Below are 42,875 nucleotides of genomic sequence, written 5' to 3'. Positions count from 1 at the left end.
GTGCCGCGCGGCCGCTCCCGCCCTGGGCGCACCAAGCCACGCCGCTCGCGGGCAGCGAACTGTTCTACGCGCCCGCGAGCGGCATTCTGGTGCATCGTGCCGCAATGGGCGACCTGATCAGCGTCGGCGATCCGCTGTTCGACATTGTCGATCCCCTGACCGACAAGACGATCACCGTGCACAGCAATACCGAAGGCATTTTCTACATGCGACGGTCGATCCGCTTCGTCACGACGGGCGAGTCGCTGGGGCAGGTGACCGGCACGCGCCCGATCCGGACCGGGGTGCTGCTCGACGCCTGAGGGTTCGAAAAAATGGATTCGTGCCGCGTGAAAAGCCAAGACTCAGAGGTTGAACACACGTTTAACCACCGTCGATTAAGTATGTCCAGGATGCGAATGACATCGTTTTTGTAAAAAACAAACGAGGTAATTCATGCCGCCATTACCCTATTTAAGAGTACCCGTTACCTATATTTGAGCCGCCAACACCTATCATTAAAAATCGATCGGATTGCTTGGCCGTAGCAATCAGAAGAAGGGGAGGCATAGCAGCCTCCCCTTAACTTCAAAGACCTGCTCAGTCCGTCGAGCGACACCAAACGTCCCTGAGGTTGCAAAGGACCGTCAAACGTTGAACAAGAAGTTCATCACATCCCCATCCTGCACCACATATTCCTTGCCTTCGGCCCGCATCTTGCCCGCTTCCTTCGCACCCGCCTCGCCCTTGTAAGCAATGAAGTCTTCGTACGAAATCGTCTGGGCGCGGATGAAGCCGCGTTCGAAATCGGTGTGGATGACACCGGCGGCCTGCGGCGCGGTGGCGCCGACCTTGACCGTCCAGGCGCGCACTTCCTTCACGCCGGCGGTGAAATACGTCTGCAGGCCCAGCAGGCCGTAGCCCGCGCGGATCAGGCGGTCCAGGCCGGGCTCCTTCATGCCCATGTCGGCCAGGAAGGCGGCCTTGTCGGCGTCGTCCAGCTCAGCGATCTCGGCCTCGATGGCCGCGCAGATCGCCACCACGGGCGCGTTCTGCTTGGTGGCGTAGTCGGTCAGGCGGTCTAGCAGCGGGTTGTTCTCGAAGCCATGGTCGCTGACGTTGGCCACGAACATCGCCGGCTTGGCCGTGATGAAGCCGAAGGACTTGAGCGAGAACAGCTCGTCGGCATCCAGGCCCAGCGAGCGGATGGGCTGGCCGGCGTCCAGGTGCTTCTGGCAGCGTTCGAGCAGCGCCACCAGCTTGGCCGCTTCCTTGTCGCCGGAGCGCGCCGTCTTGTTGTTGCGGTGAATGGCCTTCTCGATGGTCTGCAGGTCGGCCAGCGCCAGTTCGGTGGAGATCACCTCGATGTCGGCGATGGGGTCCACCTTGCCGGCCACGTGGATCACGTTGGTGTCTTCGAAGCAGCGCACCACGTTGACGATGGCGTCGGTCTCGCGGATGTGCGAGAGGAACTGGTTGCCCAGGCCCTCGCCCTGGCTGGCGCCGGCCACCAGGCCGGCGATGTCCACGAACTCGACCACCGCGGGCACGATGCGCTCGGGCGAGACGATCTCGGCCAGCTTGGCCAGGCGCGGGTCGGGCACCTCGACCACGCCGACATTGGGCTCGATCGTGCAGAAGGGATAGTTCTCGGCCGCGATGCCCGCCTTGGTCAGGGCGTTGAAAAGGGTCGATTTGCCGACGTTGGGCAGGCCGACGATGCCGCATTGCAGAGCCATGGAAATCCTATATTTATCAATACACTATCGAGTCCGACGCGGACGTGGCCGAGCGCTTGTCCCGCAAGGAGGGAGGCTCGGACGGGCGTCGCCTGGACGCGCGTGGGAAAATGGCGGTATCGGGCAAAGCTGCAGGACGCCGCCCGCCGGTTACCCACGAAGGGCATGATTTTAACCGAGTGACCATGCCGCTGGAAAAGCGAGGCCGGGCAAGACCGCTGCCCGCCTCCCAGGCCCGGCCGCCCGGCTTGCCCGCAACTTCACTGGAGATCTCATGCGCTACAACCTACTCGGCCAGACTGGGCTCTATGTTTCGGAACTGTGCTTCGGCACGATGACCTTCGGCGGCCAAGGCCACTGGGCCAATATGGGCCGCCTGCAGCTCGATGACGTCTCGGCGCAGCTCAAGACGGCCGTTGACGCCGGCATCAACTTCATCGACACGGCCAACGTCTATTCGTTCGGCGAGTCCGAGACGCTCACCGGGCAGGCCATCAAGAAACTGGGCCTGCCGCGCGATGAGTTCGTCATCGCCACCAAGGCCACCGGCCCGATGCGGCAAGATGTTCCCAACGCGGTCGGCCAGTCGCGCTACCACCTGATGAACCAGGTCGACGCGAGCCTGAAGCGGTTGCAGCTCGATCACATCGACCTGTACCAGCTGCATGGCTTCGATCCGCTGACCCCGCTGGACGACGTGCTCTCCACCCTGAACGACCTGGTGCGCAGCGGCAAGGTGCGCTATGTCGGCCTGTGCAATATGGCGGCGTGGCAGATCATGAAAGGGCTGGCCATCTCCGACAGGCGCGGCTGGGCGCGCTTCGAAAGTGTGCAGGCGTACTACACCCTCGCCGGCCGCGACCTGGAGCGCGAGGTGCTGCCGCTGGCGCGCGACCAGAAGCTGGGCGTGATGGTGTGGAGCCCGCTGGCGGGCGGCCTGCTCAGCGGCAAGTACAGCGAGGACGGCAAGGCGCCGGAGGGCGCGCGCCGCGCCAATTTCGACTTTCCCATCGTCGACAAGCCGCGCGCGTTCCGCTGCATCGAGGCCATGCGTCCGATCGCGCAAAAGCACGGCGTGTCGGTGGCGCAGATCGCGCTGGCGTGGCTGCTGCATCAAGATGCCGTGAGCACGGTGATCATCGGCGCCAAGACGCAGGCGCAGCTCGAAGACAATATCGCCTCGACGAAGGTGCGCCTCGATGCCGACGACCTTGCCGCGCTGGATGAAGCAAGCAAATTACCGCCGGAGTATCCCGGCTGGATGATCGGGTTCCAGGGCCAATATCGCGCCAAGGCGCCGGTAAAGGAGTAAGCGCTCGCGACCCCATCGGGCTCGCGCGATCCGCGCCGGCGGCATCACCGCCGGTCGATCGGCAGCCGCCGCAGCATCTGGACTTTCGTCGCGTCCAGCGCGAGGCCGAAGCCCAGGCTGGCGGCAAACAGCCCAAGAACCACCCGGCCTGGCAGCGCGGGCATGAGCCAGCCCGACCAGGCGAACGCGGTGGCGACGGCTGCCGATGCCATAGACGCCATCCAATACAGTTTGGACGGGCGGGAATGCCAGACATGGTTCCGTTCGCGCAACACCAGACCCGTCAGCTGGCCCGCCAGCACCAGGGTCAGAAAGGTGAGGCTGCGCATCCTCCCGGTATCCAACCCCAGCCCGAACCAGCCTAGCGCCAGCACCGACATCACGTAAACAAGCTTCACGCCTCCCAGGGGTATCGCAGCCAGGGTCAGCTCGCGGATGCGCCAGGCATTGGGGTAAGGCGTGGGATCGGCGCGGTCACCGGCGCGCGCCATCATCGCGATGTCGCTGGTCAGCATCCACAGCACCTGGAGCATGGGCGTCATTACCGCGTGACCAGTCATGACGAGGCCGCCCCCCATGACGATCAGCGTCACCGACTTGTTCACCAGCATGCTCAGCGTGAACGTCAGCACGCGCCAGAATGCGGCGCGGCCCTCTTCGATACACGCCACGATGCCGCGCAAACCGGGTTCGGTCAGCACCAGCCCGGAGGCAGACTTCGCCACATCGGTCGCGCTGGCCACCGCGATACCCATCTGAGCCTGGCGCAGGGCCGGCGCGTCGTTGGCGCCGTCGCCGCACATGCCCACCGCGTGACCCTGGCGCTGGAAGGCGCGCACCAGCTTGAACTTGTCTTCCGGAAAGACGCCTGCATACACGGCATAGTCTTTAGGAGCCGCCTGCTCCGGAATCGCGCCCGACGGACAGACCTGTCCGTCCAGGCCGATGCTGCGAGCGACGGTGCCGGCGGTCAGCGCCGTGTCGCCGGTGACCATCACGGGCACGATACCCAAATCTTTGAGCTGCCCAAGCAAGGGCGCCGAATCGGTTCGGGGCGGGTCGCTGAGCCCGACGAGGCCAATCACCGCCATGCTCCCCGGAGAGCCGGCCGCCACGGCCAACACGCGGTAGCCTTCGCGGCTCAGGTCGGATAGGGCGACCTGGGCCTGCGAACCGAGCGGCGCCAAGGCGGAAACGGCAATGGGCGACCCTTTGACGATGCGGATGTCCGCGCCGTCCGGGCCCGCGATGAGCGCTTCCGACATCTTGGCTGCGGGATCGAATGGCGTAAAACGGCGCACCGCCGGCAGCGCTGCGTCATGCCGGGCCGCCGCCGCGCGTATCGCCGCATCCACGGGATCCTGGCCGTCGGTAGAGCTCGCAGCCGCGGCGCGGACAAGCAGCGCGGACTCGCTCATTCCCGCTTCCAGCGGCACCACGCGGCCGACGCCCAGGCTGTTCTCCGTCAGCGTTCCGGTCTTGTCGACGCACAGCACATCGATCATGGCCGCTTCCTGCAAGGCTGGCAGGCGGGCCAGCAGGACGCCCTGCTGCGCCAGCCGCCGCGCCCCGAGCGTCGCCGCCAGCGTGAAGACGGCAGGCATCGCGACGGGCACCGCCGAGAGCAGCGCCGCCAGCACCAACGGCACGATTTGCGCCACCGTCATCCCGATGCCTTGCGCATAGGCGACCATGCCGACCACGATGGCCATATTGACCGCGGTCAACGCCTTGACTACGCCAAGCACGGCCTTCTGCTCGCTGCTCTGGACATCGGCGGCCTGCACCAGCTCGGCTGTGCGGCCGAAGTACGTGCGGGCGCCCGTCGCCGTGACCTCGGCCACCGCTTCGCCCCGCCGGACCAGCGCGCCCGCGTAGGCGATGGCGCCGGCAGACTGATCCACCGCAACAGACTCGCCGGTCAGCATCGACTGGTCCAACAGTACCGAGCCGGACACGATACGCACGTCCGCCGGCACGATCGCGCCCAACGAGATCTGCACGACATCGCCCGGCACCAGTGCCGCGGCGGGAATATCGACCCATTGCCCGTCGCGCCGCGCCCGCGCCCGCGGCGCCAGCCGCTGGCGCAGCAAAGCGAGCGTCGCGTTCGCGCGCCCTTCCTGGACAATGCCCAGGACGACGTTGACCAGCAGAAGCGCCACGACCATGGCCGCCTCCACCCATTCGCCCGCCACCATCTGCAGGACGACGGTGGCTTCCAGCATGCAGGGCACCGGCGACCAGAAATGGCGCAGAACGCGGCGTACAGGCTGCGCCTCTTGCTCAGCGACTTCGTTCGGGCCGACCTGACCCAGCCGGCGCGCCGCCTCCTCGCTGGATAAACCGCCGATGTCACATTGCGAAGCCATGAGCGTCCTTGATTTATTTATGCCTCACCAGGCGCCGCCCGGTCATGGCTGCACTGCAGGCCCGAGCCGAGCATCGAAAGCCTTGGGCGCGCCGCAACACAGCCGGTTTCGCGCAGACAGGCCTCTACGGATGCGCCGCGGCGGCAACCTCGGCCATCCATCGGGCTATTTCTTCGGCCGACGCGTTGGGCGCCTGCGTATGGCTGCTCGCAGGCTCATAGAATTCGGTGTGCGAATTGCGGGGCAGCAGCGAAAAGATCTGGGGATTGCCTCGCTTCAGGCCCGGCATGTCTCCCGTCGGCGCGATGAACAGCACGGGGGTCGCCGGGTTCATCTTCTTTGCAGCCCCGTATTCGTTCATGGCGCCGTCGGGGCTGAACCAGCTCAGGTAGATGGCCGGCGTCGTCACGATGCCGTAACCTCGCCCCGCGCCAGGGTCGACGTCGTAAAAGCGGGTCTTTTCATCGCCCTTGCCCTCGGCGATCAACTTGCGCGCCTCATCGACATACTCGCTCAGCTTGTCCCTGAACGCCGCGTTGCCGACGTTGCCGCCGGGTGCGATGGCAACGATACCCGTCACGGTGTGCCTGACGCCGTAGCGCAGGGCAAAAACGCCGCCCTGACTATGCCCGGCGACGAACACCTGCGCGGCGCCTCGGCTGCGCAGTTCGTGGAGCGCTGCGTCGACGGTATGCATCGCGCCCAGGACATCGGTCTCGTAAGTGCCCGACCAGGGCATGGTCAGATTGGCAACGAGATAGCCCTTTTGTGTGAGCGCGCCGGCCAGCCCCTCCATGGAGGTGGAGGTAGCGCCCTTGCCGTGCAGGAGGACGATGCCGATGCGCGGTTCAGACCGGGCGGCGGCCGGCGCAAGCACGACCAGGCAAAGCAGAAGAGCACGCAGGGCGCTCGGGATGCGGCGCGATAAGGACATGATGATTCACCTCGGGTGACAGCATGATGCGCTAGGCGGGACATGCTCGGCGGCGCGATGTTGCGCGCCCTGCCTGCCCAATGCCGAAATCTTAACCGCGGCGCCGCCCCGGCAGGTGCCGCCTTGGCTCTTGTTGCATGACGGCGCCGTACGCCGTCGGCTTGGCCGATAGATACCGGAAAAGGCGATTGCCCTCAATGACGATGCCGATGATGAATATCCGGAAAATGCGGATGGCTGTGGGTGATGGGTTCGTGGCGATGTGCATGGCTGTGCGGCTCGCTGCCGTCCCAATCCGCATCGTGCTCGTGCTGATGATGCGCGTCGTGCATGTGCCGATGCGCATGCTCCAGCGCGTCGTGCGCATGCGTGTGCGCATGCCGTTCGGTCAGGTGCAGCCACACGCCCAAGGCCATCAACGCTGCGGCCAGCCAGAATTGCCAGGTGGTTTGATCTCCCAGAAACACGAGCGCGATGACCGCGCCGACGAAAGGCGCAGTAGAGAAATACGCGCCCGTGCGCGACGAGCCCAGGCCGCGCAACGCCAGCACGAACATCACCAGGCTGATGCCGTAGCCGAACAGGCCCAGGGTCATGGCGGACGCGACCGCCTGCGCCGACGGCCATGCCGCGCCCAGGAACAAGGCCAGCGCGACGTTCACCGACCCGGCTGCCAGCCCCTTGCTGCCGGCGATGAAAAGCGCGTCCGAGGCCGATACATTGCGCGTCAGATTATTGTCGATGGCCCAGCACAGGCAGGCGGCGGCAATGGCCGCCGGGCCCTGCCAGCTCGACTGCCCGATCCGGCCCTGCGGCCACGACAGCAGCACGCCGCCGGCGACGATGACCGCCATGCCGAGCACGATGCGGCCGTCGGTGTTTTCTTTGAAGGCGATCCAGGCCAGCAGGGCCGTCAGCACGGCTTCGAGATTGAGCAGCAATGACGCCGCCGCCCCCGTCGTGCTGGTCAGGCCGACCATCAAAGCAACGGGGCCGAGCACGCCGCCGAAGCCGATGGCGCCCAGCAGCCAGGGCCATTGCGCCGGCTTCAGGCCGGACGCCTGCCAGCCGCGGTCGCGCGCGAGACGGATCATCGTCAGCCCCAGGCCGCTGCCCAGATACAGCAGGCCGGCCAACAGAATGGGCGGCATGTCGCCGGTCAGCACCTTGGCCAGCGGCGTGCTGGCGCCGAACAGCATCGCGGCCGATAGAGCGTAGAAGATGGATCGGTTCATGAGATGCACCTACGCTTTCAAACCCACGGCAGACAACAACCCTTTGATCAACGCCGGCTTTCGAGCGCCATGCGCACGGCCAGGCCGGCAAGCACCGTACCCATCAGCCAGCGCTGCGCGGTCTGCCAGGAGGGCCGCTTGGCCAGAAACACCGCAATGGACCCGGCCATCATGGCGATCACGGCATTGACGCTCAAGCTGATGAAAATCTGCGTCGAACCCAGCACCAGGGATTGCATGAGCACGCTGCCGTGGCCGGCAGGGCTGATGAACTGCGGCAGCAGCGACAGATACATGACTGCGATCTTGGGATTGAGCAGGTTCGTAACGAAACCCATGGTGAACAGTTTGCGCGTACTGTCCTGCGGCAGATCCCGCACATGGAACGGCGAACGCCCGCCGGGCTTGACCGCCTGCCAGGCGAGATAGAGCAGGTAGAGTCCGCCGCCGATCCGCAGCATATCGTAGGCATACGGAATGGCCAGGACCAATGCCGTGATGCCGAACGCGGCGCACAGCATGTAGAAAACGAAACCCAGCGCCACGCCGCCCAGCGAGATCAGTCCCGCGACCCGGCCCTGGCAGATGGAGCGGGAAACGAGATAGATCATGTTCGGCCCGGGCGTCAGCACCATGCCGAGGGAAATGAGGGCGAAGGCGATCAGGTTCGGCAGGGCAGGCATGGCGGCTCCAATGGACTGGAAACCAGATTATCTCAGCGCCTGCGCCATCGCCATGACAATCGCATCCCAACGCCCCGGCTCAGTTTGCCGGAACAGGCGCATGGTGCCCGGGTACCAGGGGCTGTCCTCGCGCTCGCGCAGCCAGCGCCAGTCGACGTTCAGCGCGGGCAGCATCACCCAGCACGGCTTGCCCATCGAGCCGGCCAGGTGAGCGACCGCCGTGTCCACGCTGATAACCAGATCGAGCTGATCGATGATGGCCGCGGTGTCGGCGAAATCGGCGATCTCCGACCCCAGATGCAGCAAAGGCTGCCCGGCCGGCGGATTGCGGGCCTGGTCCTCGCCCGGACCTTTTTGCAGACTGACGAAGCTCAGGCCGGGCACGCGCCACAACGGTTCCAGCACGGCCAGCGAGGACAGCGAACGGCCGCTGTCGTTCAGGTTGGTGACGCTGCCGCGCCAGGCCAGACCTATTTTCCTGCCGGGCAGCCCGGCCAGCCGCTCACGCCAGACCTGGACGCGCTGTGCATCGGCCTGCAGATAGACGGCGGGCGGAATCGTCTGAAGCGACGTGCTCAGCCAGCGCGGTATGGCCATGACGAAGGTCTGATAGTCATGCGTGGGCATGAGCGCCACGGCATCGTCGACGTCGACCGCCTCGATGCCGGAAATGCCGGCGCACAAGGCCCGCAGCTCGGGAAAGCATGCCAGGGTAATGCGCGCGGCGCCCATGGCCTTGAGCACCGACAGATAGCGTCCGAACTGGATCACGTCGCCGAAGCCCTGCTCATGCCAGACCAGCACCGACTTGCCCGCCAGCGGCTCGCCTTGCCATGGCGGGCACCCCGGCCCCAGGCCGGGATGCAGGGCATGCTGCAGGCGCTTCTTGGTGCGATGACGGAACTCGTAGAACGGCCAGCCTTCGGCCAGACGGCCCGCGCCCAGCAGGATCATGCCCAGGCCGAACTGGGTCTCGGCATAGTCGGGACGCAAGGCCAGGGAACGGCGCAGCGCGGCTTCGGCCTCGGGCAGCCGGCCCAGTTGGCCCAGGGCCGTGCCCAGATTGTGCAGCACGTCGGCCATGTCGGGCTGCAAGGCCAGCGCTTGCCGATACGCCTGGACGGCCTCCTGCAGCCGCTGCTGCGCGTGCAGCACGGCCCCCAGACGCTTGAGGCTTTCTGCGTCGTCCGGTTGCAGCGCCAAGGCTTGCCGATAGGCAATCTCGGCCTGCTGCGTCAGGTTGCGCCGGGCCAGCACCGATGCCAATTGCCGATGCGCCTCGGCCATGCGGGGCTGCAGGACGATCACCAGCTGGAAGGCCGTCTCGGCTTCTGCGAGCCGGTTCATGGCGACGAGCGTCATGCCCAGGCCGTAATGCGCCTCGACGTACAGCGGCCGCAGGGCAATGGCCTGGCGCAGCGCCGCCTCGGCCTGCGCGTGCTGATCCAGGCAGTTGAACAGAGAGCCCAGATTGTTGTGCAGTTCGGGCATGTCGGGCCGCAGCGACAAGGCGCCCTGGCATGCCCGGATCGCTTCGGGAAGCCGGCCCAGCGTCGTCAGCATCAAGCCCAGGCCCATATAGGCTTCGACCAGCGCGGGGTCCTGCACCAGCGCCTGCTCGTAAGCCGCGACAGCCTGCTCGAATTGGCCCTGCGCGCCCAGGCGCATGGCGTGTTCGAGCGTGTCTTGCGCCTGGGCGCCGGAGAATGTGGGCATGGATGGAACGCTCTGTCTGGGTTTGACCGGACAAGAACGTTCCCATATTGCGCGCCCCGCCTTTATGATGAAAAGCAGTCATCCGCCGCGTTTATTCCCCATTGAAAAGGAATCCGTCATGTCCCTGAACGTCGCCGTCATCGTCGGCAGTCTGCGCAAAGGCTCCTTCAATCGCTCCGTCGCCCTGGCGGTCAAAGATCTGGCCGCACCGCGCATGAACCTGAACCTCGTCGAAATCGGCGATCTGCCGCTCTACAACCCGGATCTGGACGAAAGCGCCCCGGCCCCCTGGGCGCGTTTTCGCGGCGAGGTCGCCGCGGCCGACGCCGTGCTGTTCGTCACCCCCGAATACAACCGCTCGATCCCGGGCGCCCTCAAGAACGCGATCGACGTGGGCTCGCGCCCCTACGGCAAGAGCGTGTGGCAGGGCAAGCCGGCCGCGATCATCAGCGTGTCGCCGGGCCTTCTGGGCGCTTTCGGCGCCAACCATCACCTGCGCCAGCCGCTGGTGTTTCTGGATATGCCCATTCTGCAGCAGCCCGAGATGTATCTGTCCAAGGCGGGCGATTTCATCGGCGAGGACGGCGAGGTGAACAACGAGGCCACCCGCGACTTTCTCAAGACCTTCGCCGGCAAGTTCGCCGACTGGATCGAGAAGAACCGCGCCGGCCGTTGATGCCAAGCCGGCAATAAGCTCGGGCGGCGTCGCAATGGCTCTACACTGCGGCGCATGACGCATTCTTCTTCTCGCATCGCCATCATCGGCGGCGGTCCGGCGGGGCTGGCCGCCGCCGAAGTGCTTGCCGCCGCCGGCGCGGGCGTCGACCTGTTCGACGCCATGCCATCTCTGGGACGCAAATTTCTCATGGCGGGCCGCGGCGGGCTCAATCTGACGCACAGCGAACCGCTCGACCGCTTTCTGGCCCGCTACGGCGAGCGCCAGGCCGAGCTTGAGCCGCTGGTGCGCGACCACCCCCCGCAAGCCTTGTGCGACTGGGCGCAAGGCCTGGGCGTCGAGACGTTCGTCGGCACTTCGGGACGCGTCTTCCCGCGCGAGATGAAGGCCGCGCCGCTGCTGCGCGCCTGGGTGCATCGCCTGCGCGCAAGCGGCGTCGCGACGCATGCCCGCCATCGCTGGACAGGCTGGGACGAGGCCGGACGGCTGCGTTTCGCCACGCCCGGCGGCGAGACGACATGCGAAACGCGCGCGGTCATCCTCGCTCTGGGCGGCGGCAGCTGGGCCAGGCTGGGTTCGGACGGCGCGTGGTTTTCTCTGCTGGCCGAACGCGGCGTCGCGCTCGCGCCGCTCAAACCCGCCAACTGCGGGTTCGACATCGCGTGGTCCGATTTCTTTCGCGCCAAGTTCGCAGGCTCGCCCGTCAAGAACGTTCAGGCCGGCTGCCTGGCGCCCGGCGGCGGCACGCTGCAGCGACGCGGCGAATTCGTCGCCAGCGAGCACGGCGTGGAAGGCGGCCTGATCTATACGCTGTCGGCGGCGCTGCGCGACCAGATCGAACGCGATGGCCAGGCCACGCTGACACTGGACCTGCTGCCGGACCGCTCCGCCGAACGCGTGCTGGCCGACGTGGCGCATCCGCGCGGCGCGCGCTCCTTGTCTTCGCATCTGCAGAGCCGCGTGGGCATCGCCGGGGTCAAGGCTGCGCTGCTGCGCGAAGTGTTGAGCAAGGACGTCATGCAGGACGTTCACGAGCTGGCCCGTGCCATCAAGGCGCTGCCGCTCGTGCTGGGAGGCACGCGGCCGATCGACGAGGCCATCAGCACCGCCGGCGGCGTGCGCTTCGAAGCCCTCGACGGCAATTACATGCTGGCGCAATTGCCGGGCACCTTCTGCGCCGGCGAGATGCTGGATTGGGAAGCGCCCACCGGAGGCTATCTGCTGACCGGCTGCATCGCCAGCGGACGGGCCGCGGCGCAGGGCGTGCTGCGTTGGCTGGCAAGCTGAACGATAATCGGACGATGCGCGAATGTCGCCGCGATTGACCGTACCGCACACTTCTTCGGCATGACCTTTCCCTCCCACATCGATCTGCGCGAACAGGCGGACCAGCTGGTCCTCAGCGGCGCGCGCCTCATCGCGCAAGACCACGCGCAAGAGGCCATTTTGATTCTGCGCCAGGCGCTGGCGCTGCAGCCTTGTCTGGCCGAAGCGCACTACCAGCTTGGCCATGCTCTGCAGCAAAGCGACCAGCCGCAGCAGGCCCAGCAGGCCTACCGGCAGGCCCTGAGCTGCAATGAGGCTCATGTTCCGACCTGGCTCAGACTGGCCGAGCTATATCGGGAAGAGGGCCGGCTGAACGACGCGGCGGCCGCCTACCGGCGCGCGCTTGCGCTGCGGCCCGATCTGGCCGAAATACACCACGACCTGGGCATGCTGCTGGACGACATGGGCCATCACGTCGAAGCGGAATCGGCCTATCGGCAGGCGATTCGGCATCGGCCCGGGTTTGCGCAAGCGCATCAGAACCTGGGCACGTTGATGGTCGCGGTGGGCCGCCTGTCGGACGCCGAGCAAAGCTGCCGTCATGCGCTGGCGCTGCAGCCCGAATCGGCCCTGGCCCATGCATGCCTCGCGTCCGTGCTGATCTTGCAGAACAAATTGCCGCAAGGCGAATCGCACTACCGCAAAGCCGTCGCGCTCGACCCGCACAACGCGCGTTTACAGGAACAACTGGGCGCCGTCCTGCATCGCCAGAACAAGTTCGCCCAGGCCGAATCCGTCTATCGCCGCGTGCTGGACCTGAACCCGGGAGACTGGGACACCTGGAGCAATCTGGGCGTCGTGCTGGACAGCCTCAATCGCCTGAGCGAATCCGAGGCTGCCCTGCGCCGCGCCTTCGCGCTGCGCCCGCAATCTCCCGATATCCGTTTCGGTCTGGCCTTTACGCTGCTGCGGCAAGGCAGACTGGCCGAGGCCTGGCCGCTGTACGAATCGCGCTACGATCCGGACCGGCAGACTCTCACCCGCTGGCCCATGCCCACGACGCTCAATTACCCCCAGTGGCAGGGCGAATCGCTGCAAGGCAAATCGCTGGTGATCTGGCAGGAGCAGGGTTTCGGCGACATGATCCAGTTCGCGCGGTATCTGCCGCGCCTGAAAGCCTTGGGCGCGAGCCGCATCATTCTGGTGTGCCAACACCCGCTCAAACCCTTGTTCGAAGGCCTGCCGCATGTCGATGCGGTAGTCGGCACGGGCAAGACCGCCACGATGCAAGACGCGCAGGCGCTGATCGGCTACGACTACTGGACGCTGATCATGAGCTTGCCGCATCTTCTGAACACGGCAACGTTCGACGACATTCCTCCCGCGGTGTATGTGCAAGCCGCGCCCGCGCGCCTGGCGAAATGGCGCCGGCAGCTCGATAGCCTGCCCGGCATCAAGGTCGGCCTGACCTGGAAAGGCAATGCCCAGCACTTGAACGACGGCAACCGTTCTCTATCCAGCCTGCACACCTTGGCGCCGCTATGGCAGGTGCCCGGCGTCAGCTTCGTCAGCGTGCAAAAGGGTCAGGGCGAAGACGAGGCGCGCCGGCTTGCGGACGATCAGCCGCTCCTGCATCTGGGTTCGGACATCGCCGATTTCGCCGACAGCGCTGCAATCATCGCGCAGCTGGACCTGCTGATCAGCGTGGACACGGCCGCGGTACACCTTGCCGGCGCGCTCGGCGTGCCGTGCTGGACGCTGATCCCTGTCGAGGGCACGGACTGGCGCTGGGTGCTCGACGGCGAGACGACGCCCTGGTATCCGGGCACGATGCGGCTCTTTCGCCAGACGACGGCAGGCGACTGGGACGGCCCGGTGGAGCAGCTATGCCAAGCCCTGTTTACGCACTGCCTGGAAAGAAATGCAGCGTCATCACGATGACCAGCACCGGCCCCGCATTGAACAGCGCGTGCAGGGCCATCGAAGCGCCGATGCCGCGGCGCGTGCGCATCCAACCGAGCACCAGGCCGGTGACCCATTGCGGCAGCACCAGAAACGGCAGAAGCCACAAGGTGGTCTTGTCGAAGAAAAAATTGTGCAGGTGCACGGCCGCAAACACGAGCGCCACCCCGTGAAAGACCGCGCCGTAGACGCGCGCGTATTCGCGCCGCCAGGCGCGGGCCCAATGGCCGCGTGAAATGCGGCCGCGGCGCAAGGGCCGGCAGGCCAGCAGCAACGCGACGGCCAGAATGACCCAACTCAGGAAGCTGAGCGGGTGCGATACCAGCACGACGGCCAGCGGCACCAGCCACCACGCCTGCGCAGGCCTGCGCATGCCGTAGCGAAACAGCAGCTCTTCGACCATCGGCGCCCAGAGCACGGCGATCAGCACCGGCACGTGCTCTGCGTCGAGCCTGTGCTCGGCGCCCAGCTTCTGCGCCACCATCAGGGACAAGGGACCGAACAGTACCGCATTGACGAACCACAGCACCGCGGCCCAGGCCAGCAGGCGGCCGAAGGATATGCCTGGCCACCAGTCGCTCATGAGGCTGCTCCCGGCTCGGCGGCCCGGCGCGCGGCGCAGGTCGGGATGCCGGAGAAAGCGCCAGAAATCGGCCAGATCCTGTCGGAAGGAAAGCGGTGCGGACGCGGTTCGGATCATGGCGCTCGATGCCGGTTCAGGCGGCGTTGCCGCCATGCAGTTGGCGGGTGGCCTGGGTCAGCTCGCCGTCGAGCAGGGCGGGCAGCACGGCGCGGCAGCGGTCGATCACGCTCTCGATGCCGCTCAGTTCTTCGCGGCGCGGCGGGTGCAGCACGAAGTCCGCCACGGGCTGCGCCAGACCCAGCGTGCGCGGATGACCGATGCCGATGCGAATACGCCAGAAGTCCGGGCTGCCCAGCGCGGACTGGATATCGCGCAAGCCATTGTGACCGGCGTGCCCGCCGCCCTGCTTCATCTTTACCTGGCCCGGCAGCAGGTCCAGCTCGTCGTGCAGCACGAGCACCTGCGCAGGTTCGAGCTTATAGAAGCGCGCCATCGCCCCCACCGCCTGTCCCGAGCGGTTCATATACGTGGCCGGCTTGAGCAGCAGCACGTTCTCCGCGCCCCGCCTGGCCTTGGCCACCATACCGAAGAAAGCCTTCTCGAAATTGAACGAAGCCCGCAGATCGTCGGCGTAATGATCGGCCAGCCAGAATCCGGCATTGTGCCGCGTGGTCTCGTATTCGGGCCCCGGGTTGCCCAGGCCCACGATCAAACGGATGGGATCACTCATGGATACGGCTTATAAAAGTGCCCCCACGCTGCGCCTTCGGCTTGCTGCCCCCTCAAGGGGCCGGTTTGCCTGGAGAGCGGCCTGGCGGAAAAAAACCCCGCGAATGCAGTACGCACGCGCGGGGTTCGTTGCGAAGGGCGATGCCCTGTTCGGCTTAGGCTGCGGGCTGTTCGCCGGCAGCAGTCTCTTCGGCAGCGGCGCCGCCCTTGACCATGGCGGTGGCCACGACGGGGTTGTTGCCGTGCAGGTTCAGCGTCACGCCGATCGGCAGCTTGAGATCGGAGGCATGCACCGAACTGCCCACCAGCATGTTGCCCAGGTTCACTTCGATGAACTGGGGCAGGTTGGAGGGCAGGCAGACGATGTCGACTTCGTTCATGACGTGCGAGATCATGGCGCCGGACAGCTTGACCGCGGGCGAGGTGTCGCCGTTGACGAAGTGCAGGGGCACCTTGGTGTGCAGCGCCTGATTGGCATCGACGCGCTGGAAGTCCACGTGCAGCACCTGCTGCTTGTACGGGTGCCATTGAACCGAGCGCAGCAGCACCTGCTCGCTCTGGCTGCCGGCCACTTCCATCGTCAGGATCGACGCGTGGAAGGATTCTTTGCGCAGGGCATGATAGATCTCGTTGTGATCGAGTTCGATGTTCAGCGGGGCAGCCGTACCGCCATACACAATGGCAGGAACGCGACCCGCGCGGCGCAGGCGGCGGCTCGCACTCGAACCCTGGACGCTACGCGCAGTGGCAGAAAATTTCATGAAAAACTCCAAACTAGCAAATAAGACAGCGCGGTACCGCTTGCACTGCCGGGATTGTCCGGGCGCGACATGCGCCCGGCTTCATCGCTCCCCGCCGCGACCAGCGGGGAACAGATTCTTCAATACTTTCAGTCGGCGAACAGCGAGCTGACCGACTCCGCGTTGGAAATGCGCAGAATCGTCTCGCCGAGCAGCGATGCGCACGACAGCTGGCGGATCTTGCCGCAGGCGGCGGCCGTTTCCGACAGCGGAATGGTGTCGGTCACCACCAGTTCGTCCAGATCGGAAGCCTCGAGGCGCTCGATGGCCGGGCCGGACAGCACCGGGTGCGTACAGTACGCATACACCGCGCCGGCGCCGCGCTCCTTGAGCGCCTGGGCCGCCTTGACCAGCGTGCCGGCGGTGTCGACCATATCGTCCATGATCAGGCAGGTGCGGCCGTCGACTTCGCCGATGATGTTCATGACCTCGGACACATTGGCGCGCGGGCGGCGCTTGTCGATGATGGCCAGGTCGGCTTCAAGCTGCTTGGCCAGCGCGCGGGCGCGCACCACGCCGCCGATGTCGGGCGAGACCACCACCAGATTCGAGAAGTTCCGGCGCCAGATGTCGCCCAGCAGAATGGGAGCGGCATAGATGTTGTCGACCGGAATGTCGAAAAAGCCCTGGATCTGGTCGGCGTGCAGGTCCATGGTAAGGACGCGGTCGACGCCGGCGACCTGCAGCATATTGGCCACGACCTTGGCCGAAATGGCCACGCGGGCCGAACGCGGACGGCGGTCCTGGCGGGCGTAGCCGAAATACGGGATCGCAGCCGTGATGCGGCCGGCCGAGGCGCGGCGCAAGGCGTCGACCATCACCATGATTTCCATCAGGTTGTCGTTGGTGGGCGCGCAGGTGGGCTGCAACACGAAAACATCGCGACCGCGGACGTTCTCGTTGATCTCGGCCATGACTTCGCCATCCGAGAACCGGCCCACGGTCATCTTGCCCAGGGACATATCCAGATGGTTGACCACGTCGACGGCCAAACGCGTGTTGGCCGTGCCGGTAAAGATCATGAAGCTATCGTTTGCCATGGTGCTGTGCCACGTATGTGCTGACGGCTTTTGCCCGACCGATCGGAAGGACGCAAAAAAGAAAAAACTTCACGCCGTGTTTTCGGCCTGAAGATAGAAAAAGCCCCCTCGCTACGCCTTCGGCTTGCCGCCCCCAAGGGGAGCGCGTCGTTGCCTTGGGGCGGCCCGGCGACAAAAAAAGCTGCTGAACCATGTCTCGTGTTCAACAGCTTCTTTTTAATTCTGGTGGGCTGGGGAGGAAGGATTCGAACCTTCGCATGCCGGAATCAAAATCCGGTGCCTTAACCAGCTTGGCGACTCCCCAACTAACTTGCAATCCAGTGCCACAACGGATGTTCAGCCAAGCCGGCGCAAGCCTGGATCAACCGAAATTCCGGCGCTGCGCTGCGGGTCGTGCCGGTTGCACTATTCACAGCGACGCGCATTGTAGCGGTTATTTCTTGCTGAGCCAAAAGCGCTCGGGCCTGCGTGGCAAATTCGACAAAGAGACAGGCGCCGGAGCCGGACATGCGCACTGGCGTCTGAAGTCGGGCTTTCAGCCACTCGCTGCACCTGAAAATCTCAGGGTAGCGGGCAAAGGCCACAGGCTCCAGGTCATTTTTGCCAAACCCGGCATTTGGGTAAGCAAGAAAGTCCGCTATTTTGACGGGTTTGGTATCACGTGTCAAATCAGGGGCGCCGAAAATCTCGGCAGTGGGCACGCTGACGTCGGGTTGCGCCACCAGATAAGCGGCCTCGGGCAAGGCCACCGCAGCCAGCTCCTCGCCTACGCCTTGGGCAAACGCGGACTGGCCGAATACGAACACGGGCACATCGGCGCCCAGCGGCAAGGCCAGCGCCATCAACTCGCGCCGCGACAGGCCGGTGTTCCAGAGACGATTGAGTGCGATCAGCGTGGTGGCGGCGTCGCTGGACCCGCCGCCCAGGCCGCCGCCCGGGGGGATGCGCTTGACCAGTCCGATGCGCGCGCCGTAGCTCGTGCCGGTAGCCTGCTGCAGGGTGCGCGCCGCGCGCACGACCAGATCGTCCTGCGACGCCACGCCAGGCAGGTCGTAGGCGCGCTCGATCACGCCGTCGGCGCGACGCTCAAAGCTCAGGGTATCGGCCAGGTCGACGAAGCGGAACGCCGTTTGCAGCAAGTGGTAGCCGTCGGCGCGGCGGCCCACCACGTGCAGAAAAAGGTTGAGCTTGGCCGGCGCGGGAACGTCGTAAAGCGCGGCGGGAGTCATGGGGCCAGGCTAAGAGGGATCGGGCGAGTCCACCACCAGGCGCACCGAGATGGCGCGCCGCGCTTCCTCGCGCCTGAGCACCAGCAAACGCGGCCCCTGCGCGTCGTAGCGCGACAGACGGGCCTGCCAGCCGCTTTGGCCGAACGACTCGGGCCGCCCCTGGCTGTCGCGCTTGAGGTCCTGGGCCTGGTTGGCCATCAGGCGACCGCGCAGCCAGTCGCGCAGGCCGCCGACCGGAACGGGGCTGCCCAGGGCGTCTTCCACGAGGCTGTCGGGATCTTGCGCCCGCAGCTGGCTGCCGTCGGCGCGCAAGAGCAGCGCCGAGCCGGGCCGGCCCTCTACGCGCGCCTCGGTCGAACCGAGCGGATTGGTGAGATCGAGCTGATAATGCCTGCCGTCGTCGCGCCAGGCAAAGCCGCCCTGCACGGCTTCGGTCTTGCCGCCGTCATGCGTTACGGTGATGGCAAAGCGTCCGACCCGCGAGAACGCATCGGGCGACATGTCGGGGGCGATCGCAGGCCGGGGCGGCGTAGCGCAAGCGGCCAACGCGGCAACGGAGGCCGCCGCCGCGACACGAGCCAGCCTGCGTGCGATCGCGCGGATCGCGCCGGCGCCGCCCTGCTTCAAGGCTTCACCCCCAGCCGCTTGAGCGTGCCGACCACCGTGGGGTTCTTGGGATCTTTCTTGTAGCCCTCGCGCAGCAACGCCGCGGCGCGCTCGTGGTCGCCCTTTTTCCAGAGCACCTCGGCATAGTGCGCGCAGATGTCGGCTTCGGGGCGCTGCACATAGGCGCGGCGCAGGTACTCGGCCGCGCGGTCGAGCTGACCCATGCGATAGCGCACCCAGCCCATGCTGTCGAGGATGAAGGGATCGTTGGGCGCAATGTTCAGCGCCTGGGTGATGAGGTCCAGCGCCTCGGGCAGGCGCTTGTTGTGGTCGGCCAGCGTATAGCCCAGCGCGTTATAGGCCTGCGCGTTGTCCGGATTGAGCGCAATGACCTGCCGCAGCAGACGCTCGACCTCGTTGATGCGGCCCAGACGCTCGTTGAGCATGGCCAGCTCGTACTTGATCTCGGGCGTCTCGGGAAAGGCGCGATCGGCCGTCTTCAGCGTGGCGACGGCCGCGTCCATGCGATTGGCATCGCGCTGGATCTGGCTGCGGGTCAGGTAGCCCTGGACGCGTTCGTCGTCGTCTTGCGGCGCGGTGTTGTCCAGCAAGGCCAAGGCCTTGTCGGTATGGCCTTGGCGCGCGATCAGCACCGCCTGGCGCAGCTGCGCGTTGTAGCGCATGGCCGGATCCTGGATGCGGCCCAATTCCGTGATGGCGTCGTCGATAAGGCCCTGGTCTTCGTCGATGCGGGCCAGCAGCACGTGGGCATCGGATGCCGAGGCGGAGGCCATGGTGGCGCCCGGCGCCGTGCTGCGCTGGCGCTGCTCCTGCACGTCGAGGTATTGGCCGAGCAGCGTGCGCGCCTGATCGAGGCGGTTGGCGCGGTAAGCCACCTGCGCCTGCATGAAGAGCAGATCGAAATCTTCGGGTGTGCGCCGCGACATGGCGTCGAGCTCGGCCAGCGCGTCGTCGTATTTGCCGTCCTTGACCATCTGCCCCACCAGCACCAGGTGCAGGCGTCGCGCATTGGGGTTGCGCGCGAGGAAGTCTCGCGCCTGCTGCTGCGCCGCGGCGGGATCGACGGCGATGCCGTATTGCAGTGCGCGCAGCGCGGCCGGTTCGGACTTGGGATCGACCGCCAACGCGGCGCGGGCCTCGCTGACGGCACGGGTGTCGTTGCCCGCCGCATACGCAGCGTCGGACAGGGCCAGCAAAGCGGCCGGCAGTTTGCGCACGGCCGGATCGCTCAAGGCTTCATCCATGATGCGCAGGGCCAGGCGGCGATCGTTTAGCCGGCTGACCACGCCCATGGCCTGAGTGATGGCTGCGGCCTTGTCCGTCGCAACCTCGATGCGCTTGCGCAGGGCTGCGGCCATGCCGCGGGTTTGGCCGTTGGCGGCCGACAGCGCCAGTTCTGCCGCGCTGGCGTTGCTGTCGTAAGGAGCCAGCTGAGCCCACAGGTGCGCGGCGTCGAGCGCGCCAGCCAGATTGCCGCCGGCCAGTTGGAATTCGAGCGCACGATGCGCCAGGCGCGGATCGCCGGTTTCGCGAGCCAGCGGAATCAGCGTATTGGCCGCCGGGCCGTACATGCCGCGTTGCGCTGCGATCTCGGAGGCCACCACGCGATAGAAGATGTCGCCCGTCAGCGGCACCAGCGGCAGCTTGCCTTCGCGCAGCTGAATGCTGCGTCCGGCGATGGGAGGATTGACGGGGGCGGAGGACTTGGCCGGGCTCGGCACAGGTTGCGCTTGGGCCGACAAGGGCTGCATGCCAACCAGAAGGAGCGCCAACGCGGCAGTTCCGACTTTGAAAAAAGAGTACGACAACGTAGCAGCCTATCGGGGTTTGAACGGCAATGGCACAATCGCCAGGTTAGCAACGAATCATCTTACACTGGCTCATGCCGGAATTGCCCGAAGTCGAAACCACACGTCGCGGAATCGATGCCGTCATTACCGGCAAGCCGCTGCGCCGCCTGCTGGTGCACGAATCGCGCATGCGCTGGCCGATTCCGGCCGAAATGCCCTCGCTTCTGGCGGGCCGCACCGTAATCGAATGCAACCGCCGCGGCAAGTACCTATTGTTGCGTTTCGAACACGGGGTGCAGATCGTCCATCTGGGCATGTCGGGTTCTTTGCGCGCAGTCCCCCCAAAAGCGTTTCTGCGCAAGCATGACCATGTCGAATGGATATTCGATCACGCCATCCTGCGCCTGCACGATCCGCGCCGCTTCGGCGCTGTGCTCTGGCACCCCGATGAAGACGGCCCGATCGAGAACCATCCCCTTCTGGCCAAGCTGGGCATCGAGCCCTTCGATCCGCGCTTCGACGGCCGCTGGCTGCGCCGGCAGTTCGAGAACCGCGGCATGGCCGTCAAGCAGGCGCTGCTGGCCGGATCGGCGGTCGTAGGCGTGGGCAACATCTATTGTTCGGAAAGCCTCTTTCGCGCGGGCATCGACCCGCGCACGCCGGCCGGCAAGATATCGCTGCCCCGCTGCGAACGCCTGGCCGAGGCCATCCGCGCCACGCTCTCCGACGCCCTGGAATCGGGCGGCAGCACGCTGCGGGACTATGTGGGCGCCAGCGGCGAGCCCGGGGCCTACTTCGCGATTCATGCCGCCGTGTACGAAAGGGCCGGTCAACCGTGCAAAGTGTGCGGCACGCCCATACGTCGACTGGTGCAGGGGCAGCGCGCCACCTACTTCTGCCCCCGCTGCCAAAAGCGCTGAACGGGGCCGGCAGCATCAGCCCTGCGCGAACAGCTCCGCGATCAACCCGCGCAGCCACTGATTTCCCGCATCCCGATGAAAGCGCCGCTGCCAATACAGATTGGTCTGCAGCGACGGGGCGCGCAGGGGCGGAACCATCGTCTGCAAACCGAAGCGGGACGCCGTCTGGGCAGCCAGCCTGGCCGGCACGGTGGCCAGAAGATCGGTGACGCTCAAGACATGAGGCACCGCCGTGAAGTGCGGCACGCTGTGATGCGCCCGCAGGAGCACGCCGGCCGCCTCGAGCGCCTGGTTGATCTGCCCGTAAGGCGCGGCGCGCGACACGATCAGATGCTGCTGGGCTCTAAAAGCCTTGATTCCCATGTTTTCGTGCGCCTGCGGGTGCCCTTTGCGAAACAGCGTCATATAGCCTTGCCGGAACAGCATGCGGTGCAGGATGTCGCCATCGAGATCATCGAATGCGCCCACGGCGAGGTCGACGCGGCCGGCCTCCATATCGCGCCGCAGCTCCGCCCCGCCGCGCACCGAGTCGATACGCACGCCCGGAGCGCGCCGAGCGCAGGCTTCCATCAGCGCCGGCATGAAATGAATCTCTCCCACGTCGCTCATGGCGATGCAGAAGCGCCGCGCGCTGCACGCCGGGTCGAACGGCTCGTCGGCCTCGAGCAGGCGATCGAGCAGGCCGAGCGCCTCGGCGACCGGACCGGCCAGGCGCTCGGCCTGCGGCGTGGGCAGCATGCCTTGCCCGGTGCGCACGAACAGATCGTCGCCGAACGTGGCGCGCAGCCGGCGCAGCGCGTTGCTCACCGCGGGCTGGCTCAGATCGAGCCGGCGCGCTACGGCCGAGATATTGCGCAATTCGAGCAGGTGCTGAAAGACCACCAGCAGGTTCAGGTCCAGGCGGCGCAAGTCGGGCATGCTGGGGTTTTCCGTTAACGGCGGATCGGTGCCGGATCGCACCATTATTCATGAAATTTATATCCTGTATTTTCTCATTCCCATAGCAGCAGAACGGGCGATTACCGAAAATAAGCGGCGAAAACCTATTTTTCACGCGCCGACGCGGCTCGCGCCGCGCGCCGGAGGACACATCATGGACACCCTGCAATACCAATCGGGCTTCGGCAACGACTGTGCCAGCGAGGCCCTGCCCGGCGCACTGCCTGTCGGCCAGAACTCGCCCCAGATCTGCCCTTACGGCCTGTACGCCGAGCAGATCTCGGGCACGGCCTTCACCGCGCCGCGCGCCGAAAACCGCCGCTCGTGGACCTACCGCATTCGTCCGGGCGCCAAGCATCTGCCTTTTCAGGCCAGCGACTTCGCCCCGGGCTGGCTGAGCGACTTCGGCCGCGCGCCGGTCACGCCCAACCAGATGCGCTGGAATCCGTTGCCTGCGCCCACCCGGCCTACCGATTTCATCGAAGGCATGCAGACCTGGGGCGGCAACGGCGGTCCCGACGAACAGAACGGCGTGGGCATTCATCTGTACGCAGCCAACCGTTCGATGCAGGGCCGCTTTTTCTACGACGCCGACGGCGAGCTGCTCATCGTTCCCCAGCAGGGCCGGCTGCGCCTGGCCACCGAGTTGGGCCGCATCGACATCGAGCCTTGTGAAATCGCCGTGATTCCGCGCGGCATCCGCTTTCGCGTCGAGCTGCTCGACGGCGAAGCACGCGGCTATGCGCTGGAAAATTTCGGCGCGCCGCTGCGTCTGCCGGAACTGGGGCCCATCGGTTCGAACTGCCTGGCCAACGCGCGCGACTTTCTCACGCCGCAGGCCTGGTACGAAGATGTCGAAGGCGACTTCGAGCTGATCGGCAAATTCACCGGCGGATTCTGGCGCGCCGGCATCGGGCATTCGCCGCTGGACGTGGTGGCCTGGCACGGTACCCACGCGCCCTATAAATACGATCTGCGCCGCTTCAATGCGATCGGCTCGATCAGCTACGACCATCCCGATCCTTCGATCTTCACGGTGCTGACCTCGCCTTCGGATACGCACGGCACGGCCAACATGGACTTCGCCATCTTCCCGCCGCGCATCCTGGCCATGGAGCACACCTTCCGCCCGCCCTGGTTCCATCGCAATGTGGCCAGCGAATTCATGGGGCTGATCCAGGGCGTGTACGACGCCAAGGCCGAAGGCTTCCTGCCCGGCGGCGCCAGCCTGCACAACTGCATGAGCGGCCATGGCCCCGATGCCGATACGTTCGAAAAGGCCTCCGGCGCCGACACGGGCAAGGCACATTACATCCGCGACACCATGGCCTTCATGTTCGAGACGCGCCGTGTGATCCGGCCCACCGAGCAAGCCTTGAATTCACCGCTGCAGCAGCCCGATTACTATGAATGCTGGCAAGGGCTGGCCAAGCATTTCGACGCATCCAAAGCATGAATGCCACCACGACAAGAGACACCTCCATGACCCTGATCAACGAAACCCACGACCCCGCGCTGCGAAGCTGGGTCGCCAGCGCCAACCAGGCAGGCACAGACTTTCCCATCCAGAACCTGCCCTACTGCGTGTTTCGCCGCGCGGGTTCGAGCGAAGCCTTTCGCCCCGGCGTAGCCATCGGCGACCGCATCGTCGACCTGGCCGCGCTGGCGGCCATCGGGCCTTTCGACGACAAGGCCGCTCAGGCGCTGGCCGCCTGCACGGGCGAAGCGCTCAACCCCCTGATGGCCCTGGGCGAGGAGCATTGGAGCGCGCTGCGCCTGGCGCTGTCGCGGGCCCTGCGCGCCGGCTCGCCGCTGCAAGGCCGGATCGAGCCGCTGCTGGTGGCGCAGGCCGACGCGCAGTACACCATGCCGGCACGCGTGGGCGATTACACCGACTTCTACATCTCGGTGCATCACGCCACCACCGTGGGCAAGCAGTTCCGTCCGGACAATCCGCTGCTGCCCAATTACAAGTGGGTGCCCATCGGCTATCACGGCCGCGCATCCAGCCTGGGCGTGAACCAGACCTTCCCGCGCCCCGTCGGCCAGCAGCGTCCCTCTGAAGAGGGCGGCACGCCCGAGTTCGGCCCATGCAAGCGCCTGGACTACGAACTCGAGCTGGGCGTCTACGTGGGCACCGGCAACGCGCAGGGCGATCGCATCGCCATCGATCAGGCCGAGCAGCATGTGTTCGGCCTGAGCCTTTTCAACGACTGGTCGGCGCGCGACATACAGGCCTGGGAGTATCAGCCGTTGGGCCCCTTCCTCTCCAAGAGCTTCGCCTCCACGCTCTCGCCATGGATCGTCACCCTCGAAGCGCTGGCGCCATTTCGCGAGAAATTCGCACACCCGGCAGCCGACCCGCAGCCCCTGCCCTACCTGACCTCGGTCGCCAACAGCGCGCAGGGCGCCTTCAACGTGCAGATGGAAGTTCTGCTCACCACCGCGCAATCGCGCGCGGGAAATGCCGCGCCGGCCAAGTTGTCGTCGAGCAACTTCCGCGACGCATTCTGGACGGTGGCGCAGATGGTCACGCACCACACGGTCAACGGCTGCAATCTGCAACCCGGCGACCTGCTGGGCACGGGCACGCTGTCGGGCCCGACGCCCACGGAGGCGGCTTCGTTGCTGGAGCTCACCGAAGGCGGCAAGAAGCCGCTGGATTTGCCCTGGGGCGAAAAGCGCACTTTCCTGCAGGACGGCGACCAGGTCATATTCCGCGCCGAGTGCGTCAAACCCGGCTATCCGCGCATCGGTTTCGGCGAATGTGCAGGCATGGTGACCGCTGCACGCTGATCCTTGCGCCGCATTGCGTACAATCCGCACCCTGCCGCGCGCAGGGTGTTTTTTTGCCCTAGGCCGGGAAAGCGGCATTCGATCTGCCCGGGCCCGCATTAGGCAACGAGTCAGCTTGCGCCGCCGAGGCGCGTTTCCCTGTGCTGCCCATGGGAAAACGCGGATTGCCCGCCCTGTATAGGCAGGTTGAAATGACGCCCACAGCGATGCCTGCTGCCCCTGCGCAGACGGCAACGCCTTGTCGAAACGTATTGGTATTGCAAATTAATAATCGGGAACATCATGAAGAAAATCGCACTCGGCATCATGCTTGCCCTGGCCGCCGCCGGCGCCCATGCTAAAGACTGGAAGACGATCCGCTTCGGCGTCGACGCGAGCTATCCCCCGTTTGAATCGAAAGACACCAGCGGCAAGCTGGTCGGCTTCGACATCGATCTGGGCAATGAAATCTGCCACCGCCTGCACGCCAAGTGCGTATGGATCGAGAACGACTTCGACGGCATGATCCCCGCGCTGAAGGCGCGCAAGTTCGACGGCGTGCTGTCGTCGATGTCGATGACGCCCAAGCGCGAAGAGCAGATCGCATTCTCGTCCAAGCTGTTCAACACGCCGACGCGCCTGGTCGACAAGAAGGGCGCGAACCTGCAGCCGACCGCCGAATCGCTCAAGGGCAAGACCGTGGGCGTCGAGCAGGGCACCATCCAGGAAACCTACGCGAAGACCTACTGGGCGCCCAAGGGTGTGAACGTCGTGCCCTACCAGAACCAGGATCTGGTCTACACGGATTTGATCTCCGGTCGCCTGGACGCGTCGCTGCAAGACGCGGTTGAGGCCGACATCGGCTTTCTGAAGACCCCGCGCGGCAAGGGCTTCGAGTTCGCCGGCCCGGCCATCGAGGATCCCAAGACGCTGGGCAACGGCGCCGGCATCGGCCTGCGCAAGGAAGACACCGACCTGAAGGCCAAGCTCGACGGCGCGATCGAATCGATGATCAAGGACGGCACGTACAAGAAGATCGAGAAGAAGTACTTCACCTTCGACGTCTACGGCGGTTAAGCGCCGCACGAGGCGCCGCCGGCAACGCGCGGCGCCTCGCGTCCCTCCAGGAATACCCCGCATGTTCTTTCAAGGCTTCGGCCCGCTCCTTTGGGCAGGCACGTTGATGACGGCCAAGCTCGCCGTCCTGTCGCTCGCCGCGGCGGTCACGCTCGGCCTGGCCGGCGCTGCCGCCAAGCTGTCGAGCAACCGGCTGGTGGCCATGGTCGGCACTTTTTACACGACGCTCATCCGCGCGGTCCCCGATCTCGTCCTGATGCTGCTGCTGTTCTACGGCATACAGATTCTGCTCAACGACGTGACCGACCTGCTTAACTGGGATCAGATCGACATCGATCCGTTCTGGGCCGGCGTCATCACGCTCGGTTTCATCTACGGCGCGTACTTCGCCGAGACCTTTCGCGGCGCATTCCTCGCCGTGCCGCGCGGCCAGCTCGAGGCGGGCTTCGCGTTCGGCATGAGCCGCTCCCGCGTGTTCCGCCGAATCCTGTTTCCGCAGATGATGCGCTTCGCGCTGCCCGGCATCGGCAACAACTGGCAGGTGCTCGTGAAGGCGACGGCGCTCGTGTCCATCGTCGGCTTGTCCGATCTGGTGAAAGCCGCTCAGGACGCCGGCAAGAGCACGCTCAATTTCTTTTTCTTCATGCTCGTCGCGGGCGCGATTTATCTCGCGATCACGACCATCTCGAACCTCGTGCTTATCTATCTTGAAAAGCGCTATTCGGTAGGCGTCAGGCTCGCATTGTGATTCAGTTGATCGGCCAGTACTGGCAAAGTTACCTATACAGCGACGGATACCGGCTTAGCGGCCTTGTCATCACGCTGTGGCTCCTCGTCGTGTCGGTCGGACTCGGCTTTGTTCTCGCGGTGCCGCTCGCGGTCGCGCGCGCCTCGAGAAACCGCTACATATCCGGTCCGGTGTGGCTTTACACCTATATATTCCGCGGTACGCCGCTTTACGTGCAGCTGCTGCTCTGCTACACGGGCCTCTATTCGCTGCACTACGTGCACGACCATGCCTGGCTCAACACGTTCTTTCGCAACGCGATGAACTGCACGCTGCTCGCGTTCACGCTCAACGAGTGCGCGTACGCGACCGAGATCTTCGCCGGTGCGATCAAGACCATGTCCGCGGGCGAAGTCGAGGCGGGGCTCGCCTACGGGATGTCGCGCTTCACGCTCTACCGGCGCGTGATATTGCCGTCGGCGCTTCGTCGGGCGCTGCCGTCCTACAGCAACGAAGTGATTCTGATGCTGCACGCGACCACGCTCGCGTTCACCGCCACCGTGCCCGACATTCTGAAGGTCACGCGCGACGTGAACTCCGCGACCTATATGTCGTTCCAGGCATACGGGATTGCGGCAATTCTCTACGCGGCGATCGTGTTCGTGCTGATCTGGATGTTCAGACGGCTGGAAGCGCGCTGGCTTGCCTTCCTGAAACCGCAGGGCCATTGATTCATCGGCATTAACTGACGACGGCCCACAAGGCCGTCGAAGAACGAAAAGACCTATGTACAAGCTCATTGTTGACGACCTGCACAAAAAATACGGCGAGAACGAGGTGCTCAAGGGCGTCTCGCTCCATGCGAAGGCGGGCGACGTCATCAGCATCATCGGCTCGAGCGGCTCGGGAAAGAGCACCTTCCTGCGCTGTATCAATTTTCTCGAGCAGCCCTCCTCGGGCACCATCACGCTCGGCGGAGAGTCGATCCGTGTCGAGCTCGACCGGCGCGGCACGCCGCGCGTCTGCGATCTGAAGCAGCTGCAGCGCCTGCGCGTCAAGCTCGCGATGGTGTTCCAGCATTTCAATCTGTGGGCCCACATGACGGCGCTCGAGAACGTGATCGAGGCGCCGATGGCCGTGCTCGGCATCGGCAAAGACGAGGCGATCGCGCGGGCGCGAAAATATCTGGAGAAAGTCGGGCTGTCCTCCCGCGTCGAGGGGATGTATCCCGCACACCTCTCCGGCGGACAGCAGCAACGCGTCGCGATCGCGCGCGCGCTGGCCATGGAACCCGAAGTGATGCTGTTCGACGAACCCACGTCGGCGCTCGATCCGGAACTCGTCGGCGAAGTGCTCAAGGTGATGCAGGCGCTGGCCGACGAAGGACGCACGATGATCGTCGTCACCCACGAGATGGGCTTCGCGCGCAACGTCTCCAGCCACGTGATATTCCTGCACCAGGGCCGTATCGAAGAGGAAGGTCCGCCCGATCAGGTGCTCGTCAATCCCAAAAGCGAACGGCTCGGGCAGTTTCTATCGGGACGCCTGAAGTGACGCGATGATTGCGGGCGCTCGCGGCCGCAATCCGAGCTTTGCGACAGATCGGCACCCTGCTCCAGGCAGGGTGTTTTTTTATCCGCGGTCGCGTTGTCTAATGGAAATCGCAACAGGCATCGGGGACACCCCGCGAACCGGATCGAATCCACGGAGACAAGCATGAGCGCAGGCAAGCCGAAAGTCGGCATGATAGGCGTGGGCCTGATGGGCCACGGCATCGCATTGAACGTCGTCACTCGGGGCGGCTATCCACTGGTACTGCTGGACCACCCCGGCAACCAGCCGGTGGAAGACCTGCTGGCTGCCGGCGCCACGACCTCGGCCAGCGCCGCAGACCTCGCCCGTCAGGCCGACATCGTCATTCTCTGCGTGACCGGCACCCCACAGGTCGAAGACGTGCTCTTCAAGTCCGACGGCGTGCTGGCGGGCATGCGGCCCGGAACGATCATCATCGATTGCTCGACCGCCATCCCCTCCTCCACCATCAAGGTGGCCGAGGCGGTGCAGAAGGCCGGCGGCCTGTTCATCGATGCCCCCATGACGCGCACCCCCAAAGAAGCCGCCGAAGGCAGGCTCAATCTCATCGTGGGCGGCGACAAGGCCCTGTTCGAGCGCTGCCTGCCGCTGCTCAAGAGCTATGCGGAGAACGTGGTGCACGCCGGCCCCGTCGGCGCGGGCCACCGCATGAAACTGCTGCACAACTATGTGTCGCTGGGTTTCTCCGCGGTGCTGGCCGAAGCGGCAGCCTGCGCCGAACGCGCCGGCGTCGAACCCGAGGTCTTCACCGACATCCTCGCCACGGGCGGCGGCGGCGGCGTGGTGCTGGGGCGGCTGCGCCCCTACATCGAATCGCGCGACACCTCCAGCTTCAAGTTTTCCATCGCCAACGCCAACAAAGACATGGGCTACTACGCCGCCATGGCGGAGGAAGCGGGTGCCGCGCGCGAGACGGCGCTGGGCGTTCTGCACACTTACCAGCAGGCGTGCGCGGCCGGCATGGAGCAGGCCGCCGTGCCGGAGATCATCGACCTCATGGTCAAGCAATCCTGAGGTAAACCGTCCCTGTCCGCTGCGTCGACCGCCTGCAAGCGGCGGGCCGCGACCGACGGCAGGCCGAAACCGCGCGCAGCCGAGCGATAATCCCGTGCCATGAACCGCACGATCTACGCCGGCCTCGTCAACGCCATCGCTCCGCTGCTCGCCCTGCGCGTGCGCCTGCGCGCCCGTAGCGACGCCTTCTACGGCGCCCATATGGGCGAGCGTTTCGGCCGCTACGATCCCAACCCGCTGGCCGCGCGGCGGCCCGTCTGGGTGCACGCGGTAAGCCTGGGCGAGACTCGCGCCGCGCAACCGCTCATCAAGGCGCTGCTGGATCGCGGCCTGCCCGTTCTGCTTACCCACATGACGGCCACCGGCCGCCGCGAGGGCGCCCGGCTCTTCGCTCAGGCGATAGAACAAGGCCAGCTGCGGCAATGCTGGCTGCCCTACGACCTGCCCGCTGCATGCCGCCGCTTCTACGCCGCCATGCAGCCGCGCTGCGGCATTCTCATCGAGCGCGAGGTCTGGCCCAATCTGATTCACATCGCCAACCAGATCGGTCTGCCCGTCGCCCTGGTCAGCGCGCGCCTGTCGGACCGATCGGCACGAGCCGGCCAGCGCTACGGCGGCAGCGCTTTGCGTCAGGCCTATGCCGGCCTGGACCGCGTGCTGGCGCAGACCGAAGACGACGCCCGGCGCCTGCGCGAATCCGGCGCACGAGCGGTCGCAGTGACGGGCAATATCAAATTCGACGCGGCCGTCTCGCCCGCGCAGGTCGAGCGCGGCCACGACTGGAGGCGGGCCTGGCAGCGCAAGGTCATCGCCATCGCCAGTACGCAGGACGGCGAGGAGGCCGCCTTCATCGCAGCCCTGGCCGCGCGCGCGCGCGCGCCCGACGCGCTGGTCGTGCTGATTCCGCGCCACCCCGAGCGCTTCGATGGCGTGCACGAACTGCTGCGGGCGACCGGCCTGCAAACCGCCCGTCGCAGCCGCATCGATCCGGCGCAGACCTTGCCCGCGGGCACGCAGGTGCTGCTGGGCGACAGCATGGGCGAAATGGCCTCGTACTACGCAGCCAGCGACGTCGCCATCGTCGCGGGCAGCTTCATCGCCCACGGCGGACAAAATCTGATCGAGGCCTGCGCCACCGGCACACCGGTGATCGTCGGCCCGCATACGCAAAATTTCGAGCAGGCCACGATCGAAGGCATTGCCGCGGGCGCCGCACTGCGCCTGCCCGACGCGGCCGGCGCGCTGTCCGCCGCATTCGACCTGCTGCGCGACGATGCCCGGCGCGGCGCCATGAGCCAGGCCGGCCTGCGCTACGTGGCCCGCCATGCCGGCGCCGTGCAACGCGTGCTCGACGCCGTAGCGCCCATGCTCGAGCCCCCCGTCGGCGCAGACTGATTCATCTCCCTGAGCCGACCTGTCGTCGGCGACCGGCTCCGTCCCTCTGCGTCCGCATCGGACATCTGCCGGGAAACATTATTCGGGTTTTCACCTAAATACAGGTAAAAAGTCCGAATTCATACTATTGGAACCGGTTTCATCGGCTTGTTTCATTGAATCTTCCCCCATGACTTACCGCTTCCAGTTCGATCAGGTCTTCGCCGCCTGGCCGCATTTGCTGCACGGCACGTGGATCACCATCCAGCTCTCGCTGACGGCCACCGGGCTGGGATTGCTGGTGGCCATCCTCTGCGCCTGGGGCAAGACCTCGGGCCCCGGCTGGCTGCGTTACGTGATCAACGCCTATATCGAACTGATCCGGAACACGCCGTTTCTGGTGCAGCTGTTTTTCTTCTTCTTCGCGCTGCCGGCAGTCGGCCTGCGCTGGACGCCCCACACCGCCGCGCTGGTGTCCATGGTGGTGAACCTGGGCGCCTATGCCACCGAAATCATCCGCGCCGGCATCGAAGCCATCCCCAAGGGCCAGATCGAAGCCGGGCTGGCGCTGAACCTCAAACACTGGGAAATCTTCCGCTTCGTCATTCTCAAGCCCGCGCTCAAGACCATCTACCCGGCGCTGACCAGCCAGTTCATTCTGCTGATGCTCAGTTCGTCCGTGGTCTCGGTCATCTCGGCCGACGACCTCACCTCGGTGGCCGCCAACATCCAGTCGGAGACCTTCCGCAGCTTCGAGGTCTACATCGTGGTGACCGTGATCTATCTGGCGCTGTCTCTGGCCTTCAATGCCCTGTTCAAGCTGGTCTACCAGACCTACCTGAACTACCCCGACCGCCGCTGACCCGCCTTTCAGGAACAAGACATGCGTACTTTCGGCTGGCCCGAACTGTGGTTCATCGTGGCGGCGGCAAAATGGACGATCGCGCTGTCGGCCATCGCCTTCGCCGGCGGCACGGTCGTGGGCCTTGCGGTGGCGCTGGCGCGCACCGGCGGCATCGCGCTGCTCGCCCGCATCGCCACGGTGTTCACGCAAGTATTCCAGGGCACGCCGCTGCTGCTGCAGCTGTTCCTGGTGTTCTTCGGCGCGCCCATACTGGGCTTCGAGATCAACCCATGGTTCGCCGCCGCCGCCGCGCTCACGCTCAACAGCGGCGCATTTCTCGGCGAGATCTGGCGCGGATGCATTCAGGCCGTACCGCGCGGCCAATGGGAAGCCGCCGAGGCGCTATCCCTGTCGTATCGCTGGCGCATGCGCACGGTCATCCTGCCGCAGGCCTTCAAGATCGCCGTGCCGCCCACCGTGGGCTACCTGGTGCAGATCATCAAGGGCACGTCGCTGGCCGCCATCATCGGCTTCACGGAAATCACGCGCGCCGGCCAGATCATCGACAACGCTACGTTCCAGCCGCTGATCGTGTTCGGCGTGGTCGGCGCCCTGTATTTCATTCTTTGCTGGCCGCTGTCGCTGTGGGCATGGCGCCTTGAAAAACGCCACGCCCGGGCGCTGACCCGCTGAGGCCCCCGTTCTTTCCCCCCACTACTACAAACGCAGGAGACACACATGATGAATATCGATCGCCGCAGCTTCACCCTCGGCATGGCCGCCCTGGCCGCGAGCAGCATGCTGCCCGGCTTCGCATCGGCCCTGACGCTGGCCGACCTGAAGAAAAAGGGCAAGGTCACCATCGGCATGCTGGTGGACTTTCCCCCCTACGGCATCTTGAACAGCAGCAACCAGCCCGACGGCTACGACGCCGACGTGGCCAAGCTGTTGGCCAAAGATCTGGGACTGAAAGCCGACATCATGGCCGTGACCGGCCCGAACCGCATTCCCTATCTGCTGACGGGCAAGGTCGACATGCTGGTCGCCTCGCTGGCCATCACGCCCGAGCGCGCCAAACAGGTGCTGTTCTCCAAGCCCTACTCGGCCGCTTCCATCGTGCTGTACGGCCTGACCAAGACGAACATGAAGACGCCGGCCGACCTCAAGGGTCTGCGCATCGGCGTGGCGCGCGCCTCCACGCAGGACGTGGCCGTGACCAAGATCGCGCCCGAAGGCACCCAGATCCGCCGCTTCGACGACGACGCGTCTGCCATGCAGGCGCTGCTGTCGGGCCAGGTCGACGCAATCGGCTGCTCGGTGACGGTGGCTGCGCAGATCGCCAAGCGCGCGCCGGCCGGCCAGTTCGAGACCAAGTTCCCGCTGCTGCAGCAGAACATGGCGGTGGCGCTGCGTCCCGGCGACGAGGCGCTGGCCAAGACCATCAACGAGGTCATCGCCAAGAACATCGCCAACGGCGAGCTGGACAAGCTCTATCAGAAGTGGCTGGGCGCCTCTCTGCCCAAGCTCGACTGATCGCTGTCCGCCACTGCTGGAGCCCGCATGATCACCAATGCTCAGGAACCCATCATCCGCCTGCAAGGCGTCGAGAAATGGTTCGACAAATTCCAGGTGCTGACCGACATCAATCTGGAGGTGCGCGCCGGCGAGCGCATTGTGATCTGCGGGCCTTCGGGCTCGGGCAAGTCCACGATGATCCGCTGCATCAACCGGCTCGAGACCGTACAGAAAGGCAAGATCTTCGTCGACGGCATCGATCTGACGGCCGGCGGCCACAACGTGGACAGCGTGCGCCAGGAAGTGGGCATGGTGTTCCAGCAGTTCAATCTGTTTCCGCACCTGACCATTCTGCAGAACTGCACGCTGGCGCCGATGCGGTCGCGCGGCCTGTCCAAGGCCGAGGCCGAAGAGCGCGCCATGAAGTATCTGACCCGCGTGCGCATTCCCGACCAGGCGCACAAGTATCCGAGCCAGCTCTCGGGCGGCCAGCAGCAGCGCGTGGCCATCGCGCGGGCGCTGTGCATGTCGCCCAAGATCATGCTGTTCGACGAACCCACCTCGGCGCTCGATCCGGAAATGGTCAAGGAGGTGCTCGACACCATGATCGGCCTGGCCGAGGACGGCATGACCATGCTGTGCGTGACCCACGAAATGGGCTTTGCCCGCAGCGTGGCCGACCGGGTGATCTTCATGGCCGACGGCAGGATCCTCGAGCAGGGGCCGCCGGACAGCTTCTTCGGCAACCCGCAACACCCCAAAACCCAGACCTTCCTGGGCCAGATTCTCAGCAACCACCACGCCTGAACGCCGCGCCGGGCGCGCATTACTCACCGCTTGATGGCCGGCGGCGCCCGCCCGGCGGGCATCCAAGGCCGATTCGATATGCACATGGCTTCGTCCGCCTCCCAAACCCTGATCTCGCTGACCTCTTTCGGCGCCGCCGAGGTGCTGCGCCACGGCCAGCTCTGGTTTGCCCGGCTGTCGCAGGCGGCCGGCGCCGACGGCGTGGAGGTGCGCGAGGAATTGCTGCGCGACGCGGCGCGCGAGCTGCCCGAACTGGCGGCCTGGGCGCGCGAGGCGTCGCATGACGGCGCCATGGCCGTGGTCTATTCCTGCCCGCAGCCGCTGTACGATGCAGACGGCGCGCGGGCCTTGCCCACCCTGCAGCATGCCATCGCCACCAGCCAACGCCTCGGCGCCGGGCGGCTCAAGATGTCCATCGGCGGCTTTTCGGCGCGATCCGGAGGTTTCGATGCCATCGGCCATGCCCTGAAAGACGCCGGCATCGCGCTGCTGATCGAAAACGACCAGACCGCGAGCGCCGGAACCGTGCTGGCGCTGGAATGCTTTTTCGCCGCAGCCGACGCCGCCGGGCTGCGGTTGCCCATGACTTTCGACATCGGCAACTGGGCTTATCAAGGCGAATGCGCGCTGCAGGCCGCGCAGCGTTTGCGCGGGCGCGTCGGCTATGTGCACGCCAAGGGCGTGCAGCGCCTGCCCGCCAAATGGGTGGCCGTGCCGCTGACCGAATCCGCGCTACCCTGGCGCGCCACGCTGTGCGCGCTGCCGGACGGCGCGCCGCGCGCAATCGAATATCCGCTCGTGGGCGACGACCTCGAGGCCGTTACACGCCGCGAGCTGCAAACGCTGCGCGCCGTTCACGCGCAGTCGGCGTGACACTCTTTTTTTTGCCATCCCATGATCCCTGCCGCCAAAACCTACGATATCGCCGTCTTCGGCGAAGCCATGCTGCTCCTGATCGCCGACCGCCCCGGCCCGCTGGAGCTGGCCGAAGCCTTTACCAAGCGCATTGCCGGCGCCGAGATCAACGTCGCCACCGGCCTGTCGCGCCTGGGCTTCGACGTGCACTGGGCCAGCCGCCTGGGCGCCGACTCCATGGGCCGCTATCTCGTCAACCAGATGCGCGGCGAAGGCGTGAACTGCGAGCATGTGGCAATGGACGCCGCGCAGCGCACGGGCTTCCAGTTCAAGGGCCGCGTCGCCGAGGGCAGCGACCCCGCCGTCGAATACCACCGCAAGGGTTCGGCCGCGAGCCTGATGACGCCGGACGACATCGACGAGTCCTGGCTCGCCGGCGCGCGCCACCTGCATGCCACCGGCGTGTTCCCCGCGATTTCCGCGACGGCGCTGGCCACCGCCAAGCGCACGCTGCAGATCGCCCGCGAGAGCGGCAGCACCATCTCGTTCGATCCCAATCTGCGCCCCACGCTGTGGCCGGACGAAGCCACCATGCGCCGCGAAATCAATGCGCTGGCCGCGGGCGCCGATTGGGTATTTCCCGGCCTGGCCGAAGGCGAACTGCTGACCGGCCACAAGACGCCCGAGGCCATCGCGCGCTTCTACCGCGACCAGGGCGCCAACCTGGTCGTCGTCAAACTCGGCGCCGACGGCGCCTACTACGATCACGCCACGCTGGGCTGCGGCCGCGTGCCGGGCTGCCCCGTCGACAAGGTGGTGGACACCGTGGGTGCGGGCGACGCCTTCGCCGTCGGCGTGATCAGCGGCCTGCTCGACGGGCTCTCGGTGCCCGACGCCGTCAGGCGCGCCTGCTGGATCGGCGCGCGCCAGGTACAGGTGCTGGGCGACTCCGAAGGCCTGCCCACGCGCGCCGAGCTGCAGGCCGCGGGCTATTGATTCGAGAGGTCCCATGTCCCGCGTCCTGGTATTTCGCGAACTGCCCGACGACCTGCTGGCGCGCCTGGCGGCCGCACACGACGTGACCGCGGCCAACCCGCGCAAACCCGAGCAGCGAGAGGCCTTCATGGCCGCGCTGCCCGCGGCACAGGCGTTGATCGGCTCGAGCTTTCCCATCACCGAGGCGCTGCTCGACCAGGCTCCGCTACTCGAGGCCATTTCGAGCGTGTCCGTGGGCGTGGACAACTATCCCCTTGCGTCGTTGAAAACGCGGGGCATCGTACTTTGCCACACGCCCGGTGTGCTGACAGAGACCACGGCGGACACCATCTTTACCCTGATGCTGGCCACTTGCCGCCGCGTGCTGGAACTGGCGAGCCTGGTGCGCGAGGGCCGCTGGACCCGAAACATCGGCGAAGATCTGTTCGGCTGGGACGTGCATCACAAGACCGTGGCCATTCTGGGTTTCGGCCGCATCGGCCAGGCCGTCGCGCGCCGCGCGGCGCTCGGCTTCGGCATGCGGGTGCTCTACACCAACCGCAGTCCGGTGCGGGCCCCCGACCTGGAGGGCAAGGCGCAGCATGTGCCGCTGGCCCAGGCGCTGGCCGACGCCGACATCGTGGTCAGCACCCTGCCGCTCACGCCCGAAACCCATCACCTGATCAACGACGCCACGCTGGCGCAAATGCGCCCGGGGGCTTTCTTCATCAACGGCTCGCGCGGTGGCGTCGTCGATTCCTCTGCCTTGCTGCGCGCGCTCGACAGCGGCCATCTGCGCGGCGCGGGGCTCGATGTGTTCGAACCTGAGCCCTTGCCGCTGGATTCGCCGCTGCGCACGCACCCGCGCGTCACGCCCCTGCCGCACGCAGGCTCGGCCACGCACGAGACGCGCCGCGTAATGGCCGAGATGGCCGTGGACAACGTGCTTGCCGTGCTGGACGGCCGCACGCCGCCGGCAGCCTACCCGCTATGAGCCCACGCAAATCCGATCCGTCCGCGCCGGGCCGCTCCACCATCGCCGACGTCGCCCGGCACGCGGGCGTCTCCAAGACCACCGTATCGCGCTATCTCAACGGCAGGCACGAACTGCTTGCGCCCGACATCACCGAACGCGTGCGCCAGACCATCGAGGCGCTGAACTATCGCCCCAGCCCCATGGCCCAGGCCCTCAAGCACGGACGCTCGCGCCTGATCGGGCTGGCCGTGGCCGACATCACGAATCCCTTTTCCGTGGCCGTGCTGCAAGGCGCCGAAAAGGCCTGCCAGGAAGCAGGCTATCTGCTGGTGCTGTTCAACCTGGGCAATGAACCCGGCCGCGAGCGCGACGCGCTGCAGGCCTTGACCGATTACCAGATCGACGGCCTGATCCTCAATCGCGTGGATACCCACGCGCAGCTATGGCAAGGCGCCGCCAGGTATGGCAAGCCCATCGTTCTCGTGGATCGCGAACAGGAAGGGGTGGACGCCGACTTTGTCTCGGTGGACAACGCCGCGGTCATCGCCCTGGCCCTGACGCATCTGCAAGCCCGCGGCTGGGGCGAGATATTGCTGATCAGCGAACCGTGCAGCGGCGTGAGCTCGCGCAGCGCGCGCCGCGATACCTTCACCGCGTCCATGGCTGCGCACGCCGCCAGACCGGACGGCCTGCGCGGCAGCTTCTGGGAAAGCACGCCGGACAATCAGGAAGCGCTCGTGCAGCGCCTGCGGCTGCTGCGCGCGCAAGCCCAGGGCCGCCGCCCCGCCGTGCTGGCCGGCAATGCCGTGGCCACATTGCGCATCGCCGCGGCGGCGCAAGCGCTGGGCTGGTCGCTGGGCCAGGAACTGGGTTTTGTCGGCATCGACGAGACCGAATGGGCCGCGCTCATCGGTCCCGGCCTGAGCACCATCGCCCAGCCCACCGACGCGCTCGGCCGCACGGCCGCGCGCTGCCTGATCGAGCGGCTGCAAGGCTGGGACGGCCCGACGCGCAGAATCGAACTGCCCGGCACGCTGCAAATGCGCGGCTCTTCATAAAATGCCGCCGCGTCACGGCGAGACGCCGACAAGCGCCTCGTCCTTCACATCTGCAACACCTTGCCCGGATTGAACAGCCCGTGCGGATCGAGCGCCCGCTTGATGCGCTTCATCAGCGCCAGCTCGATGGGACTCTTGTAGCGCGGCAGTTCATCGCGCTTGAGCTGACCTATGCCGTGCTCGGCGCTGATCGAGCCGTCGTGCGCCTGCACGCTGGCGTGCACCATGTCGTAGATGCGCGGCTGCAACGCGAGAAGCTCGTCCTGCGACAAACCCGGGCCGCGCGCCACGTTGTAGTGCAGGTTGCCGTCGCCCAGGTGGCCGAAGATCACATTGCGTATGCCGGGGAAACCTTGCTGCAGCGCGTCGTTGGTGAAGTGCACGAAATCGGCGATGCGCGAGATGGGAATGGACACATCGTGCTTGACCGACTTGCCCGTCTCGGCCTCGGCCAAAGGGATGCTCTCGCGCAAATGCCACAGCGCCTTGCTCTGCGCCACGCTGGCGGCAATGGCCGCATCCTGCACCACGCCGTCCTCGATGGCCTGACCCAGCACGGACTCGAAGCGTTCGCGCGCATGCGCTTCGCTTTCGCTGTCGGACAGCTCCAGCAGCGCGAACCAGGGCGACTGCGCCGATTCGCCCTCGAAGGGCAGGCGCTGCTGCGGGAACAGGTCGGTCACCAGCTGCAGACAGTCGCCCGCCATCAATTCGTAGCCCGTCAGCGACGCGCCAAAGCCGGCGCGCGCGCGACAGCAGATCGACCGCGTCGTCGATGCTGCGCAGGGCCAGGAGCGCCGTGCAAGTCGCCACCGGCAAGGGATAGAGCTTGAGCGTGGCCGCCGTGATCACGCCCAGCGTACCCTCGCTGCCCACGTACAGATCGCGCAGGTCGTAGCCGGTGTTGTCTTTGCGCAGGCCGCGCAGTCCGTGCCAGATCTCGCCTTCGGCCGTCACCACTTCCAGGCCCAGCGTGAGCTCGCGCGTATTGCCGTAGCGCAGCACCTGCGTGCCGCCCGCGTTGGTGGCGAGGTTGCCGCCGATGGTGCAGCTGCCCTCGGCCGCCAGGCTCAGCGGGAACAGGCGGCCTGCGGCCTCGGCCGCATCCTGCACCGCCTGCAGCACGCAACCGGCCTCGACCGTGATGGTGTCGTTGTCGATGTCGATCGCGCGTACGCGATTGAGCCGCGCCGTGGACAACACCACGGCCGTTCCCGACTCGTCCGGCGTGGCGGCGCCGCACAAGCCGGTATTGCCGCCTTGCGGCACCAGCGGCACGCCGTGCCGGGCGCAGGCGCGCACCACGGCCGCCACGTCGTCGGTGCTGCCCGGCCGCACGACCGCCAGGGCCGAACCCTGATAACGCCGCCGCCAATCGAGCAGGAAAGGCGCGGCGTCTGCGCCCGTCAGCACATGATCGGCGCCCAGCAGGGATTGCAGTTCATTCAACAACGTCATGGCGGCCACCCGTCGAAAAGATCAACGCTATTGTAGGAGGCCGCCGCGATTCGGTCAGACCCGCTTTCCATGATTGGATACGCCCTGTTTCCCAATGGCATGCCCGGCTCCCACCGGGCAGGCCGAATCAGAGATAATCGCGACAGGATCCGGGCCCTCGCCCGCGCCAACCAAGGATTTCCCGTGAGTACCACGCCTTTTCCCGCCTCCGTTTTCAAAGCCTACGACATCCGGGGCACCGTTCCCGATCTGATCAATCCGGACTTCGCTCGCGCGCTGGGTCTGGCCCTGGCCGCCCGCGCCGGCAAGGCCGGGATCAAGGCCGTGGTGGTCGGCTACGACGGCCGCCTGAGCAGCCCCGCGCTGGCCCAGGCCCTGGTCGACGGCCTGACCGCCGGCGGCGTGGACGCCCTGGACATCGGCATGGTGCCCACCCCGCTGGTCTACTACGCCGCCTTCACGCAGGGCTCCGGCACCGGCGTGGCCATCACCGGCAGTCACAACCCGCCCAAGTACAACGGCTTCAAGATGATGCTGGGCGGCAAGGCGCTGTACGGCGACGAGATCAAGCAACTACCCGGCGAGATGGCTGCGGCCCAACCCGCCGCCGCGCCCGGCAGGCACATCAAGCTCAGCCTGATCGACGAATACATCGACCGCGTCGTTTCCGACGTCAAGCTCGCGCGACCCATGAAAATTGCGGTCGACTGCGGCAACGGCGTGGGCGGCGCGGTGGCTCCCAAGCTGCTGCGCGCCCTGGGCTGCGATATCGACGAGCTCTACACCCAGGTCGACGGCAATTTCCCCAACCACCATCCCGATCCGGCCGAGCCGCACAATCTCGAAGACCTGATCCGGCACGTCACCACGACCGACTGCGAACTGGGCCTGGCCTTCGACGGCGACGCCGACCGCCTGGGCGTGGTCACCAAGTCCGGCCAGATCATCTGGCCCGATCGTCAGCTCATTCTGCTGGCCCGCGACGTGCTCACGCGCGTGCCCGGCGGCACCATCATCTACGACGTCAAGTGCAGCCGCCACGTCGGCCTGGCGGTCGAAAAAGCCGGCGGCAAGCCGCTGATGTGGATGACGGGCCACTCGCTGGTCAAGGCCAAGCTGGCCGAGACCGGCGCGCCCCTGGCCGGCGAAATGAGCGGCCACATCTTCTTCAAGGAACGCTGGTTCGGTTTCGACGACGGCATCTACACGGCCGCGCGCCTGCTGGAGATCGTCTCGCGCAGCGCCAACCCCTCCGAGGTGCTCGAAGCCCTGCCCCAGGCCATCTCCACGCCCGAGCTCAAGATCGAGATGGAAGAGGGCCAGCCGCACGCCGTCATCCGCGAGCTGCAGGCCAAGGGCGACTTCCCCGGCACCGAGCGCGTGGTCACCATCGACGGCGTGCGAGCCGAATACGCCGACGGCTTCGGCCTGGCGCGCTCGTCCAACACCACGCCGGTCATCGTGCTGCGCTTCGAGGCCGATAGCGAAGCGGCGCTCGCCCGCATTCAAAACGAATTCCGCCGCGAACTGCTCAAGCTCGCGCCGCAAGCCAAGCTGCCCTTCTGATCGCCATCATGTCTTCCGATCTTCCCTCCAGCCCCGCCTGGCAGCAGTTCGCCGCCGCGGCACGCGGCGCAGCGCTCGACGGTGCGGCCCTGCGCATCATCGAGGCGGCCGGCCTGCAGGTCGATCTGACCACGCAGCGCCATGGCGCCGCGCTCGATCAAGCCGGCGCCGCATTGCTGGCGCAGCAGGGTTTCGAGCAAACCCGCGCAGGCCTTTTCGCCGGCGAGCCCATCAACTGGACGGAACACCGCGCGGCCTGGCACACGGCCTTGCGCGCTTCGCAGCCGCCGGCCGCCGTGGCCGGACCGGTGCTGGGCGAGCGCAGGCATGTGCGACAGTTCGTTGCCGATGCCGACGCGCGCGGCGCATGGAAACACGTGCTGCACCTGGGCATAGGCGGCAGCGACTGGGGGCCGCGCATGATCGTGCGCGCGCTGGGCGACAAGGGCCTGCGCCGCATCATCCGCTTCGCGGCCAACGTCGACGCGCACGACATCCTGCAGCAGCTCGCCGATCTGGATCCGGCGCAGACGCTGGTGATTGTGGCCTCCAAAACCTTCACCACCACCGAGTCGCTGGCCAATGCCCAGGTCGCGCTCGACTGGCTGCGCGAGGCCGGCATTGCCGATCCGTTCAGCCACCTGGCGGCCGTAACGGCCAATCCGCAGGCCGCGCGCGATTTCGGCGTGGCCGACGAGCGCATCTTTCGTTTTTGGGACTGGGTAGGCGGCCGTTATTCGCTGTGGTCCGCCATTCATCTGCCCATTGCGCTGGCGCTAGGCAACGAGGCGGTCGACGAACTGCTCGCCGGCGCCGAAGCCATGGATCAGCACTTTCTTGCCGCGCCCATTGCCGCCAATGCGCCGGTGCAGATGGCGTTGGCTGCGGTGGCCAACCGCAGTGTGCTGGGCTATCCCACGCAAGCCATCGCGCCTTACGACGCGCGCATGGCTTTCCTGGTGCCCTGGGCGCAGCAGCTGGAGATGGAATCGCTGGGCAAGTCGGTCACCGCCGACGGTACGCCCGCCGGCGTGCCTACCAGTCCGGTGGTGTGGGGGCTTACCGGCACCGACAGCCAGCACACGTTTTTCCAGTGGATGCACCAGGATGCCCAGGGTACGCCGGTGGATTTCATCGCCTGCCGCGAGCCCGATCATGGCTACGAGCGCAATCACCGTATTCTGCTGGCCAATTGTCTGGCGCAGCGCGCGGCGTTGTTGACGGGCAAGTCGTATGAAGAGGCCTTGAGCGAGACGCAGCGCACCGAGAGCGATCCGGCTCAGGCCGCGCTATTGGCGCGCCATCGGGTGCATCCGGGCGGACGGCCGTCCACGCTGATCGTGTTGCCCAGGCTTACCGCCCGCACGCTGGGATCCTTGCTCGCGCTGTATGAGCACAAGGTGTTCACGCAAGGCGTGCTGTGGGGGATCAACACCTTCGATCAGTGGGGCGTGGAGTTCGGGAAGGTGTTGGCCAAGCGCATCATCGGGGAGCTGGATGCCGCCGATGGGGGGGCCGGGGCTTGGAAGGATGCTTCGACTCGGCATTGGATCGGGTTGCTCAGCAAGCAGTGATTGCTCCTTCCCTTCGTCTTTCTTAGTTCTCTTGGTTCTTAACCCGTCCGGCCGGCCGGCCGGGTGGAGACAGGCCACAGAATAGAAGGGGGTTGGTGAGGGGGGAGTTGAGGGAAAAAAAAATATGTTTTTTGAAGTTCAAATATTGATATTTTC

Annotated in this window: 36 protein-coding genes, 1 tRNA gene and 3 pseudogenes; 24 read left to right on the top strand and 16 right to left on the bottom strand. The window is 66.1% G+C overall.

The window, feature by feature from the left end; genetic code table 11:
- Positions 1–302, top strand: a pseudogene (locus ACTHJ1_RS16530) (succinylglutamate desuccinylase); the annotation flags it as partial.
- A gap of 324 nt (positions 303–626) precedes the next feature.
- On the opposite strand, the gene ychF reads toward ACTHJ1_RS16530, so the two are convergent.
- Complete coding sequence (ychF, locus tag ACTHJ1_RS16525; RefSeq protein ID WP_440194567.1) at positions 627–1,718, bottom strand: redox-regulated ATPase YchF; 1,092 nt, start codon at positions 1,716–1,718, stop codon at positions 627–629.
- A gap of 274 nt (positions 1,719–1,992) precedes the next feature.
- On the opposite strand from ychF, the gene ACTHJ1_RS16520 reads away from it, so the two are divergent.
- Entirely contained in the window at positions 1,993–3,030 is a 1,038-nt protein-coding gene (locus ACTHJ1_RS16520; RefSeq protein ID WP_440194564.1) for an aldo/keto reductase, read from the top strand.
- Positions 3,031–3,074: 44 nt separating this feature from the next.
- Here the strand turns inward: ACTHJ1_RS16520 and ACTHJ1_RS16515 are convergent, their stop codons facing one another.
- The 5 genes from ACTHJ1_RS16515 to ACTHJ1_RS16495 all read right to left on the bottom strand — a co-directional run bounded on the left by ACTHJ1_RS16515 (position 3,075) and on the right by ACTHJ1_RS16495 (position 9,970).
- Complete coding sequence (locus tag ACTHJ1_RS16515; RefSeq protein ID WP_440194561.1) at positions 3,075–5,402, bottom strand: HAD-IC family P-type ATPase; 2,328 nt, start codon at positions 5,400–5,402, stop codon at positions 3,075–3,077.
- Positions 5,403–5,526: 124 nt separating this feature from the next.
- Positions 5,527–6,336, bottom strand: a complete 810-nt coding sequence (locus ACTHJ1_RS16510) for an alpha/beta hydrolase (RefSeq protein ID WP_440194558.1) — start codon at positions 6,334–6,336, stop codon at positions 5,527–5,529.
- 194 nt (positions 6,337–6,530) lie between these two features.
- The gene (locus tag ACTHJ1_RS16505) at positions 6,531–7,571 is read right to left on the bottom strand and encodes an EamA family transporter (protein ID WP_440194555.1); all 1,041 of its coding nucleotides are present in this window, start codon (positions 7,569–7,571) and stop codon (positions 6,531–6,533) included.
- A 47-nt stretch (positions 7,572–7,618) separates the two neighbouring features.
- On the bottom strand, positions 7,619–8,254 hold the full coding sequence (locus ACTHJ1_RS16500) for a LysE family translocator (RefSeq protein ID WP_440194552.1): 636 nt from the start codon (positions 8,252–8,254) through the stop codon (positions 7,619–7,621).
- Positions 8,255–8,281: 27 nt separating this feature from the next.
- Positions 8,282–9,970: a tetratricopeptide repeat protein gene (locus tag ACTHJ1_RS16495; RefSeq protein ID WP_440194549.1), complete on the bottom strand. Its 1,689-nt coding sequence runs from the start codon at positions 9,968–9,970 to the stop codon at positions 8,282–8,284.
- A gap of 118 nt (positions 9,971–10,088) precedes the next feature.
- Between ACTHJ1_RS16495 and ACTHJ1_RS16490 the strand changes: the two genes are divergently transcribed.
- Genes ACTHJ1_RS16490 through ACTHJ1_RS16480 form a run of 3 tightly spaced genes read left to right on the top strand, consistent with a single transcriptional unit; the run spans position 10,089 to position 13,853 of the window.
- The gene (locus ACTHJ1_RS16490) at positions 10,089–10,646 is read left to right on the top strand and encodes an NADPH-dependent FMN reductase (protein WP_440194548.1); all 558 of its coding nucleotides are present in this window, start codon (positions 10,089–10,091) and stop codon (positions 10,644–10,646) included.
- 54 nt (positions 10,647–10,700) lie between these two features.
- Positions 10,701–11,933: a TIGR03862 family flavoprotein gene (locus tag ACTHJ1_RS16485; protein ID WP_440194546.1), complete on the top strand. Its 1,233-nt coding sequence runs from the start codon at positions 10,701–10,703 to the stop codon at positions 11,931–11,933.
- Positions 11,934–11,993: 60 nt separating this feature from the next.
- Positions 11,994–13,853, top strand: a complete 1,860-nt coding sequence (locus tag ACTHJ1_RS16480) for a tetratricopeptide repeat protein (RefSeq protein ID WP_440194544.1) — start codon at positions 11,994–11,996, stop codon at positions 13,851–13,853.
- On the opposite strand, the gene ACTHJ1_RS16475 is transcribed toward ACTHJ1_RS16480, so the two are convergent.
- From ACTHJ1_RS16475 to ACTHJ1_RS16440, 8 genes and pseudogenes are all read right to left on the bottom strand, one after another.
- On the bottom strand, positions 13,813–14,574 hold the full coding sequence (locus ACTHJ1_RS16475) for a CPBP family glutamic-type intramembrane protease (RefSeq protein WP_440194541.1): 762 nt from the start codon (positions 14,572–14,574) through the stop codon (positions 13,813–13,815). The two genes, ACTHJ1_RS16480 and ACTHJ1_RS16475, sit on opposite strands and share 41 nt — an antisense overlap.
- Positions 14,575–14,590: 16 nt before the next feature.
- On the bottom strand, positions 14,591–15,187 hold the full coding sequence (gene pth, locus ACTHJ1_RS16470; protein ID WP_440194539.1) for an aminoacyl-tRNA hydrolase: 597 nt from the start codon (positions 15,185–15,187) through the stop codon (positions 14,591–14,593).
- A 154-nt stretch (positions 15,188–15,341) separates the two neighbouring features.
- Positions 15,342–15,947, bottom strand: a complete 606-nt coding sequence (locus tag ACTHJ1_RS16465; RefSeq protein WP_440194537.1) for a 50S ribosomal protein L25/general stress protein Ctc — start codon at positions 15,945–15,947, stop codon at positions 15,342–15,344.
- Positions 15,948–16,075: 128 nt separating this feature from the next.
- Positions 16,076–17,026, bottom strand: coding sequence for a ribose-phosphate pyrophosphokinase (locus tag ACTHJ1_RS16460; RefSeq protein WP_440194534.1), 951 nt, complete (start codon positions 17,024–17,026; stop codon positions 16,076–16,078).
- Positions 17,027–17,256: 230 nt separating this feature from the next.
- Positions 17,257–17,330, bottom strand: a tRNA-Gln gene (locus tag ACTHJ1_RS16455).
- A gap of 1 nt (position 17,331) precedes the next feature.
- A complete protein-coding gene (gene ispE, locus ACTHJ1_RS16450) occupies positions 17,332–18,255 on the bottom strand; it encodes a 4-(cytidine 5'-diphospho)-2-C-methyl-D-erythritol kinase (protein WP_440194531.1) in 924 nt (307 codons plus the stop codon).
- A 9-nt stretch (positions 18,256–18,264) separates the two neighbouring features.
- Positions 18,265–18,858 (bottom strand): lipoprotein insertase outer membrane protein LolB, encoded by a 594-nt coding sequence (lolB, locus tag ACTHJ1_RS16445; RefSeq protein ID WP_440194572.1) that lies wholly within the window; start codon positions 18,856–18,858, stop codon positions 18,265–18,267.
- Positions 18,859–18,878: 20 nt separating this feature from the next.
- Positions 18,879–20,721: pseudogene (locus tag ACTHJ1_RS16440) on the bottom strand (tetratricopeptide repeat protein).
- 43 nt (positions 20,722–20,764) lie between these two features.
- On the opposite strand from ACTHJ1_RS16440, the gene mutM reads away from it, so the two are divergent.
- Positions 20,765–21,592 (top strand): bifunctional DNA-formamidopyrimidine glycosylase/DNA-(apurinic or apyrimidinic site) lyase, encoded by an 828-nt coding sequence (gene mutM / locus ACTHJ1_RS16435; RefSeq protein WP_440194528.1) that lies wholly within the window; start codon positions 20,765–20,767, stop codon positions 21,590–21,592.
- A gap of 15 nt (positions 21,593–21,607) precedes the next feature.
- Here the strand turns inward: mutM and ACTHJ1_RS16430 are convergent, their stop codons facing one another.
- A complete protein-coding gene (locus ACTHJ1_RS16430) occupies positions 21,608–22,510 on the bottom strand; it encodes a LysR family transcriptional regulator (RefSeq protein ID WP_440194525.1) in 903 nt (300 codons plus the stop codon).
- A gap of 175 nt (positions 22,511–22,685) precedes the next feature.
- Between ACTHJ1_RS16430 and hmgA the strand changes: the two genes are divergently transcribed.
- The 16 genes from hmgA to ACTHJ1_RS16350 all read left to right on the top strand — a co-directional run bounded on the left by hmgA (position 22,686) and on the right by ACTHJ1_RS16350 (position 38,121).
- On the top strand, positions 22,686–23,987 hold the full coding sequence (gene hmgA / locus ACTHJ1_RS16425; RefSeq protein ID WP_440194523.1) for a homogentisate 1,2-dioxygenase: 1,302 nt from the start codon (positions 22,686–22,688) through the stop codon (positions 23,985–23,987).
- Between the two features lie 26 nt (positions 23,988–24,013).
- Positions 24,014–25,327 (top strand): fumarylacetoacetase, encoded by a 1,314-nt coding sequence (gene fahA / locus ACTHJ1_RS16420; protein ID WP_440194521.1) that lies wholly within the window; start codon positions 24,014–24,016, stop codon positions 25,325–25,327.
- A gap of 282 nt (positions 25,328–25,609) precedes the next feature.
- Positions 25,610–26,383 (top strand): ABC transporter substrate-binding protein, encoded by a 774-nt coding sequence (locus tag ACTHJ1_RS16415; RefSeq protein WP_440194518.1) that lies wholly within the window; start codon positions 25,610–25,612, stop codon positions 26,381–26,383.
- A gap of 61 nt (positions 26,384–26,444) precedes the next feature.
- Positions 26,445–27,131: an ABC transporter permease gene (locus tag ACTHJ1_RS16410; RefSeq protein ID WP_440194515.1), complete on the top strand. Its 687-nt coding sequence runs from the start codon at positions 26,445–26,447 to the stop codon at positions 27,129–27,131.
- Positions 27,128–27,841: an ABC transporter permease gene (locus ACTHJ1_RS16405; protein WP_440194513.1), complete on the top strand. Its 714-nt coding sequence runs from the start codon at positions 27,128–27,130 to the stop codon at positions 27,839–27,841. The genes ACTHJ1_RS16410 and ACTHJ1_RS16405 overlap by 4 nt, the downstream gene beginning before the upstream one ends.
- 55 nt (positions 27,842–27,896) lie before the next feature.
- Positions 27,897–28,664 (top strand): ABC transporter ATP-binding protein, encoded by a 768-nt coding sequence (locus ACTHJ1_RS16400; protein WP_440194510.1) that lies wholly within the window; start codon positions 27,897–27,899, stop codon positions 28,662–28,664.
- Positions 28,665–28,805: 141 nt separating this feature from the next.
- Positions 28,806–29,717, top strand: coding sequence for an NAD(P)-dependent oxidoreductase (locus ACTHJ1_RS16395; RefSeq protein ID WP_440194570.1), 912 nt, complete (start codon positions 28,806–28,808; stop codon positions 29,715–29,717).
- A gap of 99 nt (positions 29,718–29,816) precedes the next feature.
- The gene (locus ACTHJ1_RS16390; RefSeq protein WP_440194507.1) at positions 29,817–31,112 is read left to right on the top strand and encodes a 3-deoxy-D-manno-octulosonic acid transferase; all 1,296 of its coding nucleotides are present in this window, start codon (positions 29,817–29,819) and stop codon (positions 31,110–31,112) included.
- A gap of 169 nt (positions 31,113–31,281) precedes the next feature.
- Positions 31,282–31,953, top strand: coding sequence for an amino acid ABC transporter permease (locus ACTHJ1_RS16385; RefSeq protein ID WP_440194504.1), 672 nt, complete (start codon positions 31,282–31,284; stop codon positions 31,951–31,953).
- Between the two features lie 21 nt (positions 31,954–31,974).
- Positions 31,975–32,628: an amino acid ABC transporter permease gene (locus ACTHJ1_RS16380; protein WP_440194501.1), complete on the top strand. Its 654-nt coding sequence runs from the start codon at positions 31,975–31,977 to the stop codon at positions 32,626–32,628.
- Between the two features lie 45 nt (positions 32,629–32,673).
- Entirely contained in the window at positions 32,674–33,468 is a 795-nt protein-coding gene (locus tag ACTHJ1_RS16375; RefSeq protein WP_440194498.1) for a transporter substrate-binding domain-containing protein, read from the top strand.
- A 27-nt stretch (positions 33,469–33,495) separates the two neighbouring features.
- Positions 33,496–34,257 carry an amino acid ABC transporter ATP-binding protein gene (locus ACTHJ1_RS16370; RefSeq protein ID WP_440194495.1) on the top strand — a complete coding sequence of 254 codons (762 nt, stop codon included), beginning with the start codon at positions 33,496–33,498 and terminating at the stop codon, positions 34,255–34,257.
- A gap of 78 nt (positions 34,258–34,335) precedes the next feature.
- Complete coding sequence (locus tag ACTHJ1_RS16365; protein ID WP_440194492.1) at positions 34,336–35,130, top strand: sugar phosphate isomerase/epimerase family protein; 795 nt, start codon at positions 34,336–34,338, stop codon at positions 35,128–35,130.
- Positions 35,131–35,151: 21 nt separating this feature from the next.
- Complete coding sequence (locus ACTHJ1_RS16360; RefSeq protein ID WP_440194490.1) at positions 35,152–36,108, top strand: sugar kinase; 957 nt, start codon at positions 35,152–35,154, stop codon at positions 36,106–36,108.
- A gap of 13 nt (positions 36,109–36,121) precedes the next feature.
- Complete coding sequence (locus ACTHJ1_RS16355; RefSeq protein WP_440194487.1) at positions 36,122–37,081, top strand: 2-hydroxyacid dehydrogenase; 960 nt, start codon at positions 36,122–36,124, stop codon at positions 37,079–37,081.
- Entirely contained in the window at positions 37,078–38,121 is a 1,044-nt protein-coding gene (locus ACTHJ1_RS16350) for a LacI family DNA-binding transcriptional regulator (protein WP_440194485.1), read from the top strand. The genes ACTHJ1_RS16355 and ACTHJ1_RS16350 overlap by 4 nt, the downstream gene beginning before the upstream one ends.
- A 44-nt stretch (positions 38,122–38,165) precedes the next feature.
- On the opposite strand, the pseudogene ACTHJ1_RS16345 reads toward ACTHJ1_RS16350, so the two are convergent.
- Positions 38,166–39,579 (bottom strand): annotated as a pseudogene (locus ACTHJ1_RS16345) (FAD-binding oxidoreductase).
- Between the two features lie 183 nt (positions 39,580–39,762).
- Here ACTHJ1_RS16345 and ACTHJ1_RS16340 point away from each other — a divergent pair.
- Together ACTHJ1_RS16340 and pgi are read left to right on the top strand one after the other, a co-directional pair.
- Positions 39,763–41,145 carry a phosphomannomutase/phosphoglucomutase gene (locus ACTHJ1_RS16340; RefSeq protein ID WP_440194482.1) on the top strand — a complete coding sequence of 461 codons (1,383 nt, stop codon included), beginning with the start codon at positions 39,763–39,765 and terminating at the stop codon, positions 41,143–41,145.
- Positions 41,146–41,153: 8 nt separating this feature from the next.
- Positions 41,154–42,719, top strand: a complete 1,566-nt coding sequence (pgi, locus tag ACTHJ1_RS16335) for a glucose-6-phosphate isomerase (protein WP_440194479.1) — start codon at positions 41,154–41,156, stop codon at positions 42,717–42,719.
- Positions 42,720–42,875 lie beyond the last annotated feature (156 nt).

This window comes from Bordetella sp. (assembly GCF_051960075.1).
GTDB lineage: Bacteria > Pseudomonadota > Gammaproteobacteria > Burkholderiales > Burkholderiaceae_B > Bordetella.
This window is presented reverse-complemented; position numbering and strand designations above follow the sequence as displayed.

Coding starts and splice junctions, on each gene's coding strand:
- ychF (WP_440194567.1), bottom strand. CDS start 1,718: ATGGCTCTGCAATGCGGCATCGTCGGCCTGCCCAACGTCGGCAAATCG.
- ACTHJ1_RS16520 (WP_440194564.1), top strand. CDS start 1,993: ATGCGCTACAACCTACTCGGCCAGACTGGGCTCTATGTTTCGGAACTG.
- ACTHJ1_RS16515 (WP_440194561.1), bottom strand. CDS start 5,402: ATGGCTTCGCAATGTGACATCGGCGGTTTATCCAGCGAGGAGGCGGCG.
- ACTHJ1_RS16510 (WP_440194558.1), bottom strand. CDS start 6,336: ATGTCCTTATCGCGCCGCATCCCGAGCGCCCTGCGTGCTCTTCTGCTT.
- ACTHJ1_RS16505 (WP_440194555.1), bottom strand. CDS start 7,571: ATGAACCGATCCATCTTCTACGCTCTATCGGCCGCGATGCTGTTCGGC.
- ACTHJ1_RS16500 (WP_440194552.1), bottom strand. CDS start 8,254: ATGCCTGCCCTGCCGAACCTGATCGCCTTCGCCCTCATTTCCCTCGGC.
- ACTHJ1_RS16495 (WP_440194549.1), bottom strand. CDS start 9,970: ATGCCCACATTCTCCGGCGCCCAGGCGCAAGACACGCTCGAACACGCC.
- ACTHJ1_RS16490 (WP_440194548.1), top strand. CDS start 10,089: ATGTCCCTGAACGTCGCCGTCATCGTCGGCAGTCTGCGCAAAGGCTCC.
- ACTHJ1_RS16485 (WP_440194546.1), top strand. CDS start 10,701: ATGACGCATTCTTCTTCTCGCATCGCCATCATCGGCGGCGGTCCGGCG.
- ACTHJ1_RS16480 (WP_440194544.1), top strand. CDS start 11,994: ATGACCTTTCCCTCCCACATCGATCTGCGCGAACAGGCGGACCAGCTG.
- ACTHJ1_RS16475 (WP_440194541.1), bottom strand. CDS start 14,574: ATGATCCGAACCGCGTCCGCACCGCTTTCCTTCCGACAGGATCTGGCC.
- pth (WP_440194539.1), bottom strand. CDS start 15,187: ATGAGTGATCCCATCCGTTTGATCGTGGGCCTGGGCAACCCGGGGCCC.
- ACTHJ1_RS16465 (WP_440194537.1), bottom strand. CDS start 15,947: ATGAAATTTTCTGCCACTGCGCGTAGCGTCCAGGGTTCGAGTGCGAGC.
- ACTHJ1_RS16460 (WP_440194534.1), bottom strand. CDS start 17,026: ATGGCAAACGATAGCTTCATGATCTTTACCGGCACGGCCAACACGCGT.
- ispE (WP_440194531.1), bottom strand. CDS start 18,255: ATGACTCCCGCCGCGCTTTACGACGTTCCCGCGCCGGCCAAGCTCAAC.
- mutM (WP_440194528.1), top strand. CDS start 20,765: ATGCCGGAATTGCCCGAAGTCGAAACCACACGTCGCGGAATCGATGCC.
- ACTHJ1_RS16430 (WP_440194525.1), bottom strand. CDS start 22,510: ATGCCCGACTTGCGCCGCCTGGACCTGAACCTGCTGGTGGTCTTTCAG.
- hmgA (WP_440194523.1), top strand. CDS start 22,686: ATGGACACCCTGCAATACCAATCGGGCTTCGGCAACGACTGTGCCAGC.
- fahA (WP_440194521.1), top strand. CDS start 24,014: ATGACCCTGATCAACGAAACCCACGACCCCGCGCTGCGAAGCTGGGTC.
- ACTHJ1_RS16415 (WP_440194518.1), top strand. CDS start 25,610: ATGAAGAAAATCGCACTCGGCATCATGCTTGCCCTGGCCGCCGCCGGC.
- ACTHJ1_RS16410 (WP_440194515.1), top strand. CDS start 26,445: ATGTTCTTTCAAGGCTTCGGCCCGCTCCTTTGGGCAGGCACGTTGATG.
- ACTHJ1_RS16400 (WP_440194510.1), top strand. CDS start 27,897: ATGTACAAGCTCATTGTTGACGACCTGCACAAAAAATACGGCGAGAAC.
- ACTHJ1_RS16390 (WP_440194507.1), top strand. CDS start 29,817: ATGAACCGCACGATCTACGCCGGCCTCGTCAACGCCATCGCTCCGCTG.
- ACTHJ1_RS16385 (WP_440194504.1), top strand. CDS start 31,282: ATGACTTACCGCTTCCAGTTCGATCAGGTCTTCGCCGCCTGGCCGCAT.
- ACTHJ1_RS16380 (WP_440194501.1), top strand. CDS start 31,975: ATGCGTACTTTCGGCTGGCCCGAACTGTGGTTCATCGTGGCGGCGGCA.
- ACTHJ1_RS16375 (WP_440194498.1), top strand. CDS start 32,674: ATGATGAATATCGATCGCCGCAGCTTCACCCTCGGCATGGCCGCCCTG.
- ACTHJ1_RS16370 (WP_440194495.1), top strand. CDS start 33,496: ATGATCACCAATGCTCAGGAACCCATCATCCGCCTGCAAGGCGTCGAG.
- ACTHJ1_RS16365 (WP_440194492.1), top strand. CDS start 34,336: ATGCACATGGCTTCGTCCGCCTCCCAAACCCTGATCTCGCTGACCTCT.
- ACTHJ1_RS16360 (WP_440194490.1), top strand. CDS start 35,152: ATGATCCCTGCCGCCAAAACCTACGATATCGCCGTCTTCGGCGAAGCC.
- ACTHJ1_RS16355 (WP_440194487.1), top strand. CDS start 36,122: ATGTCCCGCGTCCTGGTATTTCGCGAACTGCCCGACGACCTGCTGGCG.
- ACTHJ1_RS16350 (WP_440194485.1), top strand. CDS start 37,078: ATGAGCCCACGCAAATCCGATCCGTCCGCGCCGGGCCGCTCCACCATC.
- pgi (WP_440194479.1), top strand. CDS start 41,154: ATGTCTTCCGATCTTCCCTCCAGCCCCGCCTGGCAGCAGTTCGCCGCC.